At 42.7% G+C, this 57,671-nt stretch carries 52 protein-coding genes (2 of these 52 cut by a window edge); 23 read left to right on the top strand and 29 right to left on the bottom strand.

The genetic code is table 11. The annotated features are described in order from the left end of the window. The 5 genes from ACSLBF_RS02575 to ftsY all read right to left on the bottom strand — a co-directional run. Nucleotides 1–235, bottom strand: the 5' portion of a protein-coding gene (locus tag ACSLBF_RS02575) for a 1-acylglycerol-3-phosphate O-acyltransferase (RefSeq protein ID WP_440055061.1). The gene continues 479 nt to the left of window position 1, outside the view; 235 of the gene's 714 nt are visible here — the first part of the coding sequence; it begins with the start codon at nucleotides 233–235; its stop codon lies off the left edge, out of view. Nucleotides 236–410: 175 nt separating this feature from the next. Next, on the bottom strand, nucleotides 411–1,268 hold the full coding sequence (rpoH, locus tag ACSLBF_RS02570) for an RNA polymerase sigma factor RpoH (RefSeq protein WP_440055060.1): 858 nt from the start codon (nucleotides 1,266–1,268) through the stop codon (nucleotides 411–413). 326 nt (nucleotides 1,269–1,594) lie between these two features. Next, complete coding sequence (ftsX, locus tag ACSLBF_RS02565) at nucleotides 1,595–2,581, bottom strand: permease-like cell division protein FtsX (protein ID WP_440055059.1); 987 nt, start codon at nucleotides 2,579–2,581, stop codon at nucleotides 1,595–1,597. Further along, entirely contained in the window at nucleotides 2,578–3,255 is a 678-nt protein-coding gene (gene ftsE, locus ACSLBF_RS02560; RefSeq protein WP_440055058.1) for a cell division ATP-binding protein FtsE, read from the bottom strand. Before ftsE ends, ftsX begins: the two co-directional genes overlap by 4 nt. 27 nt (nucleotides 3,256–3,282) lie before the next feature. After that, nucleotides 3,283–5,190: a signal recognition particle-docking protein FtsY gene (gene ftsY / locus ACSLBF_RS02555; protein ID WP_440055057.1), complete on the bottom strand. Its 1,908-nt coding sequence runs from the start codon at nucleotides 5,188–5,190 to the stop codon at nucleotides 3,283–3,285. 237 nt (nucleotides 5,191–5,427) lie between these two features. Here ftsY and rsmD point away from each other — a divergent pair, with 237 nt between their 5' ends. From rsmD to ACSLBF_RS02495, 12 genes are all read left to right on the top strand, one after another. Then, nucleotides 5,428–6,009 (top strand): 16S rRNA (guanine(966)-N(2))-methyltransferase RsmD, encoded by a 582-nt coding sequence (gene rsmD / locus ACSLBF_RS02550; RefSeq protein WP_440055056.1) that lies wholly within the window; start codon nucleotides 5,428–5,430, stop codon nucleotides 6,007–6,009. Between the two features lie 190 nt (nucleotides 6,010–6,199). After that, nucleotides 6,200–6,415: a 30S ribosomal protein S21 gene (gene rpsU, locus ACSLBF_RS02545; protein WP_010362466.1), complete on the top strand. Its 216-nt coding sequence runs from the start codon at nucleotides 6,200–6,202 to the stop codon at nucleotides 6,413–6,415. Between the two features lie 20 nt (nucleotides 6,416–6,435). Continuing rightward, nucleotides 6,436–6,882, top strand: a complete 447-nt coding sequence (locus tag ACSLBF_RS02540; protein ID WP_440055055.1) for a GatB/YqeY domain-containing protein — start codon at nucleotides 6,436–6,438, stop codon at nucleotides 6,880–6,882. 80 nt (nucleotides 6,883–6,962) lie between these two features. Next, nucleotides 6,963–8,702, top strand: a complete 1,740-nt coding sequence (gene dnaG / locus ACSLBF_RS02535; protein ID WP_440055054.1) for a DNA primase — start codon at nucleotides 6,963–6,965, stop codon at nucleotides 8,700–8,702. A 122-nt stretch (nucleotides 8,703–8,824) separates the two neighbouring features. Further along, nucleotides 8,825–10,678: an RNA polymerase sigma factor RpoD gene (rpoD, locus tag ACSLBF_RS02530; protein WP_440055053.1), complete on the top strand. Its 1,854-nt coding sequence runs from the start codon at nucleotides 8,825–8,827 to the stop codon at nucleotides 10,676–10,678. A 68-nt stretch (nucleotides 10,679–10,746) separates the two neighbouring features. Further along, nucleotides 10,747–11,619, top strand: a complete 873-nt coding sequence (gene prmA / locus ACSLBF_RS02525; RefSeq protein WP_440055052.1) for a 50S ribosomal protein L11 methyltransferase — start codon at nucleotides 10,747–10,749, stop codon at nucleotides 11,617–11,619. Nucleotides 11,620–11,885: 266 nt separating this feature from the next. Then, on the top strand, nucleotides 11,886–12,881 hold the full coding sequence (dusB, locus tag ACSLBF_RS02520) for a tRNA dihydrouridine synthase DusB (protein WP_440055051.1): 996 nt from the start codon (nucleotides 11,886–11,888) through the stop codon (nucleotides 12,879–12,881). A 15-nt stretch (nucleotides 12,882–12,896) separates the two neighbouring features. Then, complete coding sequence (fis, locus tag ACSLBF_RS02515) at nucleotides 12,897–13,187, top strand: DNA-binding transcriptional regulator Fis (RefSeq protein ID WP_010374122.1); 291 nt, start codon at nucleotides 12,897–12,899, stop codon at nucleotides 13,185–13,187. A gap of 279 nt (nucleotides 13,188–13,466) precedes the next feature. Then, complete coding sequence (gene purH / locus ACSLBF_RS02510) at nucleotides 13,467–15,053, top strand: bifunctional phosphoribosylaminoimidazolecarboxamide formyltransferase/IMP cyclohydrolase (protein ID WP_440055050.1); 1,587 nt, start codon at nucleotides 13,467–13,469, stop codon at nucleotides 15,051–15,053. Nucleotides 15,054–15,152: 99 nt separating this feature from the next. Next, nucleotides 15,153–15,992: a class I SAM-dependent methyltransferase gene (locus tag ACSLBF_RS02505; RefSeq protein WP_440055049.1), complete on the top strand. Its 840-nt coding sequence runs from the start codon at nucleotides 15,153–15,155 to the stop codon at nucleotides 15,990–15,992. Between the two features lie 15 nt (nucleotides 15,993–16,007). After that, nucleotides 16,008–17,291 (top strand): phosphoribosylamine--glycine ligase, encoded by a 1,284-nt coding sequence (gene purD, locus ACSLBF_RS02500; RefSeq protein WP_440055048.1) that lies wholly within the window; start codon nucleotides 16,008–16,010, stop codon nucleotides 17,289–17,291. Nucleotides 17,292–17,429: 138 nt separating this feature from the next. Next, entirely contained in the window at nucleotides 17,430–18,251 is an 822-nt protein-coding gene (locus ACSLBF_RS02495) for a DUF2797 domain-containing protein (protein ID WP_440055047.1), read from the top strand. Here ACSLBF_RS02495 and ACSLBF_RS02490 read toward each other — a convergent pair. Next, nucleotides 18,224–20,737 carry an EAL domain-containing protein gene (locus ACSLBF_RS02490; protein WP_440055046.1) on the bottom strand — a complete coding sequence of 838 codons (2,514 nt, stop codon included), beginning with the start codon at nucleotides 20,735–20,737 and terminating at the stop codon, nucleotides 18,224–18,226. The two genes, ACSLBF_RS02495 and ACSLBF_RS02490, sit on opposite strands and share 28 nt — an antisense overlap. A 78-nt stretch (nucleotides 20,738–20,815) precedes the next feature. Between ACSLBF_RS02490 and ACSLBF_RS02485 the strand changes: the two genes are divergently transcribed. Continuing rightward, nucleotides 20,816–21,112: a DUF4144 family protein gene (locus ACSLBF_RS02485; RefSeq protein ID WP_440055045.1), complete on the top strand. Its 297-nt coding sequence runs from the start codon at nucleotides 20,816–20,818 to the stop codon at nucleotides 21,110–21,112. A 34-nt stretch (nucleotides 21,113–21,146) separates the two neighbouring features. Here the strand turns inward: ACSLBF_RS02485 and ACSLBF_RS02480 are convergent, their stop codons facing one another. The 5 genes from ACSLBF_RS02480 to ACSLBF_RS02460 all read right to left on the bottom strand — a co-directional run bounded on the left by ACSLBF_RS02480 (nucleotide 21,147) and on the right by ACSLBF_RS02460 (nucleotide 25,780). Continuing rightward, nucleotides 21,147–22,064, bottom strand: coding sequence for a histone deacetylase family protein (locus ACSLBF_RS02480; protein ID WP_440055044.1), 918 nt, complete (start codon nucleotides 22,062–22,064; stop codon nucleotides 21,147–21,149). A gap of 119 nt (nucleotides 22,065–22,183) precedes the next feature. Continuing rightward, the gene (locus tag ACSLBF_RS02475) at nucleotides 22,184–23,737 is read right to left on the bottom strand and encodes a serine hydrolase (RefSeq protein ID WP_440055043.1); all 1,554 of its coding nucleotides are present in this window, start codon (nucleotides 23,735–23,737) and stop codon (nucleotides 22,184–22,186) included. Between the two features lie 141 nt (nucleotides 23,738–23,878). Further along, nucleotides 23,879–24,379: a gamma-glutamylcyclotransferase family protein gene (locus ACSLBF_RS02470; RefSeq protein ID WP_440055042.1), complete on the bottom strand. Its 501-nt coding sequence runs from the start codon at nucleotides 24,377–24,379 to the stop codon at nucleotides 23,879–23,881. Further along, nucleotides 24,379–25,002: a LysE family translocator gene (locus tag ACSLBF_RS02465; RefSeq protein WP_440055041.1), complete on the bottom strand. Its 624-nt coding sequence runs from the start codon at nucleotides 25,000–25,002 to the stop codon at nucleotides 24,379–24,381. The genes ACSLBF_RS02470 and ACSLBF_RS02465 overlap by 1 nt, the downstream gene beginning before the upstream one ends. Beyond that, nucleotides 24,986–25,780 (bottom strand): hypothetical protein, encoded by a 795-nt coding sequence (locus ACSLBF_RS02460; protein ID WP_440055040.1) that lies wholly within the window; start codon nucleotides 25,778–25,780, stop codon nucleotides 24,986–24,988. Before ACSLBF_RS02460 ends, ACSLBF_RS02465 begins: the two co-directional genes overlap by 17 nt. Nucleotides 25,781–25,864: 84 nt before the next feature. Here ACSLBF_RS02460 and ACSLBF_RS02455 point away from each other — a divergent pair, with 84 nt between their 5' ends. From ACSLBF_RS02455 to ACSLBF_RS02435, 5 genes are all read left to right on the top strand, one after another. Continuing rightward, entirely contained in the window at nucleotides 25,865–26,194 is a 330-nt protein-coding gene (locus tag ACSLBF_RS02455) for a 5-carboxymethyl-2-hydroxymuconate Delta-isomerase (protein WP_440055039.1), read from the top strand. Nucleotides 26,195–26,215: 21 nt separating this feature from the next. Then, nucleotides 26,216–26,926: a pseudouridine synthase gene (locus tag ACSLBF_RS02450; protein WP_440055038.1), complete on the top strand. Its 711-nt coding sequence runs from the start codon at nucleotides 26,216–26,218 to the stop codon at nucleotides 26,924–26,926. Between the two features lie 128 nt (nucleotides 26,927–27,054). Then, nucleotides 27,055–28,686, top strand: coding sequence for a methyl-accepting chemotaxis protein (locus ACSLBF_RS02445; protein ID WP_440055037.1), 1,632 nt, complete (start codon nucleotides 27,055–27,057; stop codon nucleotides 28,684–28,686). A 179-nt stretch (nucleotides 28,687–28,865) separates the two neighbouring features. Continuing rightward, a complete protein-coding gene (locus tag ACSLBF_RS02440) occupies nucleotides 28,866–29,021 on the top strand; it encodes a hypothetical protein (protein ID WP_440055036.1) in 156 nt (51 codons plus the stop codon). Between the two features lie 63 nt (nucleotides 29,022–29,084). Further along, entirely contained in the window at nucleotides 29,085–29,672 is a 588-nt protein-coding gene (locus tag ACSLBF_RS02435; protein WP_440055035.1) for a hypothetical protein, read from the top strand. Between the two features lie 53 nt (nucleotides 29,673–29,725). On the opposite strand, the gene ACSLBF_RS02430 is transcribed toward ACSLBF_RS02435, so the two are convergent. The 7 genes from ACSLBF_RS02430 to queA form a co-directional block, all read right to left on the bottom strand. Beyond that, entirely contained in the window at nucleotides 29,726–31,507 is a 1,782-nt protein-coding gene (locus tag ACSLBF_RS02430) for a bifunctional diguanylate cyclase/phosphodiesterase (protein WP_440055034.1), read from the bottom strand. Nucleotides 31,508–31,811: 304 nt separating this feature from the next. Continuing rightward, a complete protein-coding gene (locus tag ACSLBF_RS02425; protein ID WP_440055033.1) occupies nucleotides 31,812–32,318 on the bottom strand; it encodes a hypothetical protein in 507 nt (168 codons plus the stop codon). A 204-nt stretch (nucleotides 32,319–32,522) separates the two neighbouring features. Then, the gene (secF, locus tag ACSLBF_RS02420) at nucleotides 32,523–33,467 is read right to left on the bottom strand and encodes a protein translocase subunit SecF (RefSeq protein ID WP_440055032.1); all 945 of its coding nucleotides are present in this window, start codon (nucleotides 33,465–33,467) and stop codon (nucleotides 32,523–32,525) included. 9 nt (nucleotides 33,468–33,476) lie between these two features. Further along, the gene (secD, locus tag ACSLBF_RS02415) at nucleotides 33,477–35,336 is read right to left on the bottom strand and encodes a protein translocase subunit SecD (RefSeq protein ID WP_440055031.1); all 1,860 of its coding nucleotides are present in this window, start codon (nucleotides 35,334–35,336) and stop codon (nucleotides 33,477–33,479) included. A 24-nt stretch (nucleotides 35,337–35,360) separates the two neighbouring features. Then, the gene (gene yajC / locus ACSLBF_RS02410) at nucleotides 35,361–35,699 is read right to left on the bottom strand and encodes a preprotein translocase subunit YajC (protein ID WP_440055030.1); all 339 of its coding nucleotides are present in this window, start codon (nucleotides 35,697–35,699) and stop codon (nucleotides 35,361–35,363) included. A gap of 21 nt (nucleotides 35,700–35,720) precedes the next feature. Then, entirely contained in the window at nucleotides 35,721–36,854 is a 1,134-nt protein-coding gene (gene tgt / locus ACSLBF_RS02405) for a tRNA guanosine(34) transglycosylase Tgt (protein WP_440056187.1), read from the bottom strand. A gap of 215 nt (nucleotides 36,855–37,069) precedes the next feature. After that, nucleotides 37,070–38,107, bottom strand: a complete 1,038-nt coding sequence (gene queA / locus ACSLBF_RS02400; RefSeq protein WP_440055029.1) for a tRNA preQ1(34) S-adenosylmethionine ribosyltransferase-isomerase QueA — start codon at nucleotides 38,105–38,107, stop codon at nucleotides 37,070–37,072. Between the two features lie 231 nt (nucleotides 38,108–38,338). Between queA and ACSLBF_RS02395 the strand changes: the two genes are divergently transcribed. Together ACSLBF_RS02395 and ACSLBF_RS02390 are read left to right on the top strand one after the other, a co-directional pair. Further along, entirely contained in the window at nucleotides 38,339–40,849 is a 2,511-nt protein-coding gene (locus tag ACSLBF_RS02395) for an EAL domain-containing protein (RefSeq protein WP_440055028.1), read from the top strand. A 155-nt stretch (nucleotides 40,850–41,004) separates the two neighbouring features. Then, entirely contained in the window at nucleotides 41,005–41,202 is a 198-nt protein-coding gene (locus ACSLBF_RS02390; RefSeq protein ID WP_440055027.1) for a hypothetical protein, read from the top strand. 29 nt (nucleotides 41,203–41,231) lie between these two features. Here the strand turns inward: ACSLBF_RS02390 and ACSLBF_RS02385 are convergent, their stop codons facing one another. The 10 genes from ACSLBF_RS02385 to ACSLBF_RS02340 all read right to left on the bottom strand — a co-directional run bounded on the left by ACSLBF_RS02385 (nucleotide 41,232) and on the right by ACSLBF_RS02340 (nucleotide 51,978). Next, complete coding sequence (locus tag ACSLBF_RS02385) at nucleotides 41,232–42,113, bottom strand: hypothetical protein (protein WP_440055026.1); 882 nt, start codon at nucleotides 42,111–42,113, stop codon at nucleotides 41,232–41,234. 8 nt (nucleotides 42,114–42,121) lie between these two features. Continuing rightward, nucleotides 42,122–42,679, bottom strand: a complete 558-nt coding sequence (locus tag ACSLBF_RS02380) for a hypothetical protein (RefSeq protein ID WP_440055025.1) — start codon at nucleotides 42,677–42,679, stop codon at nucleotides 42,122–42,124. Then, nucleotides 42,672–43,208 (bottom strand): RNA polymerase sigma factor, encoded by a 537-nt coding sequence (locus tag ACSLBF_RS02375; RefSeq protein ID WP_440055024.1) that lies wholly within the window; start codon nucleotides 43,206–43,208, stop codon nucleotides 42,672–42,674. Before ACSLBF_RS02375 ends, ACSLBF_RS02380 begins: the two co-directional genes overlap by 8 nt. Nucleotides 43,209–43,289: 81 nt before the next feature. Beyond that, a complete protein-coding gene (locus ACSLBF_RS02370; RefSeq protein WP_440055023.1) occupies nucleotides 43,290–44,195 on the bottom strand; it encodes a hydrogen peroxide-inducible genes activator in 906 nt (301 codons plus the stop codon). Between the two features lie 178 nt (nucleotides 44,196–44,373). After that, nucleotides 44,374–45,642 (bottom strand): inorganic phosphate transporter, encoded by a 1,269-nt coding sequence (locus ACSLBF_RS02365; protein WP_440055022.1) that lies wholly within the window; start codon nucleotides 45,640–45,642, stop codon nucleotides 44,374–44,376. A gap of 37 nt (nucleotides 45,643–45,679) precedes the next feature. After that, a complete protein-coding gene (locus tag ACSLBF_RS02360) occupies nucleotides 45,680–46,357 on the bottom strand; it encodes a TIGR00153 family protein (RefSeq protein ID WP_440055021.1) in 678 nt (225 codons plus the stop codon). Between the two features lie 142 nt (nucleotides 46,358–46,499). Then, nucleotides 46,500–47,201, bottom strand: coding sequence for a phosphate signaling complex protein PhoU (phoU, locus tag ACSLBF_RS02355; RefSeq protein ID WP_440055020.1), 702 nt, complete (start codon nucleotides 47,199–47,201; stop codon nucleotides 46,500–46,502). A 25-nt stretch (nucleotides 47,202–47,226) separates the two neighbouring features. Beyond that, nucleotides 47,227–48,054 (bottom strand): phosphate ABC transporter ATP-binding protein PstB, encoded by an 828-nt coding sequence (gene pstB / locus ACSLBF_RS02350; protein WP_440055019.1) that lies wholly within the window; start codon nucleotides 48,052–48,054, stop codon nucleotides 47,227–47,229. A gap of 24 nt (nucleotides 48,055–48,078) precedes the next feature. Continuing rightward, on the bottom strand, nucleotides 48,079–49,728 hold the full coding sequence (gene pstA, locus ACSLBF_RS02345) for a phosphate ABC transporter permease PstA (protein ID WP_440055018.1): 1,650 nt from the start codon (nucleotides 49,726–49,728) through the stop codon (nucleotides 48,079–48,081). Nucleotides 49,729–49,743: 15 nt separating this feature from the next. Next, on the bottom strand, nucleotides 49,744–51,978 hold the full coding sequence (locus ACSLBF_RS02340) for an ABC transporter permease subunit (RefSeq protein ID WP_440055017.1): 2,235 nt from the start codon (nucleotides 51,976–51,978) through the stop codon (nucleotides 49,744–49,746). 271 nt (nucleotides 51,979–52,249) lie between these two features. Between ACSLBF_RS02340 and ACSLBF_RS02335 the strand changes: the two genes are divergently transcribed. The 3 genes from ACSLBF_RS02335 (at nucleotide 52,250) to ACSLBF_RS02325 (ending at nucleotide 56,453) form a co-directional block, all read left to right on the top strand. Beyond that, complete coding sequence (locus ACSLBF_RS02335) at nucleotides 52,250–52,756, top strand: glycine cleavage system protein R (RefSeq protein WP_440055016.1); 507 nt, start codon at nucleotides 52,250–52,252, stop codon at nucleotides 52,754–52,756. Between the two features lie 115 nt (nucleotides 52,757–52,871). Next, nucleotides 52,872–54,959, top strand: coding sequence for a polyphosphate kinase 1 (gene ppk1 / locus ACSLBF_RS02330; protein WP_440055015.1), 2,088 nt, complete (start codon nucleotides 52,872–52,874; stop codon nucleotides 54,957–54,959). Nucleotides 54,960–54,977: 18 nt separating this feature from the next. Beyond that, nucleotides 54,978–56,453 (top strand): Ppx/GppA phosphatase family protein, encoded by a 1,476-nt coding sequence (locus tag ACSLBF_RS02325; protein ID WP_440055014.1) that lies wholly within the window; start codon nucleotides 54,978–54,980, stop codon nucleotides 56,451–56,453. A gap of 8 nt (nucleotides 56,454–56,461) precedes the next feature. On the opposite strand, the gene ACSLBF_RS02320 is transcribed toward ACSLBF_RS02325, so the two are convergent. After that, nucleotides 56,462–57,671 carry the 3' portion of an EAL and HDOD domain-containing protein gene (locus ACSLBF_RS02320; RefSeq protein WP_440055013.1) on the bottom strand. 74 nt of this gene lie beyond the right edge of the window, so only the last 1,210 of its 1,284 coding nucleotides appear in the window; its start codon lies beyond the right edge, outside the window — the gene reads right to left on this strand; it ends in the stop codon at nucleotides 56,462–56,464.

Here is a 57,671-nt window from a genome sequence, read left to right as displayed (position 1 = left end):
AGTCATAATTATTCTGGTGATTAGCAATATACATTGCAGGTTCGGTTCGCGCGGCTTCGGGGTCTTGATTGATCACCAATTTAACACCTATTACCCGCGACATGGCACCAAACCAAGAGGCAATAACGTGTACGTTATTACGGTGAAATGGCCGCACTACACACAACAACAAACCAAAAATACAACTAAATACAATGAATAATGCCAACAAAATGACGCGAAATACTGCTAACAAACTAAGCTCTCCTGTACTGAGATCTGCGCATTATACTTAATATAGCGAACACTTGTAAGCTCAAATTTGTGACAATGTCAGCGTACGGACTCAGAGGCATATTTCATTTGTTTACAGCGGGATCAAAAATGCCGCTTAAAAGCGGCATTTTTACAAAGGATTTATCGTGACGGGTTTAGCTCATTGCAGCTTGCAGTTTCTTCATCGCTGACTTTTCTAGCTGTCTAACACGCTCAGCTGACACACTATACTTTTCAGCTAGGTCTTGTAGCGTCGCCTTCTCATCAGCTAACCAACGTGCACTAACGATATCCTGAGATCGTTCGTCTAACGTCTTCAAAGCTGAGAACAAACGGTTATGGGATTGTTCTTGCCATTGCTGTTGTTCTACTGATTCTGCCAGATCACTGCTGGTATCTGTCAGGTATTGTACCGGTGAGAAGCTACCGCTTTGACTCTCATCTTCATCATTGCTTAAGTCAAAGCCCATGTCTTGCCCCGCCATACGGGACTCCATTTCACGAACTTCTTTTTCACTTACGCCAAGCTCGTTGGCTACCGTAGCAACTTCTTCTTGGTTAAACCAACCAAGACGTTTTTTATTCTTTCTTAAGTTGAAAAATAACTTACGTTGCGCCTTAGTTGTCGCAACTTTTACAATTCGCCAGTTCTTTAATACGTACTCATGAATTTCTGCTTTAATCCAATGCACAGCAAAAGATACTAGGCGGACACCAACCGTTGGGTCAAAACGTTTTACCGCCTTCATCAGACCAATATTACCTTCTTGAATAAGGTCTGCTTGAGGCAAGCCATAACCTGAATAGCTCTTAGCAATGTGAGCTACAAATCTCAGATGAGACATGATGAGTTGCTTTGCGGCATCAAGATCCCCTTCCTCATGAAGGCGAGTAGCAAGTTCTCTTTCCTTTTCAGCATCTAGCATTGGGATCGAGCTTACTGACTGTAAATAGCCTTCTAAGCTTGAGCTTTGTCCAGTTGTTAGTGCCATTGCGTATAAATCTTTACTCATTTTTCACCTCAGTGATAAATCGCTTTGTGTATTTTAGCACTCTCTAAGCTCGAGTGCTAAGTGCAATCTAACACCTTTTATTGTCGTAGATCAAGCTTTTTGTGACCTGTTAAAAAACACATCCCAACCGTTTGTTATATAAGGACTTTAGATTATTGCAAAACACGAAAAATAAGACACTTTTGTTACACCACTTTGATTAAGCGTTTATTAAACAAGCAACGTAAGGCACGGGGTATTAAGGAAATTTGCAATAATTTAGAACAATAGTGACAAGCTGAAGTGCCAAACCTATCTCGCATTTAGCACTCTTTATTTGGGCACTTTTAAACCTTTTCCGGCTCAATTTCTTTAATGTAACGCTGCACTGAAAAGTAAGAACCGACAAAACCTAGCCCTACCGCAATAGCGAAGAGCACCAAAAGTTCATTGCCAGCAAGACCCTGTAATACGAACTCGCTTTGATATACGCCCGCTACCATAGATACAGCAGCTTCTAGCCACCATAGCATTAGCGCCACACAAATAAATGCAATCAATCCACCGAGTGTGCCATACCATATTCCAGTCCATAAAAACGGAGCATGAATAAAGGCATTAGTGGCGCCAACCAGTTTCAGAACTTGGATTTCTTCTTTTTTATCCATAATAGATAATCGAATCGTATTACCGATAATCAATATAACTGCCGTCAATAACAACAATCCGACCGTAAAGACACTTTCTTTTAATAAACCAAGTAGTGCATTTAAGCGCTCAAGCCACTCAATATCCAGCTTTCCGAACTCTACTTCTCGCTCTTGCTCTAATTTTTTTAATAGTTCTGCGGCTGCATTGGGCTTTCGGTAGCGTGAAGTCGGTGTGACCAATACCACATTTGGTAATGGGTTCTCTTCGAGATAGTTTAATGCCTGACCAAACCCTGAGGTGGCTTTGAATTCCTGCAGCGCCTGTTCTTTGCTAATCAAAGTCACCGCATCGATTTCAGGATATAACGCCAATCGTTTTACCAAAGTTTGTGTTTGCGCTTGTGTCATTTCTTCTTTAACAAATAAAGAGATTTCTGACGCTTCCTGAAATCCACTACTTACTTGCTGTACATTCTTCACCACAATATATAAGGTGGCCGGTAAAGTCAGACTCAAGCCCAACACAAGTATCGTCATCAACGAAGCCATGGGAGTTCGCCACATTTCTCCTAAACTATGCACTCCTTGCCTGATAATCATTAAAATGAAGAAGTAAAGGTGCTGGAAAACAGACTTGCTGTTATGTTCAGCTTGCGCATTACGGCCTTTGAACAATAAACTCATAACCCGCCCTCCGCTAATGGATCTTGACTCATTCGACCCTGCTTTAGCGTCAGACTACGATATTTCATTCGTGCAATAAGCCCTAAATCATGGGTAGCGATAAGTACGGACGTTCCGTGACGATTAAAGTCCTCAAATAGCTTCAGGATCTCCATAGATAGCTCAGGATCAAGGTTACCTGTTGGTTCATCCGCGAGTAATAAAGGTGGCGAGTTAACGATAGCTCTGGCGATGCCCACACGCTGCTGCTCACCACCAGATAAAACGCTGGGGTGACAACGCACTTTATCCAGCAAACCAACTTTGTCTAATGCCGCGTTTACACGCTTGCTAATGTTTTTGTGATGCATACCCTCGATAACTAAAGGCAGGGCTACGTTGTCGAACACATTGTAGCGCTCTAGCAGTTTATGATTTTGAAAAATAATACCAATATCCCGCCGTACAAACGGAACTTGCCGGTTGGTAACAGTATTTAAATCAATACCATTAATACAGACGCGTCCCGCCGAAGGACGCTCCATCACGCTAATGAGTTTGAGCAAGGTACTCTTGCCAGCCCCGCTGTGACCGGTCAAAAATGCCAGTTCACCTTTCGCTAATTCAAAGCTCACTCGTTCAAGGGCTTTGTGTCCGCCGGGATAGGTCTTGCTTACCTGCTCAAACTTAATCATTTGTGACCCTTATTGTTATAATTATGATTACTCTTCGCTAAATAGCGCTTCGATAAAGTCTTTACTGTTGAATGTTCTTAAATCATCAATCCCTTCGCCAACACCAATATAACGAATAGGAACTTTGAACTGATCGGCAACTGAGAAAATCACTCCACCTTTAGCTGTACCGTCAAGCTTAGTCAAGGCAATACCAGTTAAACCAACCGCTTGGTTAAACAACTTCACCTGGCTGATTGCATTTTGTCCGGTGCCCGCATCGATGGTTAACATCACCTCATGTGGTGCTTCTGGATCAAGCTTTTTCATCACTCGAGCAATTTTTTCCAGCTCTTGCATCAGATTATCTTTATTTTGTAATCGACCGGCGGTATCCGCAATAAGCACATCGACATTACGAGCTTGAGCAGCCTGAAATGCATCAAATACCACCGAGGCTGAATCAGCACCAGTATGCTGGGCAATAACAGGAATGTTATTTCTTTCCCCCCAAACCTGCAGCTGTTCAACCGCTGCCGCACGGAATGTGTCACCCGCAGCCAACATCACGGATTTACCTTCGCTTTGAAACTGTTTTGCCAACTTACCAATCGTCGTGGTTTTGCCCACGCCATTGACGCCGACCATCAGGATCACAAATGGCTTCTTGTCGGTTGGGATCTCTAAAGGCTTATCTGCCGTTGTTAGGATCTCTGCCATTTCTGTTTTCATTAGCTCGTAAAGCGCTTCACCATCTTTCAACTGCTTGCGATCTGCTGCATCTGTTAAGTTATCGATTAACTTCATGGTGGTTTCAACACCAATATCAGCTGTTAATAACTGAGTTTCCAACTCTTCAAACAGTTCATCATCGATTTTTTTGCCCGTAAAAATCGAGGCAAAGCCCGAGCCAATATTGGTTTTAGTCTTTAATAAGCCCTTTTTCAGACGACTAAAGAAACCTTCTTTTTTTGGTTTTTCTTGTTCTTTGGCTAACTGCGCCTGACGCTCGGCTTCTTCACGTTCTGCCAACTCTTTGGCTAACTGCGCCTGACGTTCCGCTTCTTCACGCGCTGCTTGCTCTTTGGCTAACTGCGCCTGACGCTCGGCCTCTTCACGTTCTGCCTGTTCTTTGGCTAACTGCGCCTGACGCTCTGCCTCTTCACGTTCTGCTAGTTCTTTGGCTAACTGCGCTTGACGCTCCGCTTCTTCACGTTCCGCTTGCGCTTTGGCTAACTGCGCCTGACGCTCCGCTTCTTCACGTTCTGCCTGTTCTTTGGCTAACTGCGCCTGACGTTCTGCTTCTTCACGCTCTGCTTGTTCTTTCGCTAACTGCGCTTGACGCTCCGCTTCTTCACGTTCCGCTTGTTCTTTGGCTAACTGCGCCTGACGCTCGGCCTCTTCACGTTCTGCCTGTTCTTTGGCTAACTGCGCCTGACGCTCTGCCTCTTCACGTTCTGCTAGTTCTTTGGCTAACTGCGCCTGACGCTCGGCCTCTTCACGTTCTGCCTGTTCTTTGGCTAACTGCGCCTGACGCTCTGCCTCTTCACGTTCTGCTAGTTCTTTGGCTAACTGCGCCTGACGTTCCGCTTCTTCACGTTCTGCCTGTTCTTTAGCTAACTGCGCCTGACGTTCCGCTGCTTCACGTTCTGCTTGTTCTTTCGCTAACTGCGCCTGACGTTCCGCTGCTTCACGTTCTGCTTGTTCTTTCGCTAACTGCGCTTGACGCTCCGCTTCTTCACGTTCTGCCTGCTCTTTGGCTAACTGCGCCTGACGTTCCGCTGCTTCACGTTCTGCCTGCTCTTTGGCTAACTGCGCCTGACGTTCCGCTGCTTCACGTTCTGCCTGCTCTTTGGCTAACTGCGCCTGACGTTCCGCTTCAATGCGCTCTTCTTCTTGCTTTTTATCTGACTTACCCAGACCTAACCAAGACAAAAACTTATTTTTCTTTCCCATACTTGCTAAATACCGTAATTGATAAATTTAATGAAACTCTAAGCAAATTGCTCTAGACCTTGGTAATATAGACAGCTAAAAATAGGCTCGAGTGGTTCGACTACCAGAGCTGCTTGTGACGCTTAGCTAAGAGTGTTACAACAAAAATTGTCGCAAGTGTAACACGTTCAAGAGGGATGAAAAATCAGCCCTAGACAATAAGCGATATCTTTTTTAACTAACCGACATTGCAAAATAATGAGAAAAAACAAAACCAGCCAAAAACAGCCCGGATTCATTAGAATCATTAGTGGTCAACATCGAGGTCGTAAGTTACCAGTACACGACATTGAAGGTCTAAGACCAACCACTGATAGAGTAAAAGAAACCTTGTTTAACTGGCTGATGAACACGGTCCGCGATAGTCGCGTACTTGACTGTTTTGCAGGTGCCGGGAGTCTCGGCTTTGAGGCTCAATCTCGATTCGCAAAACACTGCCTTTTTTTGGAGTTAGATAAACAAGCTGCACAACAACTTAGTAAAAACGCACAGTTATTAAAATCATCAAACTGTAAAATTAATAACGTGGACGCGCTTGCGTATTTGGCTAGTAATACAGACGGACAGCAATTTGATGTTGTTTTTGTTGACCCTCCATTTCGCAAACAGTTGCTCGAACCTTGTTGCCAGCAGCTTGAATCACAAGCATGGCTTGATGACAATGCCTATATTTACGTTGAATATGAGCAAGAACTCTCCCCTACACTGCCATCTACCTGGCAACTGATAAAGGAAAAGAAAGCCGGTCAAGTAATTAGCGCTTTATACCAGAAGCGTTAAAAATAGCAGTACTCCAAACCTTTGTAAGCTGCAGGGATTTCGGGATATGACAGCTCCTTCTGTTTTAGCTATAATTTAAGCTTTACATGCGGTGTAGCTTCGGCTTACAATACCGCACCATTTTTGAACCAATCGGCTAGCTTTTAGCCAGATTAGAGCCAAGCTCATTAATTAGGTAGGTGAATTTTTAATGCCAGTAATTAAAGTAAGAGAAAACGAGCCGTTTGACGTTGCATTACGCCGTTTCAAGCGTTCATGTGAAAAAGCAGGTATCCTTTCAGAAGTTCGTCGTCGCGAGCACTATGAGAAGCCAACTGCAGAGCGTAAGCGTAAAAAAGCAGCAGCGGTTAAGCGTCACATGAAGAAGCTTTCTCGCGAAAACGCACGTCGCGTTAAACTATACTAATCTGTATTGGTCTTGTATCAATGAGCTTATTAGCTACGCTAAAAGACGCGCAAAAAGAGGCGATGAAAGCCAAAGACAAAATTCGTCTTGGTGCTATTCGCGCTGTTCTTGCTGAAATTAAACAGCGAGAAATCGATAACCAGACAACCTTAGACGACGCAGGTATAACTGCTGTTTTAGTTAAGTTGGTTAAACAGCGTCGCGACTCGTACACCCAGTATAAAGATGCAGGGCGTGAAGATTTGGCTGATATTGAAGCTAATGAAATCAGCGTACTTGAGACATTCCTTCCAAAGCCTCTAAGCGAAGAAGAAATTGTCGAGCTAATTGATGCCACAATTGCACAAACTGGTGCGGCTGGCATGCAAGACATGGGCAAAGTAATGGGCGCAATCAAAGCGAAAGCTGAAGGTCGCGCTGATATGGGCAAAGTTTCTGGTTTAATTAAACAAAGACTTAGCGCATAAGCCCGCATACTGATGTATGATAGTTAAGTGAACCGAGCCTAGCGCTCGGTTTCTTCGTATAGGTACTTCAGGAATTAAACATGAAAGGAAAAATACCCAGACAGTTTATCGACGACCTACTCTCAAGAACCGATATCGTTGAATTGATCGATGGTCGGATCGGATTGAAAAAAGCAGGCAAAGACTATCAGGCGTGTTGCCCTTTTCATAATGAAAAAACCCCTTCTTTTACGGTATCCCGAGACAAACAGTTTTTCCACTGCTTTGGCTGTGGTGCAAACGGCAACGCTATCACTTTTATGATGGAGTACGACAAATTAGAGTTTGTTGATGCCATTGAAGAATTAGCTGCAATCATGAGCTTGGAAGTACCGAGGGAGAATGCCCCCTCCGGGCCTCAACGCTCATTTGAAGAAAAAAAGTCAGATTACGACTTAATGTTGCAGGCAGCCAAGTTTTACCAACATCAACTGAAACATCATAGCAATGCATCCGAGGTTATTGACTACGTAAAGGGTCGTGGCCTAACCGGAGAAACTGTGCAAAAGTTTATGATCGGTTATGCTCCGCCGGAATGGGAATCCCTGTGTAAGCAAATAGCCAGAAAACCAGAACATAAACAGCAACTACTAGATTTAAAACTAGCAACGGAAAAAACTCCGGGCAGGCAGTACGACTTTTTCCGTGATCGCTTAATGTTTCCTATTCGTGATAAGCGGGGCAGAGTTATTGCCTTTGGCGGCCGCGTGATGGCACAAGATCAAGGTCCCAAGTATCTAAATTCACCAGAAACACGTATTTTCCATAAAAGTTTTGAGCTGTACGGCTTTTTTGAAGCCAAACAAGCCCACAAACATCTTGAGAAAATACTCATTGTTGAAGGTTACATGGATGTCGTTGCGCTTGCCGAACATGGTGTTGATTATGCCGTTGCAGCGCTTGGTACAGCCACTACCGCAGAGCATATGCAGACATTATTTCGCAACACTGATAATGTGATTTGTTGTTACGATGGCGACCGAGCAGGACGCGACGCAGCTTGGCGCGCTTTAGAACATGCATTACCCAATCTAAAAGATGGAAAATCGCTACGATTTGTTTTTCTACCAGACGGTGAAGATCCTGATTCTTTGATCCAAAAAGAAGGTAAACCCGCGTTTGAAGATCGATTATCCACCGCGACAGATTATACAGATGTACTGTTCAGTAAGTTACGAGAAAGCTGTGATTTAACCAATGATGCAGGAAAAGCAAAATTACTGAGCGACGCCATCCCATTAATTAATAAAGTGCCTAGTGAATATTATCAAGACTCGTTACTCGATACACTGGCAAGATTAATAGGGCGCACCAGAGAACAACTTAGCGCGAAGTTAACCAGTAATAAAAAGCAACAAAATATAGAACGCCAGTTTAAAGTCACCCCAATGCGCAGAGCTATCGGTCTGCTATTACAGCACCCTACTCTTGCAAAGGTTGTCGACTATATGCCTGAACTTGCTGATATGTCGATCCCCGGCATTCAGTTACTTCTGGCGATTCAATCTCTGTGTCTTAATAATGAAAACATATCCACAGCAATGCTATTGGAAAACTTTAGAGAACAACCTGAGTTTGATGCGCTCAGAAAGCTAGCTGTTTGGCAGCACGGTGTTGCAGAAGATCGATTAGAGCAAGAATTTAAAGATACTTTTCAATTTATTGAAGATCAGTGTTTAAATTACCGCCTAGAGACCTTATTAATAAAGGATAAAACCGAAGGGCTCAGCAGCGATGAGCGGTTGGAATATGCATTATTAACTAAAGCGCTTAAACAGTAGAAGATCTAGTCAACGCTCATTTTCACTGCTATAATGCTCTATTCACTGCGTCATCAAACTTAATAGTCAGATTTGGCTGGCGCCTGTTGTATCAACTTTTCAGAGTGGAAGCAAATTTCTCTATGGATCAATCTCCTCAGTCACAACTCAAACTTCTGATTCAGAAAGGTAAAGAGCAAGGGTACTTAACTTTTGCAGAAGTTAACGATCACCTTCCACAAGACATCATAGATTCAGATCAAGTAGAAGATATCATTAGCATGATCAACGATATGGGTATTCAGGTTAGCGAAAATGCACCTGATGCTGATGAGTTGATGATGCAGGAAACTACAACAGACGAAGATGCTGCTGAGGCTGCTGCTGCTGCTCTTGCGACAGTAGAAAAAGAAATTGGTCGCACTACTGACCCTGTTCGCATGTACATGCGTGAAATGGGCACAGTCGAACTTCTGACTCGTGAAGGCGAAATTTTAATTGCCAAACGTATTGAAGAAGGGATCAACCAAGTACAGATTTCCGTCGCAGAATACCCAGAAGCAATCACATACTTGCTAGATCAGTGGGATAAGTATGAAGCAGAAGAAATGCGCCTTAGCGACATTGTCTCTGGCTTTTTTGATCCTAACGCAATCGAGGAAGATGAAGCGCCTATTTCAGCAACTCACATTGGCTCTGAATTGAGTGAAGAAGAACTCGATGACGAAGATGATGATGTTGATGATGATGACAGCGATGACTCTGATGATGGCGATACCGGCCCAGATCCAGAAGTAGCTCGCGAACATTTCGAGCAATTGCGTGCACTGTACAATAAGGCTCGCGATATTTTTGAAAATAAAGGTCGCTCTCACCCTGATGCACAAGAAGCAATCAAAGAAATCGGTGAGCACTTCCGTACTTTCAAGCTAGTACCAAAGCAATTTGATCGCATGGTAAACAACATGCGTGACATGATGGATAAAGTACGTGTTCAAGAACGTATCATCATGAAGCAAGCTGTTCAGTACGCTAAGGTTCCGAAGAAAACGTTTGTTAAGCATTTTGCAAATAACGAAACCGATACCTCTTGGGTAGATGCTGAAATTGCAGCAAATGACAAACATTCTGCAAAACTTGCCGAAGTTAAGCCAGAGATCATTCGTTGCATCAATAAACTAAAAGGCTTTGAAGAAAGTACAGGTTTGAGCATCGAGCGTATCAAAGACATCAATCGCCGTATGAGCATAGGTGAAGCTAAAGCTCGTCGTGCGAAAAAAGAGATGGTAGAAGCAAACTTACGTTTGGTTATCTCAATTGCCAAAAAGTACACCAACCGAGGTCTACAGTTCTTGGATTTAATCCAAGAAGGTAACATCGGCCTAATGAAAGCAGTAGACAAGTTCGAATATCGTCGTGGTTATAAGTTCTCTACTTACGCGACTTGGTGGATCCGACAGGCAATCACTCGTTCAATTGCGGACCAGGCTAGAACCATTCGTATTCCGGTTCATATGATTGAGACTATCAATAAGCTAAACCGTATTTCGCGTCAAATGCTACAAGAAATGGGTCGCGAGCCTAGCCCCGAAGAATTGGCTGAGCGTATGCTAATGCCTGAAGATAAAATTCGTAAGGTGCTAAAAATTGCGAAAGAGCCAATTTCAATGGAGACGCCAATTGGTGATGATGAAGATTCACATCTTGGTGACTTTATCGAAGATACCACCATTGAATCGCCTATCGATTCGGCAACAATGGAAAGTCTTCGTGGCGCAACCAATGAAGTATTGGCCGGATTAACCGCAAGAGAAGCCAAGGTTCTTCGTATGCGCTTCGGTATCGACATGAATACTGACCACACACTTGAAGAAGTAGGTAAGCAGTTTGACGTTACTCGTGAACGTATTCGTCAAATTGAAGCCAAAGCGTTGCGTAAATTACGCCACCCTTCTCGCTCAGACTTATTAAAAAGCTTCTTAGACGTCAAAGGCTAATTAGCGTAAAAGTTCAAAAAGGCCGCACATTGCGGCCTTTTTTAATCACATCATATTTAGGTACTCACATGGCTTGGATCCAAATTAGAATTTATGCTGATAAAGCAGATGCCGATGCACTTAGTGACATGTTGATGGACATTGGTTGCCCATCTGTCACTTTTATGGATAGTAAAAATAACCCTGTCTATGAGCCTAAACCAGGTGAAGTCATTCTTTGGCCTGAAACCACCGTGATTGGGTTATTTGAAGCAACACATGACATGCAGTCGGTAGTAGAACATCTACAACACCAGCACGATAAACCGCTTAGCTACAAATTAGAGCAACTTGAAGATAAAGACTGGGAAAGAGAATGGATGGATAATTTCCACCCTATTAAATTCGGTGAACGCCTGTGGATTTGCCCCAGCTGGCGAGATGTACCCGACCCTACAGCGGTAAATGTATTGCTTGATCCTGGCCTTGCATTTGGCACGGGTACTCATGCCACTACTGCGCTATGTTTGAAATGGCTAGAACAACAAGATCTTTCAGACAAGACTGTAGTCGATTTTGGTTGCGGTTCAGGCATTTTAGGGATTGCAGCGATAAAGCTTGGTGCTAAGCGCGTTATTGGGATTGATATCGATCCCCAAGCACTTGTTGCTAGTCGAGATAATGCTGAGCGCAACGGTGTCGCTGATAAATTGGAAGTATATTTACCTGAAAATCAGCCTGAGTTTCACGCGGATGTTGTGATCGCCAATATTCTTGCACAGCCATTAAGGGAACTTCACCAAGTGATTCTAGGCTTCTTACAACCTGGTGGTACACTTGCCATGTCAGGAATATTGCAAGAACAAGCACAGTCAGTTGCTGATGTTTACGCGCCGTTTATCACGCTTGATGCAATTGCTCAAGAAGGTGAATGGACACGTGTAAGCGGGGTGAAGAAATAGCAACAAAAACTGCTAATAAGTTAGTAGGCTGTAACTGGTAAAGCCAATAGCTAGCTGGCTTTACCTTTTACTTGTCTTGATTTCAGTGATAAAACTTTTGATAGAATGATTATTTTCCGAGCAAATTAATTGGTTGCTCAGCTTGTTATCAAAAGTCAACCCATAAAGTTCAAAAAAAAAGCAATTATGTTCAATTTATAGCCTTTGATTTTTGCAAAAAAAACCGTAAACTTAGCGCCCCTTGAGGAAAGGCGGATTGAACTGTAGTGCGTATTGGTCCATACCAACTTGAAAACAACTTAATCGTAGCTCCAATGGCTGGGATCACAGATAGACCATTTAGACAATTATGTCGGCGTCTTGGTGCTGGGCTTGCAGTATCTGAAATGTTGTCTTCAAATCCGCAGGTGTGGAAAACCGATAAATCGCAAAATCGTATGGATCACAGTGGTGAGTCAGGCATTCGCTCTGTACAAATTGCTGGCGCAGATCCGGAACTGATGGCGCAAGCGGCACAATTCAATGTTGCTAACGGGGCACAAATCATAGATATCAATATGGGGTGCCCTGCAAAAAAAGTGAATAAAAAGCTCGCAGGCTCTGCTTTGTTGCAGTATCCAGAGTTAGTTGAGGAAATCGTTAAGGCCGTCGTTACGGCCGTAGACGTGCCCGTATCATTAAAGATAAGAACTGGCTGGGATCCTGACAACCGTAATGGAGTGGAGATTGCGCGTATTGCTGAACGTAATGGCATTGCCTCACTGGCTGTTCATGGACGCACCCGTGCGTGTATGTACAAAGGTGAAGCGGAATACGCCACGATTAGAGAAATAAAACGTTCAGTATCGATACCTGTGGTTGCCAACGGTGATATTACATCACCAGAGAAAGCCAAACAGGTACTGGAATATACGGGCGCAGATGCCATCATGATTGGTCGAGCCGCCCAAGGTCGTCCTTGGATTTTCCGAGAGATAGATCATTACTTGCGAACTGGAGAGCATTTGCCTGAACCTGATATTGAAGAGGTTCGTGCAATACTGATGGAGCATTTGCTTAATTTACATCAGTTCTACGGTGAGCCAATGGGAGCGCGCATCGCACGCAAACATGTATCTTGGTATTTGCAGGCCCATGACCATGAAGGTCAATTTAGGCGATTATTCAATGCATTAGAAACGCCACAAGCGCAGATCTGTGCATTAGATAACTATTTTGAAACATTGGGACGAGTGAATTCACCCGCCCTGCAGGCTAACTAAGAAAGAGACATAACGATGTTCGAACAAAATGTGACTTCTCCATTTATTACTAACGCTCATGTTCAGTCACAAGAGAAACCGCAACCTTTGCGCGATGCTGTTAAAAAAGCAGTTCATCACTACTTGAAGCAACTTAACGGTCAAGACGTACAAGACGTTTATGAGCTAGTTCTTTCTGAGCTTGAAGCGCCACTTCTTGAAGAAGTAATGACTTATACTCGTGGTAACCAAACACGTGCAGCAATCTTGCTAGGTATCAACCGCGGTACGCTACGCAAGAAGCTTAAAAAATATGGTATGAACTAAGCACTTGAGTTCATAACTTACAAAAAAGCACCTACGGGTGCTTTTTTTGTGATCTCCTTAGAGACTTGCCAATCACAACCGTATCAATTGGCGCTCACTGCCATACATTTTCTTAGCGCTGCTAACAACTTAATATCAAAAGCGGACATTTATCCTTGTGTTAATGAGCTTTTCTCAGCTTTTAGTGCGCAAATTACATCGTTTTCTCGCCGAGATTAAGCTAAAATACCCCCTTTCTAAGCTAGCCCTTAACTAATCATTGAGGAAATCTAAACCATCATGGATATACATCGTCCAATTCGTCGCGCGTTATTAAGCGTGTCAGATAAAACCGGTATCGTTGAATTTGCCAGTGCTCTTGCCGCACAAGGCGTGGAAATATTATCAACAGGCGGTACCTGCAAACTACTTGCAGAAAACGGTATCAAGGTAACGGAAGTATCTGATTACACAGGTCACCCAGAAATCATGGATGGCCGTGTTAAAACCCTTCACCCAAAAGTTCACGGCGGTATTTTAGGACGTCGCGGCCAAGACGAAAGCGTGATGACTGAGAACAATATCTCAGCTATCGATATGGTGGTAGTGAACCTATATCCTTTTGCACAAACAGTCGCAAAAGCTGACTGTAGCCTTGAAGATGCGATTGAAAATATCGACATCGGTGGACCAACTATGGTTCGTGCAGCGGCGAAAAACCATAAAGACGTGACTATCGTCGTTAATGCTAATGACTACGCACGTGTTATTGAAGAAATGAAAGCGAATGAAGGCTCAACCACCTACAAAACGCGCTTCGATTTGGCGATTGCAGCTTACGAGCACACTGCACAATACGACGGTATGATCGCGAACTATTTCGGTAAAATGGTTCCTGATTACACAGAAGAAGCAGCGGAAGAGACCAAGTTCCCGCGTACTATCAATTTGCAGTTCACCAAAAAACAAGACATGCGCTATGGTGAAAACTCTCACCAAGATGCTGCATTCTATGTTGAGAACAACATTGAAGAAGCTTCTGTTGCTACTGCTAAGCAATTACAAGGTAAAGCGCTATCTTACAACAACATTGCAGACACCGACGCTGCGCTTGAGTGTGTTAAAGAGTTTGATAAACCCGCTTGTGTGATTGTGAAGCACGCAAATCCTTGTGGTGTAGCTGTAGATGAGAACATTCTGGCTGCTTATGAGCGCGCGTTCAAAACCGATCCAACCTCTGCATTTGGTGGCATCATTGCATTCAACCGTGAATTAGACGGTGACACGGCAGAGGCCATTGTGTCTCGCCAATTCGTTGAAGTGATCATCGCACCAAGCATTTCTGAAGAAGCAGCACAAATTGTTGCGGCTAAGAAGAATGTTCGCTTGCTAGAGTGTGGCCAATGGTCAAGCAAGACCACTGGAGTTGATATTAAGCGCATCAATGGCGGTATCCTAGTACAAGACCGCGATCAAGGCATGGTAGGCTTAGAAGACCTTAAAGTAGTGTCTAAACGTCAACCGACAGAGCAAGAGCTGAAAGATTTATTATTCAGCTGGAAAGTTGCTAAGTTCGTTAAGTCTAATGCGATTGTTTACGCTAAAGATGGAGTGACCGTTGGTGTCGGTGCAGGACAAATGAGCCGTGTATATTCTGCGAAGATTGCAGGTATCAAAGCCGCAGATGAGAACCTAGAAGTTCCGGGTTCAGTGATGGCCTCTGACGCTTTCTTCCCATTCAGAGATGGTATTGATGCTGCTGCAGCAGCAGGTATTACCGCTGTCATTCAGCCAGGTGGTTCGATGCGTGATGAAGAAGTCATTGCCGCTGCTGACGAAGCAGGAATGGCAATGGTATTTACGGGCATGCGTCACTTCCGTCATTAATCAAGCAAAGCGCGAAACTCACCGTTTCGCGCTTTTTGTTTGCACTAATTTCCAGTATTCTGATTTCGACATAACCATAACAGAATAAGGAAGCTAACAATGAATCTAGGTATGAAATCTATAATCGCTGCGGCGGTACTTGCAACATTAGTCGGCTGTCAATCGACCGACTCTAAGTCAACCTCTAGCAATGTTTCAAGCAGTATTGCTAAGGCAGTCAACGACGATGCACGTAGTGATAAAAACCGTGCGCGTGACCAATATAGAAACCCAAGCGAAACGCTTGCTTTTTTTGGACTACAGCCAGAAATGACTGTCGTTGAAATCGCACCAGGTGGCGGTTGGTATACCGAGATATTAGCTCCTATCGTAAAAGGCAAAGGCACATTTTACGCGGCGCACTTTCCGGCTAATTCAGAGGTTGGCTATTATCAGCGTTCACTAAGCAACTTTAAAGAAAAAGTAGCGAGTGATGCTCGTTATAGTGATATCAAAATCACTGAATTTGCACCGGTCACTCACTTGGATATCGCCCCAGCGGGTAGTGCTGATATGGTGTTAACCTTTAGAAATGTGCACAACTGGTACATGGGTAACGGCGACGAAGGTGTGTTAGCTGCATTTCAATCATTTGCCAAAGCACTCAAGCCTGGCGGCGTGTTAGGTGTGGTTGAGCATCGCTTACCTGAACACAGAAGCAACGAAGATCAAAAGTCTTCTGGTTATATGAAGCAAAGTTATGTTGTCGACATTGCCAAGCAAGCTGGATTCGAATTAGTCGCAAGCAGTGAAATTAACGCTAACCCCTTAGATAGTGCCAATCACCCGAAAGGTGTTTGGACTCTGCCACCTCGCCTAGCATTAGGTGAAGAAAAGGCAGCGCAGTATAAAGCAATCGGGGAAAGCGACCGAATGACCTTAAAATTCAAAAAGCTTTAATAGGAAAACTTCGCCATGAATGTACTTGTCATTGGCAGTGGTGGACGTGAGCATGCGCTTGCGTTCAAAGCCGCACAAAATCCATCAGTTAAAACGGTATTTGTTGCTCCAGGTAATGCTGGCACTGCACTTGAGCCGAAACTTGAAAACGTTGCAATTGGTGTTGAAGACATCGATGGCCTGATTAGTTTTGCTAAGCAAAACCAAATAGAACTAACCATTGTCGGTCCGGAGGCACCACTAGTGATAGGCGTTGTTGATCGCTTCCGTGAAGAAGGCTTAGCCATTTTTGGCCCGACACAAGCAGCGGCTCAACTCGAAGGCTCTAAGTCATTCACCAAAGACTTCTTAGCTCGTCATCACATCCCGACCGCTGAGTACCAAACTTTCGAGGAAATCGAGCCTGCTATCAATTACGTCAAGCAACAAGGTGCACCAATCGTAGTAAAAGCTGACGGTCTTGCTGCTGGTAAAGGTGTTATTGTTGCGATGACAGAAGCTGAAGCAGAAGAAGCTATTCGCGACATGTTAGCAGGTAATGCTTTTGGTGACGCAGGTAGTCGAGTCGTTATCGAAGAGTTCTTGGAAGGCGAAGAAGCGTCGTTTATCGTCATGGTTGATGGAAAAAATGTGCTTCCTTTTGCCACCAGCCAAGATCACAAACGCGCTTATGATGGTGACAAAGGCCCGAATACCGGTGGAATGGGCGCTTACTCGCCGGCACCAGTGGTGACACAAGAAATACATGACCGCATCATGCGCGAAGTAATTCACCCAACAGTGGAAGGTATGGCAAAAGAAGGTCATCCATACACAGGGTTCTTATATGCTGGCTTAATGATCGCCGCAGATGGCACGCCAAAAGTTATCGAGTATAACTGTCGTTTTGGCGACCCTGAAACACAGCCTATTATGTTGCGTTTACAGTCTGATTTAGTCGAGTTAATTGAAGCTGCAAATCGCGAAGAACTGGACAAAACAACCATCAAGTTTGATCCTCGTGCAGCGGTAGGCGTTGTTTTAGCCGCCAAAGGGTATCCAGCTAGCTACCCGAAAGGTGACGTGATCAACGGCTTACAGGTGAGCTATCCTGAAGGTGAAAAGGTTTTCCATGCCGGCACTAAGCAAGACGGTGAAAACGTGGTCACGGCTGGTGGTCGCGTACTATGTGCAACAGCACTTGGACATACCGTAACAGAAGCGCAAAAGCGCGCCTACTCGCTGGTTAAGGATATTCACTGGGAAGGCGTAGAGTATCGTACAGATATCGCTTACCGCGCTATCGCGCGCGAGCACTAGCTCGTAGTTAAGCTTAGCCAATCAACTTCAGAAGGTCAGCTGTAGCAGCTGGCCTTTTTTCTTTCGTAACTACCACTCTCCCTAAAACTCGCGGCCTGTGATACTCTCGTGCTTTTATCCGCATTGTTAGGGGCAAAGATGCAAGTACAAGGTACTATTCGCAAATTAAAAGCAGAGCTTGTTGAACCAATCCAGTATCAGTTACCACTTGGTGATAATTTGATAGCGTTAAATGAATACTTTGGCAAACCGATTTCTCTGACCTTTACTGGCAATATTTATTGCTGCAGCTGCGGAAAAAAAACCAACAAGAGTTATTCTCAAGGACATTGCTTTATCTGCATGAAGAAGCTCGCAAGCTGCGATATGTGCATTATGAAACCTGAAACATGTCATTTTGACCAAGGTACTTGTCGCGAACCACAATGGGGAGAAGAAAACTGTATGATCCCCCACTATGTTTACTTGGCAAATACTTCAGGATTGAAAGTGGGGATTACGAGGCATACCCAAGTTCCTACACGTTGGATTGATCAGGGCGCGACCCAAGCTCTGCCTATTTTTAAAGTGCAAACCCGCCATCAATCAGGATTAGTGGAAGTGGCATTAGCTGAATTTATCGCTGACAAAACGAATTGGCGCAATATGCTTAAAGGGATCACACAGGAAGTCGACCTAAAAGCTGAAGCACAAAAGCTGATCCCAATGATCCAGCCAAAACTCGATGAGTTAGCTGAACTGTTTGGCGCCACTGCAATTGAAGTCTTAAACGAAGAGGTGGTGGAGCTGAATTTCCCTGTCGACTCTCACCCAAGCAAAGTAACTTCATTCAACTTTGATAAAACCCCGACCGTTTCCGGCGTGCTGCAAGGGATCAAAGGTCAGTACCTTATTTTTGATACCGGTGTTATCAACATTCGTAAATTTACATCTTATGAAGTCACTTTCGCTGAGCTGTAAAAATACCGCCAATCGCCTTCTGACAATGGCTTGCAGAAGGCGTAGCCTTGAATTGCATGACAGCCTAACTCACGCAAAAATTGCTTCTGAATTGATTTTTCAACACCTTCAGCAACAACCCGTAAGTTTAACGCTTTTGCCATCGCGACAATCGCAGTCACAATTTCACTATTGCCGTATTCGTCTGGTACTTTGGCGATAAAGCTAGCATCTATTTTAAGTATATCGATTGGTAATTTAGCGAGGTAACTCAATGCGGAATAGCCTGTACCGAAATCATCAAGTGATACTGCCACGCCCAATGATTTAAGTCGTGTTAAGACTTTTTTTGCTTCTTGAATGTTACCGATAAAACTGTTTTCAGTGAGTTCTATTTCGAGATGACGGCCATCAAGGTTATGTGCTTTTAGAGCGTCAGCAACCGTTTTGACTAAATCCCCTTGGACCACATGTGAAGCCGAAATATTAACTGCTATTCGACTTATATCAATACCTTGCTTATGCCATACCGATAAATGCTCACACGCTTTGTGGATCACCCACTGATCCAGTTTAACAATCAATCCAAGCTCTTCCGCCAAAGGAATAAACTGTGCAGGAGGAATTAACCCGAGGTGTGGATCATGCCAACGCAAGAGACATTCAACACTGCTAATAGAGTCGCTAGCTAAACATTGTAGTGGCTGAAAATACAATTCAAACTCGTCATTATCCATCGCCTGTTGAATTCGACTGAGCATCGACAGACGCTCTAGTGAACGCGCATTCATTGACGACTCATAAAGTTGAAAAGAGTTTCGCCCAACCTCTTTAGAACGGTACATGGCGACATCAGCATGCTTAAGCAAGGTCTCTGTATCTTTCCCATCATCTGGGTAGATTGCAGCCCCTAGCGAAGCGGTAGCCGTAACTGGTATTTCCCCTAGTTGGAAAGGGATAGAAAGTGCCTCTAGTACCTGCTCAGCAAACGTGACGACATCTGACATACCATTCACCTCAGTGAGTAGCACTACAAACTCATCGCCTCCCAAACGAGCCAGTGTATCGCCTTCTTTTAGGATGGCTTTAATCCGTTCGCTCACTTTGACAAGTAATTTGTCTCCAGCACTGTGTCCTAAACTGTCATTGACTTCTTTAAATCGATCTAAATCAATAAACATCACACTCAGTTGTTGATGGTAACGATGCGCTGAGGCTAACGCCATTGACAGTCGATCATAGAACAGCCGACGATTTGGTAACCCCGTCAGCTCATCAAAATAGGCTAGTCTGGCTATTTTCTCTTCGGCATTCTTACGCTCAGTAATATCACTAAAAATAGCTGCATACAGTACATCATTACTGTGAGGCTCGGTGATCTCAATAATGGTTAACCATTCCATGTACACTTCGCCATTTTTACGACGATTACAGATCTCACCTTGCCATACTCCTTTGTTTTTAAGCTCACTCCACATAATGCGATAATATTCATCATCATGTTTTCCTGAACTCAACACGCTCGGATTTTTACCTATCACTTCATGTGCTTTGTAGCCAGTTAACGCACTGAAAGCGGGGTTGATCTGAATAATTTCACCATTGCTGCGGGTGATCATGATGCCATCTAAAGAAGCGTCAATAATGCGATTGGCAAGATAGAGGTTTTTTTCTGACTTTTGTAACGCCATATCGCGCTGCACCAAGACTTTTTCTAACTCACTGCAATAAGCCGTTTCAATTTCCGTCAGTACATTTTTTAGCGCCAGCAAGCCAATTACGTGCTCGGAATGCGGATCTTTGACGACCAAGTGACGGACCGAATTGGCAGTCATTAAACGATAAGCATCAAATAAGCTATCTTTAGGTGTCATCGTCACCATCGGATGACTCGCTAAATGCCAACATTCCTGGTGCCAATCGGGGGCAATTATCGTGTAAGAAATATCTCTTTGCGTAATGATGCCGTATTCTTGTATGTGACGATTGAACACGAGTACCGCCGTGACCTTGCGCGAACGCATTACTTCAATGACACGCGTGAGGGGATCGTCACTTTGTAACACCACGATATTGTTATCAAAGTGTTCAGCAATGGGTCTAAAGTGGAGATAGTGATCTAACCCTTGGCTTCTAACGATATCAGATAAGGAAACCACGCCGCACGGCTGGTTACATTCGTCAACAACGAGTAAATGACGGATCCCGAGTTGATGAAATTTGACTGTCGCTTCACTGAGCGTCTTTTCCATCCCCACCTGATAAACCGGGGAAGTCATCACTTCACAAATCAGCACATCATTAAAGCTTGGGTTATCAAAGTCTAATTTAACACAATCTGACTCCGTCCAAATCCCGACAATTTCACCATTTTCAGTCACAAAAATAGAGCTCACACGACTGCGTTTCATTTCAGAAATCGCATCAACCAAGCTCGAACTCAAGTCACAACAAAGCAGGCTGTCGGTATATACATCCTTAATGGTCAGTTGTTTTGAATCGCCCATATAAGCACACTCTCGCTAATTTACCCGAGTATCGAGTATACTTATCACACCTGAGCAGAGTTTGACCAAGAACAAAAAATGACAATAAAGTCGTACCCATTTTTATTAGTACTAAACCAAAGTATAGAGTTTATTGCCGATCAAGAAATACTTGAACAACACCTTCATTACCTCTCCGCTTCCCAGCGCAGTGAAGTCACTTGCATCTATACTGATGGAAGCTGTTACAACTTATCGGGACAACCCGTAGTTGCTATTTCACTGGATAGGCTTACTGATTTAGTCAAAAATTGGCTAGTTATGGAAGGACATTGCTGTGTTCAAAAAATACAACTAAGAAATATCGCTGAAGCATTTGCATTACTTGCAGAATAACAAGCAGCTGTATGGTTCTTGTTTACCAGAAAGCCTAGCCCTGTATTAAAGCTTTAATATGCGCTACGGCACTGCGACCCAAAGAAGACAGGTCGTAACCGCCCTCTAAAAAAGAGATTATGCCATTACAGTCTAGCCTTTGAGACACCATAACCATTTGCTCAGTGAACCAATGATAATCTTGTTCTACAAACTTTAATCCCCCCATATCATCCTCTAAATGGCCATCAAAACCAGCACTGATAAATATCAACTGCGGTGCAAAAGCTTCAATAGCAGGTAGCCATTGTTGTTCCACAAGCGCTCGTAGATCCTGTCCATCACAGCCAGCATCCAGTGGAGAATTGATTAAGGTCTGATGGTTTTCTATCGCGGTGTTAGGATAAAAAGGATATTGAAATAAAGAGCAAAATAGCACGCTGTGGTCATCTCTAAAAATATCCTGAGTGCCATTGCCATGGTGAACATCAAAGTCGACCACAGCAATACGCTGAACACCTTTAGTTTTCGCATACGCGACGGCAATAGCGAGATTATTAAACACACAAAATCCCGAAGCTGTATCTTGGTTGGCATGATGACCCGGCGGGCGCACTGAACAAAAAGCTGCGTCGATGTGCTTTGCAAGCACCTCATCAACCGCCAAAATACCAGCGCCAGCTGCCCTTTCGATGGCTTTAAAAGAGTCAGGGCATAGCCAGGTATCTCCATCAAGCTCCTGTAACCCTTCCGCCGGGATCTTTGCCAATACCTCATCAATAAACGTTTGCTCATGTACCAGTGCGATTTGCTCCAACGATGCTTTTGGCGCTGACTTATGCTCCAGCGAAATATCAATGCCTGACGCTAATAACCGATCGGAAATAGCATCCAATCTAGCTGGGCATTCAGGGTGCTCATCAATCATTTTATGTTTTCGGCAATTGGGATGGGTGATAAAGGCTGTACGCATTGGAGGACTCTGTTTGGCTTAGCTTGAACTGAATATATCAAAGTCACTCAATGGTGACTTTGATACTTTGGTGGCAACACTGAGCTAGCCACAACTTACATGAACAAACAGCAAGTGGGCTATTTCGCTTTCAAATTTAGGTTATGAAAGTCAAAACTGAAGTCGGTAATTTTCGGATTAACATACTCCATATCAGCCGCGCTGACTCGCTGCGCTTTATCAACAGAGAAATGAATATAAGCATCCGCTTCTAAGCGTCGCTCATCCCAACGTACCACAAAGGTATTACCACTGTGGTGCTCAAGGCGACCTTTAAGGAGCTCAGTACGAGTAAAGTCGATTCGTAGTTCCTCGCCGATTTGCTCAATTACTACATCACCATACCAAGCGCTGTTCAATGTACCTGTATAATTTTGCAGTGGTAGCGACGCTTGTGACTTTTCAAGTTTAACGACTCCTGCCTCTTGATAAGTTTTCTCACGTTTTTTGAAGTATTCATCAGCAATTTCATTTACCCAATCACGGTCTTCAAGACCTAATGCATCTTCCGCGACTTCGTTGGCAATCGCCATCAGCGCGGAAAACTTTTGCTGATTTGTCAGTATCACGATCCCTAGTTGTTTTTCTGGGATCATTTCTACATACGACACCATTCCTAATATGCCACCGCCATGTCCTACTTTTTTGTAACCAAAGTAGTCACTAATCCCCCAACCTAAACCATAGCCTTTAAATTGCTGATTATAGTTTTCTTTAGCAAACTCAGAAGGCATCGAGGTAATGTGTGGGTGCCACATCTGTACTTGTTGTTTATCACTGAATAACACGTCACCTGAAGGTAACTTACCACCAGCTAACTGTGTTTGTAGCCATTTGGTCATATCATCCACATTGGAAGCGATAGAACCTGCACCACGAAAATCCTCTAGATAGTTAACAAACATCGGGGTTAATTGATTGTCGTATGGAACATGACCGGTCGCCCAGTTATCATTCGATTTGGGAATACGAGAAAATGCTGCTTTGGAGTCATCCATCTTCAGCTTGGCAAACATCTCTTGCTCTATAAAGTCATGCCAGCTTTTACCACTAACACGACTCACTACTTCGCCAGCCACAACAAACATCAGGTTGTTATAAGCATATTTACTTCTAAAACTAGAAGCGGGTGCTATTTGAGCGATACCTTCGAGTAATTCGGCCATGGTTTTATTGGTATCCGGCCAAATCATTAAATCGCCGGCGCCAAGACCTAGACCACTGCGATGACTCAGTAAGTCACGAATAGTCATCTCTCGGGTAGCGTATGAGTCATGCAATTTAAACTCGGGAATATGTTTGATTACCTTGTCGTCCCAACTCAATTTGCCTTGGTCTACTAGCATGGCCAACGCCGCTGAGGTAAAGGCTTTTGAATTTGAAGCGATACCAAACAAGGTATGCTCGTTCACCAGTGCATCAGGGGTATCTAAGTGGCGAACACCAAAGCCTTTGGTCATCACGACTTTGCCATTTTCAACAATGCCAATAGCAAGACCCGGGATCTCAAAGCGCTGCATTGCTTGTTTTACCGCTTGTTCAACCTCATTAAGATTTACCGCGGCAAGCGCAGCGTGACTTGATACCCCTGACAGCATTAACGCGCTGCCAATCAGCCAATTTTTGATTTTCATGGAAGTCCTTCAACTTGTATTATGTAGTTAGCCTCTACTGCGGATAAGCGAATTTGCCCAATGATGTTCTTTTGAATAATTACAAGTTTAAGCCTCTTATCCGCAACTGAGGTGAGTTATTATTGTTTGAGTGTATCTTACTTATTTACGATAAATCGACAGTTCTCGATGAACTCGGTTCAAATCTGGATCTTGGATAGTCGGATGAGAATCTATAGCGCCAATATAATGCGCTGGAAAGTTGTGCTCCCTTGCCCCAGATAGAACGTGCCGGACGTACCAATCAAAAGGCAGTTGCTGCTCAACAAAGGTATTGGCTACATAACTGTAAACCTCTAATGACTCACCAGTGACACTTTTTACTGGTAATTCAACGCAGTCATATCTCTCACCTTCAATTCGATCCAGTTGAAGCTTTTCCGCCCTCGACAGAGCATAAACCACGCCAAAAACTTCACGACTGTGATCAGCAGGCTCGATGGTGCACTTGGCAGATCCATCACGGCTTAGCATATTAAATGTCATTTGATATCCAGAAAGTCGCGCAGGCCCAACTAGTCTGGCATTAGGTAACCTGGCAAGTAATCTTGCTGATGACATATTAGAGCCGAAACTGAAATTCAATACAGCCGCTGATTTCATTAGATGATTATCCTCATAGCCAGTACTAACATAACCACACCAATTCCTCTATCAAACCAATGCCCTGCACGATGGAAGAAACTCCGCACTGTAGCTTGTGATAATATGACGGACAGCATTGAAAACCACAGCCAAGTTGCTAGCGCCATGTAAACACCATAAAACAAACGCATCTCAGAAGGTGTGTTTGGTTCAATAACCAAAGTAAACAATGAGAGGAAAAACAGCGTCGCTTTGGGGTTCAGCGCATTCACTAAAAAGCCGGTTTTTAACGCCAAAAAGGCACTTTGTGTTGCGCCTTTTTGGCCAACTGCTTGTTCTTTGATATTCGCCTCTGCATTCCGCAAGGCTTGCACACCCAGATACGCTAAATAAGCTGCAGCAATATATTTAAAACCATTAAATAACGCCGGAGACTGCGATAGCAAGAGCGCTACACCGAGTAGACAGTAACTTACATGAACCAGTATACCCAGCCCCACCCCAAAGCTGGTCCAAAGCGCATTACTTCGGCCTTGCTGAATACTTTGTTTTAGCACTAATGCAAAGTCAGGACCCGGACTTGCGACTGCAAAAAAGTGAGCAATGGCAATCAGCAAAAACTCATCAAGATAATCGACCATTGGCATGTTCCGTAAGCATTATTAAGTCGGCACGCTCGGTGTTTTTTATCATCGATAAAATTTGCTTCTTTGCTTTTTTGAATTGGCTAACTAAATGCGGTTTAAGGTGTTTGTGCCCGTCTTTTACCCCCTTGATATGACACACTAAGGCATGAGTAAAAACGCTCTGAGATTCAGTTAACGCAGCTTGGCGGTTGGCGTAAGGGTTGTAACAAGAGCCGCATCCACCTCTAAAGTGATAAACCGTGTTACTTAGCATAACGCCAAATCCCATAAAACTCGCTAACACATCACAAGCGGCATCTAACTGCTTTTCGCCCCCTGGCGGAGCAATACCTCGCTGTAAAATCATAATTCGAGCCAATGCCCCCACAAAGCTAGAAATCAAATCTTGAGGTTGATTTATCTGGCTGGGATTAAAAGACATTAGGATCGGTGATGGTGCAGGGCTAATCAGTTGCGCACTCTCCCCTCTAAAATGATGAGAAAATTGTAGCCTAGGCATTTGCTGTTGCGCACTCAGCTGATTTGGCATCACTAATTCTACTGGCCACTGCTGCATGCCAACATAGCTTTTAACCCGTTTAAATACCACGCTGGCCATCTCTTCGATGCTAGAAACAGGCTCTGGAAAAAACTCACCTGTGGGAGTAATCACTTGCGTTTGATCCAGAAAATATTGACCATCAAAATGTTCGAAGCACCACGAAAAGGTATCAATTAACCATTGGGTTTCTTCATCAGATAACAATGGGGATACCTTAAATAACGAAAGCATGTCCTGTTTATCACTCTTTAGTGGAATCACCCTAGTTAAATATCATAAACTCTCAACCCATTGCAAAATATAGACTCAGTCAACATGCCTCACTTTATCTTAGAATATTCACCTAACTTACCTATTGAAGCGTCGCAGCTGGTTTCTGCAGTTCATGAATTTGCTCAACAACAGACATTGTTTCAACCAAAGACCGTAAAGACCAGAGCAGTTGAATTCCAAAGTTTTGCACTAGGGTGTGATAGAAACGGCTTTGTCCATCTGCAAATTCACCTTATGGCTGGACGCTCAGAAACACAGAAAAAGCAACTCTGCGAGCAGGCTCTGGTATTATTACAGCAGTTAGTAGGGAAAGACTTCTCAATCACAGTACATTGCTACGATTTATTGCCAAGCATTTATTGTAAAAATTAATTCAATACAGAGTAAGACAAGATGAAATTTCCTTGTAGATTAGACAAATTTTTAAGCCACGTTGCTGACCTACCGCGTAGCAGGGTGAAAATTAATATTAAAAAACGCTTAGTCCAAGTTAACGGTGAAACGGTCACTAAGTTTGATACTCAAGTGACACAAGAGGATGAAGTACTGCTTGATGGAGAGCGCTTAACTTATTTGGGTCTTCGCTATTTTATGCTCAACAAGCCCCAAGGTTATGTGTGTGCTAACCATGATGAACTGCACGACACGGTGTTCGATTTATTAGATGAACCTAACTTAAAAGATTTTCATGTAGCTGGAAGACTCGACATAGATACCACTGGCCTCGTGTTAATTACTAATGATGGAAATTGGTCTCACCACATAACCTCTCCTAAAAAGCAAAAGTTCAAGACCTATCTAGTGGAAACTCGTGATGAGCTGTATGAAGATGACGTTGAAAAACTCAGGGTTGGGGTTGAATTGCATGGAGAAAAAGTACCAACGTTACCCGCAAAAGCGGAGATACTTGATAAGTTTTCACTTCGCCTCTCAATTTGTGAAGGAAAATATCATCAAGTTAAAAGAATGCTCGCAGCGATTGGAAATCAAGTCGTTGAACTTCATAGAGAAAGTATTGACAACATCCATTTAGATGAAAGTTTACACAGCGGTGAGTACCGCCAATTAACCGAGTCTGAAATCAACATAATCAATGCAAAATAAGCACTCACATTGGGGAGTATGAGTAAATATCATCTCAATTTACTCCCCTTTTGGCATTATACTACTTAACAAGTTATCCCCAATCATGCTAAATGATTAAAACATAATCGATAAAAAGGGGCGTGCCAGTGTTTTCCAGCTTTACTCTTAAATCCAAAATTATTCTTTTCGCCGCCGCGATATTTGTTTCACTACTGGCTATCGCTTTTGGAGGCCTGCAAGCACTCCGATATGCAAGTGAAACTGATAATATCTCCAGAATCAATCAGTTAATGAAAAGTACGGTGAATATCGTAGAGCAGTTTGAGCAATTTACTCAGCAAGGCAAGCTTACTGAAGAACAAGCAAAGGCGTTTGCCACGCAAATCTTGCGAGAGAATAAATATCACGACTCCGAATATGTTTACGTGGTTGACGAGCAATTAAACTTTGTGGCCACTCCGCATGACCCACAATTACACGGCACCAGTTTTAACGACTTTAAAGATGCCCAAGGCAAAAGTATCGGCGCCATGGTTGAACGCCTAGTAGGGAATAAGGTATCGCAGATCATTACCTACAACTGGAATTCTCGTCGCGATGGTGAAGTGGTCGATTTAACCTCTGTAGTACAAAAGACGGCGGTTTTTGGTTGGTACGTTGGTACAGGCATTAGTTACAAGGAAGTGAACGAGCGCTATTGGGATACTGCGATTTGGCTTGTTGCTTTATCTTTAATTGTCGCAATTATTCTCACCGCAGCTATGGCAAAGTTTGGCCTTTCCCTGAGCAATAAACTTGGTGCAGAGCTAGATGATGTTCACGACATTGTAATGCATGTTTCAAGAGGTCGGTTAACCACCCCCATCGATGCTAAAAATTGTAAAGATGACAGTATCTTGTCCGCTATGGACTACATGCAAAAAGGCTTGAAAGGGGTTGTGCAAGGCCTAATGAATGTTACTACAAATTTACAATCGCAAAGTAATGACAGTGAAATTCGCTCAAACGAGTTAGAACAATTAACTCGTAGCCTAAGTTCTGAAACGCAAATGGTTGCATCAGCCATTACTGAATTAACTGCATCTGCCCAAGCCGTTGTTGAGCATGCTGAACAAGCCGCTGATTCAGTAAGAGATGCAGAACATCAAGGTAGTGCCGCTGATGAGCTCACCGCACAAACTGCAAAAGAAATAGCCTTACTTGAACAACAAATTGACAATGCTGGCAATAATATTCAGGTCCTCGACGAAGAAGTTAATAATATCGCAAATGTACTGACAGTGATTCAATCTATCGCAGAGCAAACCAACCTACTCGCTCTTAACGCAGCCATTGAGGCGGCACGAGCGGGAGAACAAGGTCGTGGTTTCGCTGTTGTTGCTGATGAAGTTAGGCAGCTAGCCCAACGCACACAAACGAGTACCGAAGAGATCCGAACTATGATCAACAAGCTGCAAAATGCGACTCAAGATGCTAAATCTTCAGTAAATCTAAGTATTGCAACCAGCGAGAAAACCGTAAGCATGTCTTCAGATGCATCGAAAGCTCTGGCACAAGTGGCTGACTCTCTCAAATCAATCTCCCAAATGAGTCATCAAATAGCGCAAGCAGCAAAAGAACAATTGGATGCAGGTGAAGACACCGCTAAGCGGGTGGTCGTTATTTCAGATACCGCCTCGCAAACCGCTAATGTATCAGCTAAAGCACACAAAGCGACCGATAGCATCAAAGTGCTTTCTTCGCAACTAGAAGCTGAAATGGCGAAGTTTGAGATATAAAAACCTTTTATAACAATATGATAGTTAATAATTTTAAAGATGCATTATATTATTTCTTTAAAAGTTCACATTTCATTTAATTGATGTTAAATTTGTTACTAGCGTGAAGCATTCATGGAAGTAAAAGCGCGTGCAATCACGCTAGATTCTTTAAATTAGTTTAAATAAGGATAGTAATTATGAAAACACTAAACCTTGCAAGCTGTAAAAGAGTATTGGGCGGTACAAACAGCACCGATGGTGTTTGTGATAATACCAAGCAGACAAACCCACCACAAGATACTGGCGAGATCAGCATATCTCTTGGCGTTTCCAAGCCTACAAAACCAAAGTAAAACTTAGCCGTCATGCTTAATAATGTCAGACTTTTTGATACGCTACTGATATGTACAGTATCAGTGGCTATCGCTTTTATCCTTTTAGATCGCGCTCAAGTGTTCTTGGCTTTTAATTTAATTTTTAATTTTTTTGTGTTTCTCTTGGCCTGGCGGTTAAAAGAAAAAAATATTATCACTATAACGCTTATTGTGACTGTGCCCATAGTGGTAGAAACTATTGTATTTGGCTTTGGACTGATCGATTTAAGTAGCACTGCAGACAACATTCTGATTCATAATAGTATTATTTTTGGTTATCACCTGATTGTTGAAATACTTATTCTGTTTATGCTGATGAAACGTTCGAACATCACTCGATGGTTTTGTGGACAACAGCATGTTAAACATACATTTGCTGATGATTTACTCCCCTGGGTGTTTTTATTTGGTGTATTTGTAGCTGCGGCAACACTTTTAGAAAACTACCTCAGAATAGTAAAAGATTATGAAATGACATTTTTCTTCTACTCGATGGATGTTGTAGGGTACGTGAGTAGGACAGTAGTGAGCAGTACGCTTGTCATGATGGTATTTAGAGAGTACCAAAACGGATATCGTTTTAGCTACAAAAAAACTGGTGGGTTATTTAGGGTAAAGAAAACCAAATAGTAATCCGATCTCCTATTTAATTGATACCGCTATGACAATTTAGAAGGTCTCGTTTATACCATATCTAACTGCTCAACCGCCCTGGTTGGTTGTTTCCTTTTACATACAAACAAATGGCTTTCTTTATAGCGTTTAGCTTCTTTTTTAGCGTCTGTCGCAAGTGCAGCAACTTGATGTGGATTTTGACAAAGGTCCACATCTGGGCATACCAATCCAATCGATAACGTTAATAAGGGTACAAACTGCTTATGCCCTTCCCTATTGGTGGCCCAATATCCTCCAGCTGCGACATGCTCAGGAGTAAAGAATGATCTGGAACGAGCCTCAAATTCTGCAATCACTTTATTACATAGCTTGACGGCATCACCACCACCAAACACAACCATAAAGTCATCGCCCCCAATGTGACCGACAAAATTTGCATGAGATTGACATACCTCAACCGTGACTTTTGCCAGTAGTTTGATGACGCTATCGCCACTGGCATAACCATAAAGATCATTAAACTGTTTAAAATGATTGAGATCGATATAGGCAAGGTAAAAAGCTTGTTTTGTACGTAGTCTTTGCTCTATCGCTTCATTAATCGCAACGTTACCCGGTAACATAGTCAATGGATTTGCATGTTGCGCATGACGAATTTTTTCTTCCGTAATATGCTTGAGAATATCCCTCAGCGGGGCAAGCCCGAGATAGCGCCCCTGCCGCACAATAATAATATGTCGGCGGATGTCAAACTCTTGCTCGGTTATTTGTTTACTAACAGTATCTAATGCTTGCTGTTCATCAACGACTAGTGGTTGTCTATCCATTAATTTGGTGACAGACTTTTTATCAAACAAAGCATGTCCATAGGGCGCAGCAAAAACCTCTGTCAATTGATCTCGATGTAACAGCCCTATTGGGCATCTATCATCATTTACCACCGGCAGACTCATTAGGTTTTTGTCTTGCTCAAACAATCGGTGGGCATCGATACATTGAGTATTAATATGAATAGCTTTGACATCCTTCGCTAACCACCCAATCGCCATCGACTGCTTATAATGCAAAAATGCGTGAGCATCCAACTCAACTTGTGTTTTATTAAGCACTTCGCTTTGGCTATTAGGCTTAGCTGATGGACGACCAAGTAAAAAGCCCTGCGCATTGACTATCCCCAGCTGTTCAATAAGATCTAATTCTTCAGAGCGCTCTATCCCCTCTGCGATGACCGCAGTATTGGTGGCTTTAGCAAGTTCAATAATGGACTTTAGAAACTCACGCTTAACGATACTCTGATCACAGTAATCTATAAAATAGCGATCTACTTTTACATAATCAGGGGATAACTCTGACCACTGACGCAATCCTGAATACCCTGCACCAAGATCATCAATGGCGATACAAAAACCCAGCTTCCGGTAATGTTCAATTGTTTTTAACAACAATAAACCATCATCAACTTTGTCTTGTTCAGTGACTTCAATAACAACCCTCTTAGGATCCAAACCGTAATGTTCGATCAGGTGAAGGGTTTCCCCTTTTGGGTGTGTAGGATCTAGCAGTGCTTTAGGACTGACATTTAAAAATAGCTTCCCAGTCAAACGCAGGGACACAAAACCTTTAATTGCTGACTCTCTGCAGATTAGCTCTAATTCTGACAATAGCTCGCATTGGTTAGCCAAAATAAATAAGTCACTGGGGTTTTCTAGTTGACTGCCCACCGGGCCTCGGCTTAACGCTTCAAAGCCTAGGACATTTTGTTTAGTAAGGTCAAAAATTGGCTGAAAAAGCGTACGTACTGCTTTTTCTTCAATGATTTTTTTTAGTAGTAAAATGCGCGATGATTCCACAGCCTAATGACCATTTTTTATTGACGTTGGCGCACGTTAGCAAGTGTCTGTGACGATTTTATGTCAATTGCCTATTTTGTACCCTTTTATACAAAAGTCTCAGCCACCGATAAAAGTTTTAAAAGTGTAAATACTGGATAATAAGTGACTCTTCTAAAACAGTGATGAGACTTTGTTCTATATAAGGCGTTTTAACCTGCAATAGTCAGCGATTACAAGTAACAACAAAGAGAGGGGGACTAAATAGTATTATCGGGCAAATTCCTTGATCCAACATTTCCCATTCAATCTTATTGTCGGTTAGTTAACTGATAGACTGAGTTACCAAACGATAGTGTGCGAGCAATTCCAAAAGATAGGACTCTAGCTTTGAATATGGAACGGAAGGATAACTGGGATCGTTGAGAATGACACGACTAATCAATGGGATAGTAATCAAAGATTTAACATGGTAACAAAGGGGAAGATTTGGCTCTGCAAAGTCTGGTAGATGGTGTTTCTGTGCTTCAGATGTCTTTGCCAATGAGGATTTGAGTGATTCTAAGTATGACGAACAGGGTTGCTGTGATGCAATCAACTCTGCAAGCAAGTGATTTGATGCAATTACCAAGTCACTTGAGTGCTGCTGTAATTGCTTTTTACTCTGGGCTAGCTGTACCGCTGTCAAAAAGCTATTTACTTTTTCTTTATAGTTTTGTTGATATAAATTTTGCGATTGCTGCTTTGCCCCTTCCTGAGTAACCTCGTCTTGTTGGCACCCTGTAAGTAATATCAAGCTTGTTAACAATATCGTGAGTCGAGTATTTTTCATAATTTCATTAATGTTGTCGATTATTATACCAATTCTCTTAATTAGCTGATCCACTTTGAGTCGAGAAAAGCTGGTTGATAACGCCCCTATCGCGTCTTGCTAGCGCTAAGGTACCAGCTGAAATTATCAGACCAGAAAAAAGCCGCACTTTAACTAAAGGCGGCTATTTTTTATCTTTTAGCAGTGTGTTCTCAGCTAAGAAAATTAGGGTATTGCATCTAACTCTGCACCTTCTTTTTCTACCTCAACAGGAATTAAGTCTTCTTTGCTAACTCCCATCAATACAGCAACAGAGCTTGCTACGTAGACAGAGGAATAGGTACCAATGAAAACACCGAACAACAATGCTGTAGCAAAACCATGGATAGTTTGACCACCCCATACAAATAACGCAATCAGTACCAAAATAGTCGTGATTGACGTTACCAATGTGCGGTTCAAGGTCTGTGTCAGTGAAATATCAATGATTTCCAAGGTGTCATCAATACGCACTTTACGGAAGTTTTCACGAATTCGATCTGAAACAACAATCGTATCGTTCAGTGAATAACCTATCACCGCCAGAATTGCAGCAAGTATCGTTAGATCAAACTCCAGACCTAATACTGAAAACAAACCCATCGTCAAAATGACATCGTGGAACAGCGCCACCACAGCACCCACTGCAAAACGCCATTCGAAACGGAATGCAACATAAATCAAGATACAGATAAGGGCCGTCAGCATTGCTAAGCCCCCCTGCTCTTTCAAATCTTCACCTACGCTTGGGCCTACAAACTCAATCCGACGCATCTCTACGCTGTTATCAGCGATTTTAAGCGCAGCAATCAGTTGGTTGCCTAGTACTTCAGACTTAACGTCATCACCACGAGGTGCAAGCCGAACAAGCACTTCTTGACTCGAGCCAAATAGTTGAACTGATGCATCCGCAAATCCATTTTCCGCAAGTACGGAGCGGATTTTTGGCAAGTCAGCTGGCTGTGAAAAACCGACTTCAACCGCCGTACCGCCTGTGAAATCCAAACCGAAATTTAGCCCTTTCACCATAAATGATGCGATGGACGCCAAAATTAATAGACCTGAGAAAGCCATGGTAAGCTTTCTTACGGCCATAAAACGGATAGTGCCTTTTAAATTAAGTAACTGCATGTCCGTCTCCTAGATAGAAAGCTTATTAATACGTTTACCACCAATGAATGCATTGATCACAGCACGGGTGCCGATGATCGCGGTAAACATTGAAGTGATAATACCAATTGCCAACGTTACGGCAAATCCAGCAATAGGACCGGTCCCCACTGAGAACAGAATAATTGCCGCGATTAGCGTGGTAATATTCGCATCAAATATAGTGCTGAATGCGCTGTCGTAACCATGATGAACGGCTTGCTGTGGACTGCGTCCTTCTGCTAACTCTTCACGAATACGTTCAAAAATAAGCACGTTTGCATCAACCGCCATACCTACAGTTAAAACGATACCAGCAATACCAGGAAGGGTTAATGTGGCACCAGGGATCATCGACATTACACCAATGATCATGATCAGGTTTGCCGCCAGTGCAAGATTTGCGACCAAGCCAAAACCTTTGTAATAAATCAACATAAATGCCAGTACAAAAGCAAAACCAAGCACCACAGCCGTCATACCCGCTTCGATGTTTTCTTGACCAAGGCTTGGACCTACTGTGCGTTCTTCAACGATTTGAATGGGTGCCACCAATGCACCCGCTCTGAGTAGTAAACTCAAATTGTGCGCTTCAGCTGGGCTGTTGATTCCGGTAATACGAAAAGCACCGTTTAATCGTGTTTGGATGGTCGCAATGCTAATGACTTCTTCGACTTTAATCGGTGGTAATGCCTTACCATTTTCGTCAACTTCACCTGATGGCTTGTACTCAATAAATACCGTCGCCATGCGTTTTCCTACCGCACGCTTAGTGTATGACGATATCTTAGCGCTACCTTTGCTATCTAGTTTAATATTCACTTGAGGACGCTGGTATTCATCCAACCCAGATTGTGCACCTGTGATGTGTGTCCCCTCTAAAATAACACGTTTCGTCAATACAACAGGATAACCGTCTTTATGAGGAATAACTTCAGTTCCTGGTGGAATACGGCCTTGCGCAGCTGCTCGTACATCTGCATTTTCATCAACTTCACGGAACTCTAGCGTTGCTGTCGCACCCAAGATTTCTTTAGCACGAGCGGTATCTTGTACGCCTGGCAGCTGCACGATAATGCGTTCACCACCTTGACGTTGCACATTTGGTTCCGCAACACCTAACTGGTTAATACGATTACGAATAATCGTCTCGTTTTGTTTGATGGCGTAGTCTCTTAACTCTTTATATTTCAATTCACTCAAACTAGAGTAAAAAGCTAAGCTGTTTCCGCTGTCATCAATAAATACGTTACCCGGATAACGGGTTTTCAAAAAACGCTCGGCAGCATCTTTGTCTTCTTCCGAGCGCATAATAACCTGAACACGTTCGCTATTAGCAACGCGACGGATTGAACGATAACGTAGTTTTTCACCACGAAGATCGCTCTTAAAATCTTGTTCCATTTGCTCAAGCGCATTATCCATCGCAGTAACCATGTCCACTTCCATAGTAAAGTGCACACCACCGCTTAAATCCAAACCAAGCTTCATTGGATTCGCGCCAAGATTTTTCAACCAATCAGGCTGTGCTGGAGACATGTTTATCGCGGAAATATAGTCATCGCTTAAAGTCTCGCGAAGGATATCCTGTGCTTTTAACTGTTCTTCAACATTTTTGAATCGAATGAGTACCTGGCCATCTTCGAGAGAGGAAGACTTTACAGTTAGATTGTTTTTTTTCAGTGTGTCGTTTACTTGGTCTAGTACACTTAAGCTCGCTTCGGCACCTTTTGTACCCGAAACTTGTATGGCCGGATCTCGGCCATACAAGTTTGGAGTAGCATAAAGAATACCCAGAGCTAATACTGTCAGAACAAGTAAATACTTCCACATTGGATACTTGTTTAACACTGGACTTTCCTTTTGTTGTTATTTTTAAAGAGACTTCATCGTGCCCTTGGGAAGCACGGCTGAAACTGCAGACTTCTGCACTGTTACTTCCGCTTGATCGTTCAGCGCTATAACAATAAAGTCTTTGTCGTCTGCCACTTTGGTGATTTTTCCTACTAAACCACCTTGGGTCAGCACCTCGTCACCTTTACCTAGTGCACCCATTAAATCTTTGTGCTCTTTCACACGCTTAGCTTGCGGGCGATAGATCAAAAAGTAAAAAACTAGGCCAAAAATACCTAGCATGATTAACATCTCCATACCACCACCGGCAGGAGCTGCACCAGCAGTGCTGGCATGTGCGTTCGAAATAAAAAAGCTCATTTCACTTCCTCGTTTTAAATTTTAATTTTCTAAACCAACATCCGCTAACTCCGGCACAGGTAGACCCCTGCGCTGATAAAAGTCAGCTACAAATTCATCGAAAGTGCCTTCAGACAAAGCATCCCGCATCCCTTCCATCAAACGTTGATAATAACGTAAGTTATGGATGGTATTTAAACGTGCTCCCAGTATTTCGTTACACTTATCTAAGTGATGTAAGTAAGCACGTGAATAATTTTTACAAGTATGGCAGTCACACTCAGGGTCAAGAGAACTGGTATCTGTCTTATGCACTGCATTTCTGATTTTTACCACACCATTGGTCACGAACAAGTGACCATTTCTGGCATTCCTGGTTGGCATCACGCAGTCAAACATATCAATACCACGGCGAACCGCTTCAACAAGATCTTCAGGTTTACCTACCCCCATAAGATAACGCGGTTTATTCTCCGGCATCTTGTAAGCACAATGATCTAATATATTAATCATGTCTTCTTTTGGCTCACCTACTGACAGGCCTCCTAAGGCATACCCATCAAAGCCAATTTCTTCTAGACCTTGTTGTGACTCAGCGCGTAAATCCGGGTACATACCACCTTGAATAATGCCAAACAGTGCTGCTGGATTATCACCATGCGCCTCTTTAGAACGCTTTGCCCAACGTAGACTGAGTTCCATTGAATCACGAGCTTCCTTTTCAGTGGCGGGGTATGGCGTACATTCATCAAAGATCATTACAATATCTGAGCCTAGATCACACTGCACTTGCATGGCTTTTTCTGGCGATAACATAATTTTTTCGCCATTTACTGGCGATTTAAACATCACCCCTTCTTCTGTGATCTTGCGCATCGCGCCTAAACTAAACACCTGAAAACCGCCTGAATCGGTCAAAATAGGTTTATCCCAATTCATAAAATCATGCAGATCACCGTGCTGTTTGATGATCTCAGTACCTGGACGCAGCATCAGATGGAAAGTATTGCCCAAGCAAATTTGCGCTCCGGTATCCTTCAATTCATCTGGTGTCATGCCTTTTACTGTACCGTAGGTACCCACGGGCATAAATGCAGGTGTTTCAACCACACCGCGATCAAATATAAGACGGCCTCGGCGAGCTTTACCTTGAGTGCGATCCAATTCAAATTTCATCATTACCTCATCGTCGGAAAAACAGTCCAACATAGATTAAAAAAACAGCCCTATTTTTGGGCTGTTCACAAGTTCACTCGATTCTACCAAGATTGCCAATGCAATTCTAATATTGGGCCAAAAAATAGAAATTAAAGTAAAGTGGCAGAGAAAACCAATGACATAAAAAAGCCCGACTACGTCAGGCTTCTTACAGGAATGCGATAAACTAGATATTACGATTGCTGTTTTTGTAAAAACATCGCATCACCATAGCTGAAGAAACGATACCTTTGTTCTATCGCGACTTGGTAGGCGTTCATAATATTGTCTTGCCCTGCAAAGGCACTAACCAACATGATTAATGTTGATTCTGGTAAGTGGAAGTTAGTGATCATGGCGTCAACGACTTTAAATTCGTAGCCAGGATAGATAAAAATATCCGTATCACCATAAAGTGACGCAATTTCGCCGCCATTCGCCTTGGCAGCTGATTCTAAGGAGCGAACAGAGGTGGTTCCAACCGCAATGACTCGACCACCACGAGCTTTGGCTCTGTTTATCGCTTCCACTACATCTTCTGGCACTTCAATATACTCAGAATGCATTTTATGTTCTTCAACTGAATCAACTCGAACTGGTTGAAAAGTCCCTGCACCAACATGAAGCGTTACAAAGGCCATATCAACCCCTTTCGCTTTTAATGCTGACATTAAACTATCGTCAAAGTGTAATCCTGCTGTCGGCGCAGCCACAGCACCTGGCTTTTCACTATAAACGGTTTGATAACGCTCTTTATCTTGCTCATCATCAGGCCTATCAATATATGGCGGCAATGGCATGTGACCAATATTTTCTAGGATCGACAGCACATCTTGTTCACCCGAGAAACGCAACTCAAATAGCTCTCCATGCCTTTGAACCATAGTCGCTTCTGCCTGCCCTTCGAGGATAATTTTCGCTCCGGCTTTGGGCGATTTACTGGCTCGTACATGTGCCAATACGGTATGTTCATCGATCACTCGCTCAACCAATACTTCGAGTTTTCCACCACTGGCTTTTTGTCCGAACATACGTGCCGGAATCACTTTAGTATTATTGAAGATCATTAAATCTTCCGGATTGATCATTTCCAGAATATCTTTGAAAATTTTGTGCTGGATTTCGCCAGTATTACCATTCAAAGTGAGTAATCGACTACTAGAACGATCTTGCTTTGGATGCCTAGCAATCAATTCATCAGGAAGCTCAAAACTAAAGTCAGCAACACGCATAAAAGGACCTCTTATCAGAATGAGCGCCAAGTCTAGTGTCCTGACTTGGTGAAATCAAGTGCTTGTAACCTGTCCCAAATACCTTTAACCTAGCGAATCAATAGAGGTAAACGTTATACAACATCTCACGATGTGGCTATCAACAACAGCCAGGTTCTTTATTCTCTTAAATTAAACAAAAACTTAATAAAGATAGCGAATAGCCATTAATAATCTGGGGTTGTAACAACGATGGCAAGAAAACTGACTCTACTTATATTAAATGCCCATGACACCCAACGAAAAATATTAGCCAAAACGCTAAGTTCACTTGATGTTTTCAATATTATTGAAACCTCAGACTCCAGAGATGCGCTCAGTTTATTGAAAAAAGAACCTGTCGACTTAGTGATTACGGGACTGGACGTAGGACAGATCGATGGGTGGCGGTTTTCAAGAATGATACGTTCGGGTTTACTAGCAACCCCGAAAAATACACCTATCGTACTTATTCCACCGATATACTGTGAACGCATCGCGGAAACAACAGCACGAAGCTACAGTATTGATGCGGTATTGCCTTTTGAAAAACAGGAAAAACTACCGCAAGTTTTAGCCAATGTCCTATCAACACACCTAGAAAAAAGCAGCCGTCTAAATTTATTATTGCTTGAACCTAACATCGCCAAAGCTGAAGAAATTTGCACACACCTTTCTCTTAATTTTGTCTGCACACATACTACTTCTGCGCATGAAGCTCTTTCCGCTTTTTTTCAAAATGACTTCGCTATCATCTTACTCGACACGACCGCAACGCTTGCTCAATCTACTGAAGAGCTTGTGGGACAAATTTTACAGCGTAAGCCCAGTCAAGCGATCGTAACTATTATCGATAAACGCGATGCAGATCACGCAGAACAACTGCTATTACTCGGTGTCACTGATTTTGTCAGAGCGCCTTACGATCTGCCATTTTTAAGCAAAGTCTGTGATCATGCAGCTCGTCGCGAAGACTTTATGGTTAGCTACGCCGAATTTGCCAATAAAGTCGAACAACTCAGTCATAGCGAAGGTAAATATAAAGAGCTGTTTTCTGCTCACCAAAGAATTTTATTGCACCTGCGCACGGTTGTGGTTGAGTTGGATCTAAACGGTGAGATCCGCTTTATTAACCCAGCATGGGAACAGTTATCCGGTTTTGGAATAAAGCATAGTTTGCGCTCACAATTGTGTGATTATCTGCTCGATGAAGACGCCAAAATACTGCAACAAAAAATCGCAAAGATGCAAAGCGCTGAAACCCAGCATACCCAGCTAGAAATGCAGTTACGTCACAAACAAGGACATTTGATTTGGGTTGAATGTCGTTTACAATTGATCAAAAACACGAGCAGCTCCGTCGCAATTACTGCTACGTTAGATAATATCCACGAACGCAAACAAGCAGAATTCCAACTAAAACATTTAGCCTGGCATGACACTCTCACAGGACTGCACAACCGTTATTACTTTGACCAACAGTTGCAGCAGTTTTGTAGTGAAGTAAAAGATCAAAAAGCTCGAGAGCATGCACTTATTTATATCGACCTAGATCACTTTAAGATCATTAATGACAGTAAAGGACACCAACAAGGTGATATTGTCTTGAAAGAGGTTTCAGAGCTGTTTAGTGAAAGTATTAGTAAAGATCATCTTATCTTCAGAATCGGAGGGGATGAATTTGCAGTATTGCTTAGAGATACCAACCTATTAGATGCACACATGTGTGCTGAAAATATTTGCATGTCTATTGAACAGCATAAGTTCCATTTTGAGGACAGTGCCTACTCATTGAGTTGCTCAATTGGATTAACCCAACTCACAGTACAAAATGCAGATCCCAGTGAATGCTTAAAACAAGCGGATATCGCACTTTATATCGCTAAAAATCTGGGCCGTAACTTGGTACATTGCTATAGCAAAGATGATGTGCAAAATCAAACTCTGCAAACTGGACTCGAGTGGGGGCACAATGTCAGACAAGCATTGCAAAATAACGCTATAGAGCTGCATTACCAACCTATCTGGGATTTCAAACAACACAAAGTCGCCTACTTTGAGGCCTTATTACGCTTAAATATTCATAACGAATTAGTATATCCGAACCAGTTTATCCCAGCGCTTGAGTTACTCAACGATACCTATCTGATGGATCAATGCGTCATCAAAGCTGCGATAAAAGCGATGGCAGAACACCCAGAGTTGACACAAGTTGCAATAAATTTATCAGCACATTCGTTCTTGGATGAGCGTTTGCTGCCACATATTCAGCAATGCTTAACAGACCATAAAGTGCCAGCTGGTTGTGTCATTTTTGAAATTACCGAATCTGCCAGTATTAATAACCTAAGTGCAACCCAAGCAATGGTTAAAAAGTTAAATGAGATGGGCTGCCATTTTTCTATTGATGATTTCGGCACTGGTTTTAGCACCTTTAGTTACCTGAAACAGCTACCAGCGCAACATGTCAAGATAGATGGGTCGTTTGTACGCGACATGCTAAATGATCCTATCGACCTTGCCTTAGTCAAAGCTGTGAATGATATTAGTCATTCACTAGACAAGCATTCTGTTGCTGAATACATAGAGAACAACGAGACTTTTCAAAAACTTAAAGAGATTGGCGTGGATTATGGCCAAGGCTACTTTATCTCTCGACCATTACCAATAACACAACTCCAATCAAAGCTAGAAACTATTTTATTCGAGAAAACAGTACAGTAACAACTTTATACGAAAGGCTACTTTTACTTCCAAAAAACTTCTCTATAATTAGAGATAACAGTCAATGATGTCCTCTAAAAAAAGCGTAACACATTATTTTTTATGACATTCAGGGAATTTGACAACATCTGGCAATGGAGCTCTGGAGGTAAAAAATGCTGTCACTCTCAATATTACTGGTGGTTTTAAATCTTTTAATTGCATATCAGTGTTATCGCTATGCAAATTTAAAAGGCTATCCATTGAAATTATTCACAGTGCTGGGTCTGATCCCTTATTTCAATTTGGTGGTGTGGGTGTATTTGCTGTTTTTACCCAACCTAGTCGCAAGCAAAAATATGGAGCAGTACTAGCTTCGTCTTGGTACCACTCCATCTATCAATTAAAATACGTACTGTTTCGCTTGTTTGGCTAACGCGCTAGCATCTATTTTTCCAGTAACACAACGCTGCACCTCACTTTGCTGATAAATCATGATGTGTTTTTGCTCTGGCTCCAATAGATTAGGATAGGTAAAGCTAATATATTCACTCACAGCTAAAGCTTTCAAACCAGCACCATAATCGCAAAGGCTCCTTGCAATATTGTCACTGAGTGAAGCATTTAAATTACGTTGTTGCTCTAGCTTCTGCGCTTCTTTTTGCTGTTTTTGTTGTTCAAACTTATTTCTTAACTGTTGTAACTTCTTGCCAAGCTCAGACTCTTGCTGGTTAAGTGACTCTATATTTTGTTCAACCGAAGCGATTTCCTTGGCTAAATCATCCCTTGCTTCATCGTCTTCAGCATGATGTCGCTTTGCAAACTCTAACTCAGATTTCTGGCGCTTCAATTCACGTAACTGCATACGTGTTTCTCGCTCTCTCCAGGCAGATTCTTTGAGCTTTTCAGCTTCTTCTCTAACTTTTTCCATGGTTGAAGACCACGCCTCAGAAAAAGTTTCGGTGTTCTCTTCATTGACCACATTTGTTTCAAAATGTGGAAAGTCAAACTCTCCAAGCGCTGCTATTTCATCTAAATTATCCAAAGGGGCTAGCCAGTTGAGACTGTGCTGGCGTTTAAGTTGTAACTCAAAGACCAAACCTTGTCCTTGCAAATAATAGCCTGATACTTTTCTTACTTGCCCAGGCATATCGTGCTGTAACGCACTGCCAAGAACTCTTTCAAATATTTTTACCTCCCGTTTCATCGGTTGTAAGTCTTTTGTATTACCGATTAGTGGTGTAGAAGCCAGTGCGGCCGATATTAGTATGCTGATAAGTTTCATGGGTTACCTCAATATTTTGCCAAACGTTCTACAGGTGTATTGTCAACCTGTGCTTCTAATTCGTTTAATTGCAATCGCAATAAGGCTTGATCTTGCGCCCGCTGGGCTTGCATAAAATCCACAAGATTATTGATCTCTAAGCCTCTTTCTTTTCTTGTTTGCGCCACCACTTGAGTTGCAATGGATGACAAGGCTTGTTTGTCAGTAACGGATCGCTGTTTCAGCTCGGCTACGACATCTTTCATTACTTGTTGTTGTGTCGCGATCAGCTGATTTTGCTGCTGTAATTGCTTGTTTAGATCTACATTTTGTAGCCAAAGGCCTACTATTCCCAATCCAACTAGCAAATAAGAAGCAACCTGTAACCAACTTGCTGTCAACGGGTTTACGTGTTTCAACCACCTTGGCGTCGGAACATCTTGGTACTGATTGGCTTTTTCTTGCCACCCTCGGGCTTCAGCCATTAATTGTCGATACTCGTTATCTTGCTGAAGCAGCTCCAATTCTTGCTCTGATAAGGTTTTACCATCTAACCAAGCTTCAAATAGCTGATCTAACTTAGCCATTATTTACCTCCAATTGACCTTTCATCTTTCCAAGCGCGCTATATAACCTTGCTTTGACTGTGTTTACTGGTGTCTCTAATTGGGCTGCAATTTCATCGAACGTGTATTGTTGGAAAAATTTAAGCTCAACTACCAAGCGCTGCTCAAATGGCAATCGCTTTAACGCATGATAGATCTCTGCATTCTGTTGTAATACAGCGATTTCACAATCAGGTCCTGAAGTCGATAGCTCAACTCCTGAATCATTCACATCTTCAAAGCGGTGTTTACGCATGTAGTCAACAATCCTGGCATGCGTTATGCGAAATACCCAAGTCGAAAACTGCGCATCCCCTTTGTAACTCGGCAAGCTTTTATAAATACTCAAAAATACATCTTGGCAAACATCCCATGCGTCACTGGGATTGCCAATCAGTCGCAAACATTGGTTATAAATTCGCTGTTGATGTTTCTCTAGCAATTTTTGCCAAGCTCGCTCATTGCCCTGCGCAGCTTGTTTTATCAATTGTTTTTCTGTGAATAAAAACACTGAACTAAGCTCTTAATTTCTTTATGTAGTTAGTCGAGGGGTGGGGAAAAATAGTTGTGTTTTCGGAATAAAAAAACAGTGCTAGCTGCACTGTTTTTTTACGTAGGCTTTGGCAAATTCACTGAAAAGTCTGAAATCACGACTTCTACCTGTCGTTCTACGCCAAATTAGACCAATTTCACGATAGGCGTGTTCACTGGGCGGTGATGCCACTAGTGGCTTGGACTCGAGTATTCCTGTGTTGATCGCCATTTGCGGCAAGAAAGTAACACCGTTTTGATATTCCACCATACTTAATAGGGTATGTAAGTTAGCCGCTTCAAACGGATTGATGCAGGCACTACGATTTAAATGGCAGGCACTCAATGCATGCCCCGTCATACAATGCTCTTTTTCTAGCAAGAAGACACTTTCATCAGGTAACAAATTGAAATCTTCTATCGGGTCTGGCACCTGATACTCTTTATGTCTAACTAAACTAAAGTGGTCTTTTGCTAATACTTCGGTATGAAACTTGTCAGTACGATAAGGCAGTGCCAGCATCGCCATATCAATATGACCATGTTCTAACTTGTATAGTAAATTTTCGCTGGTATCTTCCACCAGGACTAGCTGAAGCTCCGAAAACTCTCGCTTACAAGCTTGATATAACGGCGCAGCAATAAAGCTGGCGATTGTGGGAATAATGCCTAGAGTGAGTTTTCCAGATAACGGGTTTTTGTAGCTTTTGGTAAGCTCCTTTACGCTCATTGTATCATCAATGATTTTTCGCGCGCGCTCAACGACTTCTTCACCAATATCGGTGAACATCAAACTTCTATTTTCTCGCTCAATAAGCTGACACCCCAAAATTTCTTCCAGTGTCTGAATTGCGCTACTTAATGTGGATTGACCAATAAAGCAGGCTTCTGCTGCTCTTCCAAAATGCTGATATTGATGCACTGCTAGCAGATATTGCAGTTGTTTAATACTGGGTAAGTTTGTCACGCTGTTTGCTCTTGTAATTTATTCGCTCTTAGATAATCTAGCTTATCTCAATTTAACCATTATCGTCATGGTCTGTTATACCAATTGCTAACCCAAAAATAAAAAAGACCCCAACACCAAAGGTGCTGAGATCTTTTCAAGCTAAAAGTCTGTGTAGTTTTAGTACCGTAGCAGGATACTAAACACCAAATACAGTTCTTAGGATATAGAATATAACAATAGCAAGGGCCGCACCAACTGGCAACGTAATAACCCAAGAAACCACGATATTACGCACCACCCCCATATTAAGAGCAGCGATACCTCTGGCCATACCCACACCTAGTACAGCACCAACCAGCGTTTGTGTTGTGGAAATTGGCAGACCTGTTCCAGAAGCGATAACAACTGTTGATGCCGCAGCAAGTTCAGCAGCAAAGCCTCGGCTTGGTGTCAAGTGGGTGATCCCTTCACCGATGGTCTTGATTACTTTCTTACCCAATACAGCAAGACCAACCACAATACCAAAACCACCTAGTGGTAAGATCCACCAAGCTAATGCCGCTTTTTTGGCAATTTCACCATCGTTCTCAACAATATTAACTACCGCAGCTAATGGACCAATCGCATTCGCAACATCATTAGAACCGTGTGCAAACGCCATACAACAAGCGGTTAATACCATTAATACAGCAAACACTTTTTCTACGTTATTAAACTGCATTTGCTTGTCAGCTTTAGGGTCCATTTTCAAACGTTGAATCACAATTTTACCAATGATACCAATAATTACCGCAATACCTATGGCCAAGGCAAAACCTTCGAACGTACCCATTTTGATTCCTACGTGCTTCAAGCCTTTTTTGATTGTCACTAGAGACATAACAAAACCAGCTAGGCCCATATAAATAGGTACAAAACGTTTTGCGTTGGCAAGAGGGTTATTGGTATCAAAAATCAGTTTTTGTGCGCTCATAAAAATAAGATAAGCGATAAAACCGGAAATTGCAGGCGTTACTATCCAGCTACCGACAATCCCCACGACTTTGCCCCATTGGATAGCTTCACTGCCCACTGCAACAAGTGCAAAACCGATAATTGCACCGATGATCGAGTGTGTTGTTGATACCGGCCAACCAAGTAGTGAAGCCAATAACAGCCAAGAACCCGCAGCAAATAGTGCTGAGATCATCCCTAATACCATTAATTCAGGAACATCTAAGAAAGGAGTCGAGTCAATAATGCCTTTGCGAATCGTCGATGTTACTTCACCACCCGCTAAATAAGCACCTGCAAACTCAAAAATCATAGCAACAATAATTGCTTGTTTAATGGTAAGTGCTTTAGAACCTACCGATGTACCCATAGCATTTGCAACGTCGTTTGCACCAATACCATAAGCCATAAAGAAACCAACTGCTGCGGCAACCAAAACCAGAAGCGTGCCGTAGGATGCAATGATATCCATTGGAAAACCTTACTTTAATTTTAAAAGATCGTTGAAGTTAGCGAGCTAACATCAGCTCAAGACGTGAGCCTACACGCTCAGCAATATCAGCTAATTCACCCACCCACTCAATGATTTTGTATAAGAACATCACATCGACTGGATTTAGTTCGGCTTCAACTGTGCGTAACTCTTGACGGATTTTGATTTGCATTTCATCCGTGTCTTGCTCGATAGCATCTAACTCCACGAGCATTTTCTCTACTAATGTTACTTCACGGCCTCTAAAGCCGGTTTCAAGTAATTCGTCTAGCTCATTGATGGCCTTACATGCTTGTTTGGTCGCATCAACGCAACGAGACAAATAAGTGAGAAAATCTTGCTGGATGGATTCAGGGATCGCCATCTCACGGCCAATTACACGGCCAGCAATATCTTTTGCTTTATTGGCGATTTTGTCTTGGTGAGTGATTAATTCCAGTAGATCGGTCCTTTCCACTGGCATAAATAGACCACGAGGCAATTGCAAACGAACTTCTCGCTTCATATCGTCAGCTTCGCGCTCTAAATTACGAATTTCTACTCGTAAAGCTTCCGCTTCAGTCCATTCCCCTTTAAAAACGTGGTTAAAAAAAGGAATAAGTGCCGCACTGGCCTTATGGACTATTTTAATATGCTCTTCTATGGGCTTAATAGGAGATTTTGCAAAAACCCCTAAAAACGCGTTACTAGGCATAATTGACCCTTAAATCATATTGTTTTGCATGTGCAGCTGCTAATTTTACAACATTAAGCAATATTGTGAACGGTTTTTATCTGATTAACGACTACACATTAGAATAAGCTGTGCAGATATCTGCACAGCAGGAGGTGAAAGGTTATAGCGATTTTGCTATATCTTCTTGAGATGTATGACGAATATCTTTGCCATTAACAAAGTAAATAACATATTCAGCAATATTCTGACAACGGTCTCCAATCCGTTCCAATGACCGTACTGACCAGATTAAATCCATTATTTTTGGAATTGAACGTGGATCTTCCATCATATACGTCATTATTTGACGTGTAAGGGCTTCATATTCTCTATCTACACGAGCATCCGCTTTATGAACTTCAAAAGCTTTTTGCACATCCATTCTGGCGAACGAATCAAGTACATCGTGCAACATTTGCGATACCTGACGCCCCATATTATCGATGTTAACCAATAAATCTTGCTGATCTTTGGTAAATGAGTCTAAAGCGACTTTGGCGATACGTTCAGCCTCATCTCCAATACGTTCTAAATCCGCAATCGTTTTTGCAATTGCGACAACCAATCGAAGATCACTTGCTGCTGGCTGACGCTTGGCAATGATGCGTGTACATTCTTCGTCAATGTTCACTTCCATTGCATTTACTTTGTAATCGTTTTTACTGACTTTTTTGGCTTTTTCAGCATCACCACTGTTTACCGCATCTAGCGCAGTATTAAGTTGCTGTTCAACAAGCCCACCCATGCTCAATACATGGTTTCTGACATTTTCTAGCTCTTCATTAAAGCGACCAGAAATGTGTTTATTGATGTTATGTTCCATCGTATTCTCCTCAACCACGCCAGACTTAGCCGTAACGGCCGGTAATGTAGTCTTCAGTCTTCTTTTTAGACGGAGTTGTAAACAAGGTATTGGTATCTGCGTATTCGATCAATTCACCCATGTACATAAAGGCAGTTTGATCTGAAACGCGTGCAGCTTGTTGCATGTTATGGGTAACGATGACAACGGTATACTTGTTTTTCAAATCGTTAATCAATTCTTCTATGACTAACGTTGAGATTGGGTCTAGTGCCGAAGTAGGCTCATCTAGTAATAACACTTCTGGTTCAATTGCGATAGAGCGGGCAATCACCAAACGCTGTTGCTGACCACCTGATAAACCAAAAGCGCTATCGTGTAGGCGATCTTTCACTTCATCCCAAAGCGCGGCACCGCGCAGTGACTTCTCGACTACTTCATCTAATTTACGCTTGTCTTTAATCCCTTGTAATCTTAGACCATATACCACGTTCTCGTAGATTGATTTAGGAAATGGATTTGGTCTTTGAAATACCATACCAACGTTACGACGTAGCGCAGCCACATCAACACGCTTGTCATAGATGTTCTGACCTTTTAGGTTTATTTCGCCTTCAATACGGCAATTATCAACCAAATCATTCATACGATTAATACAACGTAATAAGGTCGATTTACCACAACCCGAAGGACCAATGAATGCGGTTACCTGTCCGGTTGGAATAAGCATATTTACTTTGCTCAGAGCTTGTTTGTCACCGTAGTAAAGATCGAGATCTTTGATCTCTAGTGCAGTTTGCTCTGGAGTTAAATTTTCCAAATCTAACTTAGTGTTACCGTTTGCCTGATTAACTTCTGGCGTTAGTGTAATCATGTTGTTACCTATAAATCTTTACTATTAGTTTTCAAGGGCTCTGAACTTTTCACGCAGATGGTTACGAATACCAATCGCGGTGATGTTCAGGGCAATAATAACCGTAACTAGCAGGAATGCAGTGGCATAGACCAAAGGTCTAGCGGCTTCCACATTCGGGCTTTGGAAACCAACATCATAGATATGGAAACCTAGGTGCATAAACTTACGATCTAAATGAATATAAGGGAAGTTACCATCAAGCGGTAATGTCGGTGCCATCTTAACAACACCCACTAGCATCAATGGGGCGACTTCGCCAGCCGCACGAGCAACAGCCAAGATAAGGCCTGTCATGATAGCTGGACTTGCCATTGGTACAATGATTTTCCACAGTGTTTCAGCCTTGGTAGCACCTAAAGCAAGTGAACCATGACGGACAGAACTTGGTATGCGCGATAGACCTTCTTCCGTAGAAACTATTACAACAGGTAGCGTTAATATTGCCAACGTTAGCGCTGACCAAATCACGCCTGGTGTGCCAAACACAGGACTAGGTGCAGCTTCTGCGTAGAACAGTTCATCGATAGAACCGCCTAGCATATAAACAAAGAAACCTAAACCAAACACTCCGTATACAATTGACGGAACACCAGCTAGGTTGATCACCGCGATACGGATCATCTTCGTGATGGCATTTTTAGCTGCATATTCATGAAGATAAATCGCCGCAACCACACCAAATGGGGTCACGATTACCGCCATCAGCATGACCATAAATACAGTTCCGAAAATCGCAGGGAAAACGCCACCTTCAGTATTCGCTTCACGAGGGTCGTCGCTAATAAATTTGCCGATTTGAACTATGTAGTGTGCCGTTTTTGCAAAAAAGCCCATATCATTTGGAAACCAAACATCTAACACTTGATATAGAGGTAAAGTTACTTCTTCACCACGCATGTCTTTTACAACAACTTGGTCACGCTTTGCCTTTTTACGCAACTCGAACAAACGCTTCTCAAAGACTTTGTACTCTTCTTTTAACTCCGCACGGCGAGCATTTAATTCGGCTAATTTTTCATCGCTTAATTCATTGTCTAATGCATACGAACGCTCGCGTAAACGTAAACGCTCAAGTTCATAGTTAATATGACCGATTTCACTGTTTTGTAAGTCAAGCGCTTCTTCATTTAAATCAACGGCACGCTCAACCAATTCGAATAACCGTTCAACAGGCTGTTCTGTAACTACCTTGCCATCTTCAATGACTTTCGTTACGTAACCATAAAAGTTACCGTTTTTGCTTCGTTCAAACACAGCCAGCTTTTCTGGTGCTTGTTGACTTTGAATATCAGTTGAAAGCACCCAGCGAAAATCAAGTTCAACGTACTCACGGTTACCTGTTTTAACCAGTAAACGCTCTACATATTCGTCTTTATAACCAGATAAATCGTAACCAGCTGCTTCAAGGCGCGTTTTTGGAACTAGCTCACGGTCATAGATTTCACCAATTACCGTTTGCTTAGGCACGGAACCTTCAAGTTGCAGTTCAACAACTTGTGATGGCCAGAAGAAACTCAATCCCTTCCAAGCAATCATTGCAAGCAGTCCAATAACCGAAATCAAACTGATGCTGACCGCGCCACCTGTCATCCAGATCCACGGAGAACCTGACTTAAACCATTGTTTTACCATGTCATGTCACTCCAATTACATTGAGCTGTATTTTTCACGCAGCTGCTGCCTTACAAATTCAGCAACTGTGTTGAATACAAAAGTAAAAATAAACAAAACAAACGCAGCGAGGAATAGGATACGGTAGTGCGAACTTCCGACTTCTGATTCAGGCATCTCAACCGCAATATTGGCCGCTAAGGTTCTCATACCTTGGAAAATACTCCAGTCCATTATCGGTGTGTTACCCGTTGCCATTAGCACGATCATGGTTTCACCTACCGCACGACCCAGACCCATCATAACCGCAGAAAAAATACCCGGGCTGGCAGTTAACAACACAACTCGAACAAGGGTCTGCCATTGTGTAGCGCCTAATGCTAATGACCCGTTAGATAAGTGTTTTGGAACACTGAACACCGCATCTTCCGCAATTGAGAATATAGTTGGAATTACTGCAAACCCCATCGCGATCCCGACAACCAATGAATTACGCTGGTCAAATGTTAAGCCCAGTTCATTAGTTAGGTATTGCCTGACATTACCGCCAAACATCCAGGTCTCAACCAAATCACTCATCGCAAATGAGAACCAACCGACAATCAGCACCACAGGCAACAGAATGATTGAATGCCACCCCTCAGGAATAACGTGACGGATACGCACAGGTAATTTTGTCCACCCAAAAGCGGTTGCAATGACGGCAACTGGGAGTAACACAAGCAATGCGACAACCGCTGGTAAATGCGTTTCAATCAGTGGCGCCAACCAAAGTCCCGCCAAAAAACCCAAGATAACCGTTGGTAGTGCTTCCATGATTTCTACCGTTGGCTTCACCACTCTGCGCAACTCGCTAGACATAAAGTATGCTGTATAAATTGCCGCTGAGAGCGCAATAGGTACGGCGAAAAGCATGGCATACAAGGCCGCTTTGATGGTCCCAAATGAAATCGGAACCAGTGAAAATTTGGATTCAAAATCATCGCTTGCAGAAGTCGACTGCCAAGTATAGGCTGGCTCTGGATAACCTTCATACCACACTTCTTGCCACAGCGCCGACCAAGTCACTTCCGGGTGTTCGTTATGTAGTTCGAACACGCTCATGGTATCGCCAGAAAGCGCTATCGCAGCATTAGCTCTAGGTGCAACAACGAACTTATCAATTTTGCCTTCGGTAATTTTACCTTGCCAAAGCTGCGCTTCACTGGTGGTGTAATAAAGACCTAATTCACCTTTATCATTGGTGGTGAAAAAAGTACGGCGATAATATTCGGTAGACAGACGAACCTGTTTGCTTTTGCCTGTTTCAAACGAGCGGATTTTCGCAAACTGACGACCTTCGTCGCTATTCACTTCAAACCATTGAGAAACTTCACCATTGTCATTCGCCAACATCAAAGAATTTGCACCCGCAAGCAACGTCGTTCCGACCAAGTTGGCGTTTTCTTCGTTTGCAGCCAGTAGCTGGAACAGCTCAACACTGGTTGCGAAACGCGTGTCAAACACATAAATTTGATTGGCAGAGCGTACGAATGTACGCGAGGTGTCTGGTGAAATCAGCAACTCATCAACACGTCCATCAATATCTAATTCAGTGCGTTCTACTGACCACTCTACTTCGCCGGTAAACATGTTTTCTTCGGCAACAAACGAAGCGAATATAACGCGCTTATCTGAGGTCTGTGCCACTACCGCAGTCTTATCTTCATAATGGCTAAAAGCAAACTTACGGATCGCAGCGCCTTGTTCATCTACGACTAACTGTTTTGCGTCCAATGGGTAGCTCAGGCGTGGCGATAAAACACGTTCATTGCCAGGAAAGCTAACTTGTAGCATCGGTTTGACCAGCTGCACCTGACCATTGTTTAAGCCGTAAGCGTATTGACCAAGAAATGGAGCGCTGCTGGCAAATGCGGTGATAGTACCTTCAAACTCAACTTGTATACTGTCAATAAGCTTACCGCTACCTTCTCCCTTGACTTGATAAAAATCAACAGTCCCTTTATCACTCATAAGGTAGGCTATTTCGGTTTGCTCTTCGACACCAAGGCCGAGGTAGGTGGTTTGTGGTGCTAACTGAATCTCTGTTCGTTTTTCCACTTTTGCTGACTCAAAAATGGGTTGTACCACATACAGCAGATAAAAGAAGATCAACAATAGAGCGACTAAAACCATCACTCCACCGGAGGTAATGCCAAACTGTGCAAACCTGTCTTTTAAGAGACGGCTTCTATCCGTAGTAAAGGATGGCTTTTGCGGATTGGAAGTCATCAAGATACCCTTTGGTTTTGAAATTATGCCTATTATATTTCACCAAGATGACAGTTGTGTTACAAAATGGACACCAAGGGGACTGTTTGCGATGAACTTATGGTCATTATTTTATTTCAAATAACGAACTAGTGTAACTTCATAATTTCTGTTGCATTTCTTTACATTCTAAGTCTCACAAAGCTGGACAAAAGTTGTTTTTGAACTAGTCTGAGTCTTGCGCCGATTTCGTTTTCCGCCTACGGGTGCCAACAAAAAGAGACATAATAAGATGAAGCAGTTAGTACTAACACTTATAGGAAAGGACCGTCCTGGTCTCGTTGAAGAAATATCCTCAGCAGTTTTATCTCATCATGGGAACTGGCTAACAAGTAACTTAAGCCATTTGGCTGGTCAGTTTGCCGGCATTGTGCAAATCGAAGTTGCAGAAGAACACCTTCAGGAACTACAAGATGCACTGAGATCACTCGCTAACTTAGATGTCAGAATCGAAAGTGGTGAAGCCTGCGAGAACAATGAAGAACCAGAAACAATTAATCTTGTAATCACTGGCAATGACCGGCCAGGGATTGTACAAGAGTTAGCAACTGTGATCCGTCACAAAGGAGCTAATATAACCCATTTAAATTCCAAGCAACGCAGTGCGCCCAATTGGGGGTTGCCTATATTCAGTGCCTTTGCGACTGTTAGCTTACCGCCAGGTACGGTTAAAGAAAATGTCATAGAAGCACTAGAGTCTATTACGAGTGATCTCATTGTCGATGTTGAAGAGGATTAATCCCCCTTTGTCCGTCGGCTACCTATAAATGCGACCACCTAGGTCGCATTTGTCATAAATTTGCCACAATATCTGCATAAGCTACCTAGGTAGTTGTACCTAAATGGTAAGGAAAATGCAGGTTATTTCTCCAGAACACACCGCTTCGTGTTATTTCCCGAAGGAATTAAGTTGGCTGTCTTTTAACGAACGCGTGCTTCAAGAAGCCAAAGACCCGTCAAATCCGATTATTGAAAGGATGCGCTTTCTCGGCATTTTTTCAAATAACCTCGACGAATTTTTTAAAGTTAGGATTGCTGAAGTCAAACGGCGAATCCTACTTAACAACTTACCAGACACCAATTTTGATGAAGACGAAGCCTTACTGATTGAGATACAAAAAAAGGTGCTGGAGCTTGGTAAAAAGTTCAATGTCATTCACCAACAGATACTGCACGATTTAAAAGACAGTAATATTCATGTTGGCCTACCAGAGCAGCTATCTGAATTTCATCAGCAGTGGTTGAACGGCTATTTTAAAGACCGAGTTTTACCTCATATGCTGCCGATGATGCTAAACGAAAATAAAGACTATTCAGACAACTTAAATGACTCTCTGACCTACTTTTTTGTCGAGATGAATGGGGAAAAGCAACATCACGCTTTTTTAGAGATCCCAACCGATAGATTAGAACGTTTTGTTATTTTACCGCCTGAACGCACCAGAAGACATAAAACAATCGTCATGCTAGATGACGTGATACGCTTTTTTATTGCTGATGTATTTAAAAGCTTTTTCAAGTTTGACAACATTGCCGCTTATTCTGTTAAGTTGACTCGCGACGCTGAATATAATCTTGATGATGAATTAGAAGAAGGCGTGTTAGACACTATGTCTAAAGGTCTTAAGCAGCGTTTATATGCTGAACCTACGCGTTTGGTATATGAAGAAAGTATGCCCGAAGAATTGTTGAAGTTGATGAAAAAACGACTGGGGATCACAGGGCAAGATGCGCTAATACCTGGTGGTCGTTATCGTAATTTCCGAGATTTCATTTCTTTTCCAAATATTGGCCGCCGTTATTTAGAAAACCAACCGTTACAACCGATTCAAAGTGCAGCTTTTAACAAACACTCTAGTGTTTTTCGAGCCATTACTGAACAAGATATTTTACTTTACTATCCTTACCATACGTTCAACCACATGCTTGAGTACGTTAGACAGGCGGCATTCGATCCTAAAGTATTACAGATCAAGGTGAACATTTATCGTGTCGCAAAAAATTCGCGATTAATCGCGTCATTGATCCACGCAGCTAAGAATGGCAAAAAAGTCACTGTAATGGTGGAGTTAAAAGCAAGATTTGACGAGCAGAATAATATTGACTGGGCCAAACTACTGAGTGAATCTGGTGTTAAAGTCATGCTAGGGATCCCAGCACTTAAGGTCCATAGCAAATTGTGTGTCGTGCATCGTAAAGAGAAAGGAAAAATCGTTAAGTACGCACATATTGGCACGGGGAACTTTCACGAAAAAACAGCCCGTATTTACACTGACTTCAGTCTATTCACAAAACACCCTGACATTTGTGAAGAGTGTGACAGTGTATTCAGATTTATTGAAAGCAGCTATCGCCCATTTCATTTTGAGCACCTGATGCTATCCCCGGTCAATGCCAGAGACAAAATCTTAGATTTGATTGAGCATGAAGTTAAGTTAGCCGAACGTGGAAACGATGGAAAAATAACAATCAAGGTCAATAACTTAGTTGATAAACAACTGGTAGATAAGCTGTATTTTGCATCACAGCATGGTGTTAAAATTCGGCTTATTGTTCGAGGTATGTGTTCACTGATACCTGGTCTTCCAGGACTCAGTGAAAACATCAAGATTATTAGTATTGTCGATCGGTTTCTTGAGCATCCTCGCGTGATGGTTTTTGATAATGCTGGCGAACCGAAAGTATTTATTTCTTCAGCTGATTGGATGACCAGAAACTTAGATCACCGTGTAGAGGTCGGTACCCCAATATACTCAGAGCAACTAAAAAAAGTCATTATTGATATCATAGAGTTGCAGTTTAAAGATCGGACCAAAGCAAGGATCATTGACGCTGAACAGAAGAACCTGTACGTTCGCCGAGGTAACCGAAAAAAAATTCGCTCACAAATCGCCATACATGACTATTTGAAAAAGTGGGAAGCGAGCGAGATAAGCGAATAGTATTTTAAAGGTATAGATATGGCAGACTTCCCTTCAATTGCCGCGGTCGATCTCGGGTCAAACAGTTTTCATTTAGTGGTGGCTAGAGAAGTTGACGGCCGCTTGCAAATTTTGCACAAAGAAAAGCAGCGTGTATTTTTAGCAGAAGGCTTAGATGAGCGCTTTAGGCTTAGTGATGAGGCCATTCAACGTGCTATCGACACCCTTGCACAATTTGCTTCTACATTGCAGGATTTCCCGGCGGACTCGGTGCAAGTGGTTGCAACTTATACACTTCGAAACTGCAAGAATCTAGCGACCTTCCTCGCCAGAGCAAAAGCCGTTTTTCCATATACTATTAATGTTATTTCCGGGCAAGAAGAAGCTCGATTAATCTACCAGGGTGTTGCAAACCACGTTCACGATAGCCACAACCGATTAGTTATCGATATCGGTGGCGGCAGCACAGAACTCATTATCGGCCAACATTTAACGCATAAATTATTAAGCAGCAGAAACATCGGCTGTGTCACGATGACCAAAAGCTTTTTTGACAATGGCAAGCTGTCAGTAAAACGCTTTAAAAAAGCGGAGATCCGTGCAGAACAACATCTTGAAGCCATTGCTGCAAACTACAAAAAATTGGGCTGGGGATCGGTATTAGGAACTTCTGGTACCATCAAAACTCTCTCCGCGATGGTCTACGAGCTGTTTCAACAAGAAGAAATCACACTTGCTAGCCTAGAAGCCATAAAGGCTATGTTTGTCGCTGCGGGACACCTAGATCTGGTCAACTTAAAATCACTTCCAGAGGAAAGAAAATCTAGTATTGCGGGTGGTCTCGCAGTATTAATTGCGTTGTTCAGACAGCTTAATCTCGAACAAATGCACTTTTGCGAGTTTGCCCTCAGAGAAGGCTTATTGTTTGAAATGCACCAAACCGATGAGTTTGATATTCGCACCAGAACTATTAATGCGTTTAGTGAACAATATAGAGTCGATCAAGCTCATGCGGAGAATATTTGTAGCACCTTAAAAGTGCTTTATGAGGCTGTTAAAAATAACTGGCAACTAAATAAGTTGGATTACGAAATGTTATGCTGGGCAGCCAAGCTGCATGAAGTCGGCCTAGTGATCAACTCATCAGGTTTGCACAAGCACAGCGCTTACATTGTTAGACACAGCCAATTACCTGGTTTTACGCAACAACAACAACAATATCTCAGCGCATTAGTGCGGTTTTGCCGCAAAAAAATAAAACTCGCTGAACTATCAGAGTTAATAACGGATGATTTAAACCGCTTCGCTCACCTGCTGGCTCTTCTTAGACTTAGCGTGCTTGCCAACCGTAAGCGCCAGCAAGAACAGGTACCAGTGTTAGAAATCGAGGCATTGCAAAATACATTACTGGTAAAAGCCTCTCCTGATTGGCTTGAAACGCATACGCTATTCGCAGCAGACTTAGAGCAAGAGCAAACCTTCATTAAGGCGCTCGGGATCAAGCTGGCTTTTTAGTTATAGCCTCAGCTAGCTTGATCGTGCTCAAACTCACCAACAATTTCCAATATTTCATCCGCGTAAGATCGCGATTCATTGGCCATGTCGTATAACGAATCTGTCGGTGTGGCAGGACGGATTGCTTGCAGTATCCGCTCTGCTTCTTGCCATTCATTACGTTCGATTTCAATGGCTAAGCGTAGCGCTCCTCCTAGCAGCCCTTGATAATCTAATAACGCACTGGATAGACTCGCGTCTAAGGAGAATTCTGCTGCAATAACTGACATTTCAACTTCTAAAATGACATCTAAAATCGACATTAGACCCAGTAAATAACCTCGGTCAGCCATCTCTTCCCCACCTGGGCGCAAAAATGCTTCAACAAACTTCGCTCGAGCCAACCCCATCCGAGTCAACTCACTGGGTTTATCAACCCCAAGTTTACTCAGTGCTAATATTTTCACAAATTGCCTAATCGCATCCTCACCCAAGTAAACCACGGCTTGTGAAATCGATTTTATTTCAATCCGTTCATCACCCGCTTTAGCATTAGCTAGCTTAAGTAACCGAGCAGTCAAACTGAGATCTTTACTTACTCGTTGTTGGATCTCTTTAAAACACAGTGATTTTTTCGCTGTTGAGCGTAATAGTTCCAATACCACTAACTTAGATGGCTCAACATTGCCATGATTTAGCATTTCTGGACGAGAGAAGAAAAAGCCTTGGAAATAATCGGCACCCGCTTTTTGAATATACTGATATTGCTCTTGCGTCTCGATGCGTTCAACAACAACATGCAACTGAGGATACTGACGTTTCAGTTTTTTAATCATCATCGTCGTTTTAATGATGGGCTCTTGTACTTCCAATTTGACGAACTGCATCAGCTCTAATAGCGGTTGCCATTTCGGGTCACCATCGTAATCATCAAGTGCGAATCGATAACCCTTTTTCACAAGAGAGGAGACCGATTCCACTAGTAAAGGTATGTCTTTACTACGCTCGACAATTTCTATAACAATTTTTTGTGGCGACAGTAAGTTAGGAAGTTCTTGCAGTAAGGAATCATCGGATAAGTTGATAAACGCTAGTTGCCCTGCCGTGAGTCGGTCAACACCGATAAACATAAGCGAGTTAAAAAACATTCTGCCCGTCGCCAATTCATCACTCACGCCAACAGGAAACGCATTATTTTCCGAATCACGGTAGAGTAATTCGTATGCGAACACCTCAAGA

It is taken from the genome of Pseudoalteromonas sp. T1lg65 (assembly GCF_051930985.1).
In the GTDB taxonomy this organism is placed as follows: Bacteria; Pseudomonadota; Gammaproteobacteria; order Enterobacterales; family Alteromonadaceae; genus Pseudoalteromonas.
The sequence above is the reverse complement of the archived record's forward strand: the minus strand, read 5'-3'. Positions and strand labels throughout refer to the sequence as shown.

Excerpts from the sequence above, each read along its gene's own strand:
- pstA (WP_440055018.1), bottom strand. The coding sequence starts at position 49,728 with ATGGTAAAACAATGGTTTAAGTCAGGTTCTCCGTGGATCTGGATGACA.
- secF (WP_440055032.1), bottom strand. The coding sequence starts at position 33,467 with ATGCAGTTACTTAATTTAAAAGGCACTATCCGTTTTATGGCCGTAAGA.
- ftsX (WP_440055059.1), bottom strand. The coding sequence starts at position 2,581 with ATGAGTTTATTGTTCAAAGGCCGTAATGCGCAAGCTGAACATAACAGC.
- ftsE (WP_440055058.1), bottom strand. The coding sequence starts at position 3,255 with ATGATTAAGTTTGAGCAGGTAAGCAAGACCTATCCCGGCGGACACAAA.
- ACSLBF_RS02455 (WP_440055039.1), top strand. The coding sequence starts at position 25,865 with ATGCCTCACTTTATCTTAGAATATTCACCTAACTTACCTATTGAAGCG.
- tgt (WP_440056187.1), bottom strand. The coding sequence starts at position 36,854 with ATGAAATTTGAATTGGATCGCACTCAAGGTAAAGCTCGCCGAGGCCGT.
- ACSLBF_RS02490 (WP_440055046.1), bottom strand. The coding sequence starts at position 20,737 with ATGGGCGATTCAAAACAACTGACCATTAAGGATGTATATACCGACAGC.
- ACSLBF_RS02460 (WP_440055040.1), bottom strand. The coding sequence starts at position 25,780 with ATGCTTTCGTTATTTAAGGTATCCCCATTGTTATCTGATGAAGAAACC.
- ACSLBF_RS02450 (WP_440055038.1), top strand. The coding sequence starts at position 26,216 with ATGAAATTTCCTTGTAGATTAGACAAATTTTTAAGCCACGTTGCTGAC.
- ACSLBF_RS02390 (WP_440055027.1), top strand. The coding sequence starts at position 41,005 with ATGCTGTCACTCTCAATATTACTGGTGGTTTTAAATCTTTTAATTGCA.
- ACSLBF_RS02480 (WP_440055044.1), bottom strand. The coding sequence starts at position 22,064 with ATGCGTACAGCCTTTATCACCCATCCCAATTGCCGAAAACATAAAATG.
- ACSLBF_RS02360 (WP_440055021.1), bottom strand. The coding sequence starts at position 46,357 with ATGCCTAGTAACGCGTTTTTAGGGGTTTTTGCAAAATCTCCTATTAAG.
- rsmD (WP_440055056.1), top strand. The coding sequence starts at position 5,428 with ATGAGAAAAAACAAAACCAGCCAAAAACAGCCCGGATTCATTAGAATC.
- dnaG (WP_440055054.1), top strand. The coding sequence starts at position 6,963 with ATGAAAGGAAAAATACCCAGACAGTTTATCGACGACCTACTCTCAAGA.
- ACSLBF_RS02475 (WP_440055043.1), bottom strand. The coding sequence starts at position 23,737 with ATGAAAATCAAAAATTGGCTGATTGGCAGCGCGTTAATGCTGTCAGGG.
- ACSLBF_RS02540 (WP_440055055.1), top strand. The coding sequence starts at position 6,436 with ATGAGCTTATTAGCTACGCTAAAAGACGCGCAAAAAGAGGCGATGAAA.
- ACSLBF_RS02335 (WP_440055016.1), top strand. The coding sequence starts at position 52,250 with ATGAAGCAGTTAGTACTAACACTTATAGGAAAGGACCGTCCTGGTCTC.
- ACSLBF_RS02465 (WP_440055041.1), bottom strand. The coding sequence starts at position 25,002 with ATGGTCGATTATCTTGATGAGTTTTTGCTGATTGCCATTGCTCACTTT.
- ACSLBF_RS02425 (WP_440055033.1), bottom strand. The coding sequence starts at position 32,318 with ATGAAAAATACTCGACTCACGATATTGTTAACAAGCTTGATATTACTT.
- purD (WP_440055048.1), top strand. The coding sequence starts at position 16,008 with ATGAATGTACTTGTCATTGGCAGTGGTGGACGTGAGCATGCGCTTGCG.
- ACSLBF_RS02440 (WP_440055036.1), top strand. The coding sequence starts at position 28,866 with ATGAAAACACTAAACCTTGCAAGCTGTAAAAGAGTATTGGGCGGTACA.
- queA (WP_440055029.1), bottom strand. The coding sequence starts at position 38,107 with ATGCGTGTTGCTGACTTTAGTTTTGAGCTTCCTGATGAATTGATTGCT.
- ACSLBF_RS02505 (WP_440055049.1), top strand. The coding sequence starts at position 15,153 with ATGAATCTAGGTATGAAATCTATAATCGCTGCGGCGGTACTTGCAACA.
- yajC (WP_440055030.1), bottom strand. The coding sequence starts at position 35,699 with ATGAGCTTTTTTATTTCGAACGCACATGCCAGCACTGCTGGTGCAGCT.
- ACSLBF_RS02340 (WP_440055017.1), bottom strand. The coding sequence starts at position 51,978 with ATGACTTCCAATCCGCAAAAGCCATCCTTTACTACGGATAGAAGCCGT.
- ACSLBF_RS02380 (WP_440055025.1), bottom strand. The coding sequence starts at position 42,679 with ATGGCTAAGTTAGATCAGCTATTTGAAGCTTGGTTAGATGGTAAAACC.
- ACSLBF_RS02485 (WP_440055045.1), top strand. The coding sequence starts at position 20,816 with ATGACAATAAAGTCGTACCCATTTTTATTAGTACTAAACCAAAGTATA.
- fis (WP_010374122.1), top strand. The coding sequence starts at position 12,897 with ATGTTCGAACAAAATGTGACTTCTCCATTTATTACTAACGCTCATGTT.
- purH (WP_440055050.1), top strand. The coding sequence starts at position 13,467 with ATGGATATACATCGTCCAATTCGTCGCGCGTTATTAAGCGTGTCAGAT.
- ACSLBF_RS02365 (WP_440055022.1), bottom strand. The coding sequence starts at position 45,642 with ATGGATATCATTGCATCCTACGGCACGCTTCTGGTTTTGGTTGCCGCA.
- ACSLBF_RS02470 (WP_440055042.1), bottom strand. The coding sequence starts at position 24,379 with ATGAAATCAGCGGCTGTATTGAATTTCAGTTTCGGCTCTAATATGTCA.
- phoU (WP_440055020.1), bottom strand. The coding sequence starts at position 47,201 with ATGGAACATAACATCAATAAACACATTTCTGGTCGCTTTAATGAAGAG.
- rpoD (WP_440055053.1), top strand. The coding sequence starts at position 8,825 with ATGGATCAATCTCCTCAGTCACAACTCAAACTTCTGATTCAGAAAGGT.
- ACSLBF_RS02385 (WP_440055026.1), bottom strand. The coding sequence starts at position 42,113 with ATGAAACTTATCAGCATACTAATATCGGCCGCACTGGCTTCTACACCA.
- rpoH (WP_440055060.1), bottom strand. The coding sequence starts at position 1,268 with ATGAGTAAAGATTTATACGCAATGGCACTAACAACTGGACAAAGCTCA.
- ppk1 (WP_440055015.1), top strand. The coding sequence starts at position 52,872 with ATGCAGGTTATTTCTCCAGAACACACCGCTTCGTGTTATTTCCCGAAG.
- prmA (WP_440055052.1), top strand. The coding sequence starts at position 10,747 with ATGGCTTGGATCCAAATTAGAATTTATGCTGATAAAGCAGATGCCGAT.
- pstB (WP_440055019.1), bottom strand. The coding sequence starts at position 48,054 with ATGATTACACTAACGCCAGAAGTTAATCAGGCAAACGGTAACACTAAG.
- ACSLBF_RS02395 (WP_440055028.1), top strand. The coding sequence starts at position 38,339 with ATGGCAAGAAAACTGACTCTACTTATATTAAATGCCCATGACACCCAA.
- ACSLBF_RS02495 (WP_440055047.1), top strand. The coding sequence starts at position 17,430 with ATGCAAGTACAAGGTACTATTCGCAAATTAAAAGCAGAGCTTGTTGAA.
- ACSLBF_RS02325 (WP_440055014.1), top strand. The coding sequence starts at position 54,978 with ATGGCAGACTTCCCTTCAATTGCCGCGGTCGATCTCGGGTCAAACAGT.
- ftsY (WP_440055057.1), bottom strand. The coding sequence starts at position 5,190 with ATGGGAAAGAAAAATAAGTTTTTGTCTTGGTTAGGTCTGGGTAAGTCA.
- rpsU (WP_010362466.1), top strand. The coding sequence starts at position 6,200 with ATGCCAGTAATTAAAGTAAGAGAAAACGAGCCGTTTGACGTTGCATTA.